This window comes from Arthrobacter sp. MP_M4, assembly GCF_035984855.1.
Taxonomy (GTDB): Bacteria; Actinomycetota; Actinomycetes; order Actinomycetales; family Micrococcaceae; genus Arthrobacter.
The window spans coordinates 1-49,686 of record NZ_JAXCHX010000027.1 but is presented as its reverse complement, the minus strand read 5'-3'; the positions used below and the strand labels follow the sequence as shown (position 1 = coordinate 49,686).

Annotated in this window: 34 protein-coding genes and 4 tRNA genes; 28 read left to right on the top strand and 10 right to left on the bottom strand. The window is 66.3% G+C overall.

Annotated elements, in window-relative coordinates; genetic code table 11:
* The first annotated feature begins 619 nt into the window (after window positions 1-619).
* The 3 genes from ectB (at window position 620) to RCH15_RS16350 (ending at window position 7,775) form a co-directional block, all read left to right on the top strand.
* Window positions 620-1,891: a diaminobutyrate--2-oxoglutarate transaminase gene (gene ectB, locus RCH15_RS16360; RefSeq protein WP_326961718.1), complete on the top strand. Its 1,272-nt coding sequence runs from the start codon at window positions 620-622 to the stop codon at window positions 1,889-1,891.
* Window positions 1,892-2,044: 153 nt separating this feature from the next.
* Complete coding sequence (locus RCH15_RS16355; protein ID WP_326961717.1) at window positions 2,045-3,436, top strand: aspartate kinase; 1,392 nt, start codon at window positions 2,045-2,047, stop codon at window positions 3,434-3,436.
* Between the two features lie 100 nt (window positions 3,437-3,536).
* Window positions 3,537-7,775, top strand: coding sequence for a Pls/PosA family non-ribosomal peptide synthetase (locus RCH15_RS16350; RefSeq protein ID WP_326961716.1), 4,239 nt, complete (start codon window positions 3,537-3,539; stop codon window positions 7,773-7,775).
* A gap of 55 nt (window positions 7,776-7,830) precedes the next feature.
* On the opposite strand, the gene RCH15_RS16345 is transcribed toward RCH15_RS16350, so the two are convergent.
* The 6 genes from RCH15_RS16345 to bcp all read right to left on the bottom strand — a co-directional run bounded on the left by RCH15_RS16345 (window position 7,831) and on the right by bcp (window position 16,384).
* Complete coding sequence (locus RCH15_RS16345; RefSeq protein ID WP_326961715.1) at window positions 7,831-11,103, bottom strand: efflux RND transporter permease subunit; 3,273 nt, start codon at window positions 11,101-11,103, stop codon at window positions 7,831-7,833.
* A gap of 70 nt (window positions 11,104-11,173) precedes the next feature.
* On the bottom strand, window positions 11,174-12,676 hold the full coding sequence (locus RCH15_RS16340) for a malate:quinone oxidoreductase (protein ID WP_326961714.1): 1,503 nt from the start codon (window positions 12,674-12,676) through the stop codon (window positions 11,174-11,176).
* Between the two features lie 79 nt (window positions 12,677-12,755).
* Window positions 12,756-14,375: an ABC transporter substrate-binding protein gene (locus RCH15_RS16335; protein WP_326961722.1), complete on the bottom strand. Its 1,620-nt coding sequence runs from the start codon at window positions 14,373-14,375 to the stop codon at window positions 12,756-12,758.
* A 369-nt stretch (window positions 14,376-14,744) separates the two neighbouring features.
* Window positions 14,745-15,425, bottom strand: a complete 681-nt coding sequence (locus RCH15_RS16330) for a fasciclin domain-containing protein (RefSeq protein WP_326961713.1) — start codon at window positions 15,423-15,425, stop codon at window positions 14,745-14,747.
* 294 nt (window positions 15,426-15,719) lie between these two features.
* Window positions 15,720-15,801, bottom strand: a tRNA-Leu gene (locus RCH15_RS16325).
* Between the two features lie 109 nt (window positions 15,802-15,910).
* The gene (bcp, locus tag RCH15_RS16320; protein WP_326961712.1) at window positions 15,911-16,384 is read right to left on the bottom strand and encodes a thioredoxin-dependent thiol peroxidase; all 474 of its coding nucleotides are present in this window, start codon (window positions 16,382-16,384) and stop codon (window positions 15,911-15,913) included.
* Window positions 16,385-16,491: 107 nt separating this feature from the next.
* Here bcp and RCH15_RS16315 point away from each other — a divergent pair, with 107 nt between their 5' ends.
* The 4 genes from RCH15_RS16315 (at window position 16,492) to RCH15_RS16300 (ending at window position 19,042) form a co-directional block, all read left to right on the top strand.
* The gene (locus RCH15_RS16315; RefSeq protein WP_326961721.1) at window positions 16,492-16,965 is read left to right on the top strand and encodes a MarR family winged helix-turn-helix transcriptional regulator; all 474 of its coding nucleotides are present in this window, start codon (window positions 16,492-16,494) and stop codon (window positions 16,963-16,965) included.
* A 397-nt stretch (window positions 16,966-17,362) separates the two neighbouring features.
* Window positions 17,363-17,503, top strand: a complete 141-nt coding sequence (locus tag RCH15_RS16310; RefSeq protein ID WP_326961711.1) for a hypothetical protein — start codon at window positions 17,363-17,365, stop codon at window positions 17,501-17,503.
* Between the two features lie 461 nt (window positions 17,504-17,964).
* Window positions 17,965-18,462: a DUF805 domain-containing protein gene (locus RCH15_RS16305; protein ID WP_326961710.1), complete on the top strand. Its 498-nt coding sequence runs from the start codon at window positions 17,965-17,967 to the stop codon at window positions 18,460-18,462.
* A 79-nt stretch (window positions 18,463-18,541) separates the two neighbouring features.
* Window positions 18,542-19,042, top strand: a complete 501-nt coding sequence (locus RCH15_RS16300; protein ID WP_326961709.1) for a hypothetical protein — start codon at window positions 18,542-18,544, stop codon at window positions 19,040-19,042.
* A gap of 479 nt (window positions 19,043-19,521) precedes the next feature.
* On the opposite strand, the gene RCH15_RS16295 is transcribed toward RCH15_RS16300, so the two are convergent.
* The 3 genes from RCH15_RS16295 to RCH15_RS16285 form a co-directional block, all read right to left on the bottom strand.
* Window positions 19,522-19,594: transfer RNA gene (locus tag RCH15_RS16295), tRNA-Lys, on the bottom strand.
* Window positions 19,595-19,710: 116 nt separating this feature from the next.
* Complete coding sequence (locus RCH15_RS16290) at window positions 19,711-20,919, bottom strand: PQQ-dependent sugar dehydrogenase (protein ID WP_326961708.1); 1,209 nt, start codon at window positions 20,917-20,919, stop codon at window positions 19,711-19,713.
* A gap of 8 nt (window positions 20,920-20,927) precedes the next feature.
* Window positions 20,928-21,695, bottom strand: coding sequence for a sunset domain-containing protein (locus RCH15_RS16285; protein WP_326961707.1), 768 nt, complete (start codon window positions 21,693-21,695; stop codon window positions 20,928-20,930).
* A gap of 104 nt (window positions 21,696-21,799) precedes the next feature.
* Between RCH15_RS16285 and RCH15_RS16280 the strand changes: the two genes are divergently transcribed.
* The 21 genes from RCH15_RS16280 to RCH15_RS16180 all read left to right on the top strand — a co-directional run bounded on the left by RCH15_RS16280 (window position 21,800) and on the right by RCH15_RS16180 (window position 48,971).
* Window positions 21,800-22,741, top strand: a complete 942-nt coding sequence (locus RCH15_RS16280; protein ID WP_326961706.1) for a LysR family transcriptional regulator — start codon at window positions 21,800-21,802, stop codon at window positions 22,739-22,741.
* Between the two features lie 124 nt (window positions 22,742-22,865).
* Window positions 22,866-24,587, top strand: a complete 1,722-nt coding sequence (gene ilvD / locus RCH15_RS16275; protein WP_326961705.1) for a dihydroxy-acid dehydratase — start codon at window positions 22,866-22,868, stop codon at window positions 24,585-24,587.
* A 418-nt stretch (window positions 24,588-25,005) separates the two neighbouring features.
* Window positions 25,006-26,904 (top strand): acetolactate synthase large subunit, encoded by a 1,899-nt coding sequence (locus RCH15_RS16270; protein ID WP_326961704.1) that lies wholly within the window; start codon window positions 25,006-25,008, stop codon window positions 26,902-26,904.
* A 2-nt stretch (window positions 26,905-26,906) separates the two neighbouring features.
* Complete coding sequence (ilvN, locus tag RCH15_RS16265; RefSeq protein ID WP_326961703.1) at window positions 26,907-27,419, top strand: acetolactate synthase small subunit; 513 nt, start codon at window positions 26,907-26,909, stop codon at window positions 27,417-27,419.
* 113 nt (window positions 27,420-27,532) lie between these two features.
* Window positions 27,533-28,558, top strand: a complete 1,026-nt coding sequence (gene ilvC, locus RCH15_RS16260) for a ketol-acid reductoisomerase (protein ID WP_326961702.1) — start codon at window positions 27,533-27,535, stop codon at window positions 28,556-28,558.
* A gap of 127 nt (window positions 28,559-28,685) precedes the next feature.
* Complete coding sequence (gene serA, locus RCH15_RS16255) at window positions 28,686-30,281, top strand: phosphoglycerate dehydrogenase (protein ID WP_326961701.1); 1,596 nt, start codon at window positions 28,686-28,688, stop codon at window positions 30,279-30,281.
* A gap of 205 nt (window positions 30,282-30,486) precedes the next feature.
* Entirely contained in the window at window positions 30,487-33,276 is a 2,790-nt protein-coding gene (locus RCH15_RS16250; protein ID WP_326961700.1) for an ABC transporter permease, read from the top strand.
* Window positions 33,273-34,040 carry an ABC transporter ATP-binding protein gene (locus tag RCH15_RS16245; RefSeq protein WP_409016956.1) on the top strand — a complete coding sequence of 256 codons (768 nt, stop codon included), beginning with the start codon at window positions 33,273-33,275 and terminating at the stop codon, window positions 34,038-34,040. Before RCH15_RS16250 ends, RCH15_RS16245 begins: the two co-directional genes overlap by 4 nt.
* A gap of 10 nt (window positions 34,041-34,050) precedes the next feature.
* A complete protein-coding gene (metG, locus tag RCH15_RS16240; RefSeq protein ID WP_326961699.1) occupies window positions 34,051-35,610 on the top strand; it encodes a methionine--tRNA ligase in 1,560 nt (519 codons plus the stop codon).
* A gap of 70 nt (window positions 35,611-35,680) precedes the next feature.
* On the top strand, window positions 35,681-36,733 hold the full coding sequence (locus tag RCH15_RS16235) for a 3-isopropylmalate dehydrogenase (protein ID WP_326961698.1): 1,053 nt from the start codon (window positions 35,681-35,683) through the stop codon (window positions 36,731-36,733).
* Between the two features lie 123 nt (window positions 36,734-36,856).
* Window positions 36,857-37,969 carry a branched-chain amino acid aminotransferase gene (locus tag RCH15_RS16230; protein WP_326961697.1) on the top strand — a complete coding sequence of 371 codons (1,113 nt, stop codon included), beginning with the start codon at window positions 36,857-36,859 and terminating at the stop codon, window positions 37,967-37,969.
* A 148-nt stretch (window positions 37,970-38,117) separates the two neighbouring features.
* Window positions 38,118-38,915, top strand: a complete 798-nt coding sequence (locus tag RCH15_RS16225; RefSeq protein WP_326961696.1) for an MBL fold metallo-hydrolase — start codon at window positions 38,118-38,120, stop codon at window positions 38,913-38,915.
* A gap of 38 nt (window positions 38,916-38,953) precedes the next feature.
* Window positions 38,954-39,730 (top strand): fumarylacetoacetate hydrolase family protein, encoded by a 777-nt coding sequence (locus RCH15_RS16220; protein WP_326961695.1) that lies wholly within the window; start codon window positions 38,954-38,956, stop codon window positions 39,728-39,730.
* A 20-nt stretch (window positions 39,731-39,750) separates the two neighbouring features.
* Window positions 39,751-39,984, top strand: coding sequence for a hypothetical protein (locus RCH15_RS16215; protein ID WP_326961694.1), 234 nt, complete (start codon window positions 39,751-39,753; stop codon window positions 39,982-39,984).
* A gap of 35 nt (window positions 39,985-40,019) precedes the next feature.
* Window positions 40,020-41,552 (top strand): glutamate--tRNA ligase, encoded by a 1,533-nt coding sequence (gene gltX, locus RCH15_RS16210; protein WP_326961693.1) that lies wholly within the window; start codon window positions 40,020-40,022, stop codon window positions 41,550-41,552.
* Window positions 41,553-41,554: 2 nt separating this feature from the next.
* Complete coding sequence (locus RCH15_RS16205; protein ID WP_326961719.1) at window positions 41,555-42,295, top strand: HAD family hydrolase; 741 nt, start codon at window positions 41,555-41,557, stop codon at window positions 42,293-42,295.
* A 130-nt stretch (window positions 42,296-42,425) separates the two neighbouring features.
* A tRNA-Gln gene (locus RCH15_RS16200) sits at window positions 42,426-42,497 on the top strand.
* Between the two features lie 131 nt (window positions 42,498-42,628).
* A tRNA-Glu gene (locus RCH15_RS16195) sits at window positions 42,629-42,701 on the top strand.
* A gap of 238 nt (window positions 42,702-42,939) precedes the next feature.
* The gene (locus tag RCH15_RS16190) at window positions 42,940-45,519 is read left to right on the top strand and encodes a discoidin domain-containing protein (RefSeq protein ID WP_326961692.1); all 2,580 of its coding nucleotides are present in this window, start codon (window positions 42,940-42,942) and stop codon (window positions 45,517-45,519) included.
* A 93-nt stretch (window positions 45,520-45,612) separates the two neighbouring features.
* The gene (locus RCH15_RS16185; protein WP_326961691.1) at window positions 45,613-47,358 is read left to right on the top strand and encodes a dynamin family protein; all 1,746 of its coding nucleotides are present in this window, start codon (window positions 45,613-45,615) and stop codon (window positions 47,356-47,358) included.
* Window positions 47,355-48,971 (top strand): GTPase, encoded by a 1,617-nt coding sequence (locus RCH15_RS16180; protein ID WP_326961690.1) that lies wholly within the window; start codon window positions 47,355-47,357, stop codon window positions 48,969-48,971. The genes RCH15_RS16185 and RCH15_RS16180 overlap by 4 nt, the downstream gene beginning before the upstream one ends.
* A 68-nt stretch (window positions 48,972-49,039) precedes the next feature.
* Here RCH15_RS16180 and RCH15_RS16175 read toward each other — a convergent pair whose 3' ends face one another.
* On the bottom strand, window positions 49,040-49,576 hold the full coding sequence (locus tag RCH15_RS16175) for a DUF1697 domain-containing protein (protein WP_326961689.1): 537 nt from the start codon (window positions 49,574-49,576) through the stop codon (window positions 49,040-49,042).
* Window positions 49,577-49,686 lie beyond the last annotated feature (110 nt).

Genomic DNA, 49,686 nt, shown 5'->3' with positions numbered 1-49,686 from the left:
AATATCGACGCGGACCTGCTCAAGGACATGGCCGCCGCCCTGGCCTACGCCACCGCAACCTACGCCCTGGCACCCCGGCGCTGACACCCCCGCGCTGAGTGCGGCTGAAGTCTGTATCCACCGCCAGACGGGCAGGGGGCTCGGCTGCGGCGCGGCTCACCTTGACGACCTCTGCCCACAGGGCGTTTTTGGCCGACGGAACCGTCGGCCAGACCGACACGCCAACGCCGCCGACGTGCCAGAGTGCGCATCCCCGGCACGCCGGCACCCCCGGCATCCCCGGCACGCCGGACGCGAAGGGTGGACGCCGGTGGAGTCCGCAGTAGGAGTACGGGCCAGCTACGCGTGAAAAGGCGCTGGGGCACTTGAATTAGGCTTTCGGACTACTTGATTCCGGCGTCCGGCCGCCTGAGTACTGCTAAGTAGATGCAGGCCGGATATCCCCAAAGTATTCGAGTACGGGTTACGGGTCCCTAAGCTCCCTGCGTTCCATAGCTTGGAATCATCACCGGTCACACTTCCATAGGGCGGCTTTCTGCCGCCACGTTTGCTCCGTGGCCGTTTTTCCGGACGTCTTAGCCGTATTTGGGCCGGGGATTTGAACGAAGGAAAGCTACTGATGGATATATTCGACGTCCTTGAATCAGAAGTCCGCACGTACTGCCGCAGCTGGGATACGGTCTTCGACCGTGCGTCCGGCAGCACGCTCTACAGTGAGGACGGCCGGGACTATCTCGATTTTTTCTCTGGCGCCGGAGCTCTGAATTACGGGCACAACAACCCTGAACTGCTGCGCCCCCTGGTGGAATACCTGCTCTCCGGAGCGATTGTGCATTCCCTTGACATGAAAACCGTTGCTAAGCGGCGTTTTCTGGAGACCTTCAACGAACTCATCTTGAAGCCCAGGAATTACGACTACAAGGTCATGTTTCCCGGCCCCACCGGTACCAATGCGGTGGAGGCGGCTTTGAAGCTGGCCCGCAAAGTCACCGGCCGGACCCAAATTCTCAGTTTCACCAATGCCTTTCACGGGATGACTCTGGGTTCCCTTGCCGTCACGGGCAATTCGATGAAACGGCAGGGGGCCGGCGTTCCACTGCTGAACACCACGAGCATGCCTTACGACGGATTCCTTGACAACCAGGCGGCGGAGTCCTCGTGGCTTCGCCAGGCGCTTGAGGATAGCGGCTCCGGCCTCGACAAACCCGCCGCGGTCATCGTGGAAACCGTCCAGGGCGAGGGCGGACTCCGTGCCGCACGCGCGTCCTGGCTCCGCGAGCTGGCTGAACTGTGCAGGCAGCACGGCATCCTGCTCATCGTTGACGACGTCCAGGCCGGATGCGGACGCACCGGCACCTTCTTCAGCTTTGAAGACTCGGGCATCATCCCTGACATCGTCTGCCTGTCCAAGTCAATTTCCGGGTTCGGGCTGCCCCTGTCCCTCACGTTGTTCAAACCCGAACACGACATCTGGAAGCCTGGCGAGCACAACGGAACCTTCCGCGGGCATAACCCGGCCTTCGTCACGGGGACTGCCGCCCTTGAGCGTTTCTGGGCCGGAAGGAGCTTCGAGTCCAAGATTGCCGGGCTCACCTCGCAGCTGCACGAGGGGCTCAGCCAGATTGCAGCTGGCACGGAAGGTGCACGGGTTCGGGGACGGGGGCTGCTGGCCGGCATTTATTACCCCGACCATGAGGTGGCGGGAAAGATTGCTGCCGAGTCCTTCGCGCGCGGGCTCCTGGTGGAAACGTCCGGTCCGGAGAGCGAAGTCCTTAAGACCATGCCTGCCCTGACCATTGGCGCTGACGAGCTCATGAGGGGACTCGACATTCTTGCCGACGCCGCCGAGTTTGTAACCGGCGGAAGGGTTGCGGTGAAGTCCATTGCCTAGGAATTGGTGCAGAAGGGATTGACCTATACAGCAGACCGATCAGATTTTAGGGACGGCAATGAGCACCCAACAGGCAACAACTTCTCAGCAGAATGGTTTCCACGGAGCCCGCGCCGCGAAGCAGCGGCCGGCCGGACTGACAGGGTTCGGCGCATGCTAGACGAAGCAGACCGGTCGATACCGCGGGGAAGCGTGATCGTGCAGAAGTTTGGCGGCTCATCCCTGGCGGACCCGGGAGGCATCCTCCGCGCCGCCCAACGCATCGCGAAAACGCGGGAAAACGGTTACCAGGTAGTGGCGGTGGTATCAGCCATGGGCGATACCACCGATGAACTGTGCGATCTTGCCGCCGGTGTTTCCTCCCGGCCGCGGCCCAGCGACCTCGATGCCCTCCTGAGCACCGGGGAACTCATATCGTCCGCGCTGCTCGCAATCGCACTGGCAGATCTCAGTCAGGCCCCCGTGACGTTTACGGGCAGCATGGCCGGGCTGATCACCGACGACGTTCACGGGAAAGCGCAGATCACCGACGTGCGGCCCGACCGCATCCGCACCTGCCTGGCCCGTGGCGAAATCCCCATCGTCGCGGGATTCCAGGGCAGGACAAAGAAGGGCAAGAAGGTGACCACCCTCGGCCGCGGCGGTTCCGACCTCACGGCCGTCGCCCTCGCCGCGGCATTGGGCGCCGGTATCTGCGAGATTTACACGGATGTGGACGGTGTCTACACCGCGGACCCGCGGATCGTGCCGAAGGCCCGCAAACTCGGCGTACTTTCAAGCCAGATGATGCTTGAGTTCGCGGCCTCCGGTTGCAAGGTTCTGCACCTGAGATGCGTTGAGTACGCCCGCCGGTTTGGGATTCCCATCCACGTCCGGTCCTCGTTCGTGCCGGACCTTGGAACGTTGATCCTGCCCGAACCTGACCGCCACCCCTTCCGGAAGCCTGTTCGGGAACAGGCCGTGGTCACCGGCGTGACCGGGGTGGACTCCGCCGCAAAAGTCGTTGTTATCGGAGTACCCGACGGGCAAGGCAGTATGGCGCGTCTGTTCCAGGTGTTGTCCCAGTCGGGCGTGAACGTGCAGACCATCGTCCAGAACGCTGCCGGCGCACGGCGGTCCGACGTCGCCCTCATTGTTCCCGCGACGCAAGCGGCCCCCGCCCTCGCTGTCCTGGGTGCCGCCCAGCGGACCATCGGGTTCCAGGGCCTGCTGCACGACGGCGAGGTCGGCAGGGTGTCGATCTCGGGCGTCGGAATGCGGTCCTCGCCCGAGGTTTTCTGCACGTTCCTGTGGACGCTGTCAGAGGCGGGTATCGATTTCGACCTCGTCGAAATATCCGAGACCTACGTCGCTGCCATCACCCGGGCGGAGCGGCTCGAAGAGGCCGAACGCGCCGTCCGGTCCGCCTTTGGCGTGGCGCCCGCCCCCGACGATGCGAACCCGTCACGCATGCCCAGCTCCCACGGCGAGGACGCGGACAGCGACTTCCGCTGGGGCCACGTTTTTCCGGGGATGGCGGCCAGCCCTGCATCCCGGGGCAGGTAACAGGCATGGGATGTCGCCGGGGCAGTGTCACGGGCCGGGCGGCGTTTGATGAAGCCGCGCTCCGCCCGGCACGCACCAAGGTTTTGCGAGGAGACAGAGTATGAGCAAGAAGGTCAAGTCCCGGTCGAGTGCCATCGCCCCCGCCGAACTGCGCGGCAAAATGATGCCCGACGGCGGTTCGGGGGCGGGGACGGTCCTGACCTCCGCCGCCGCGGACCACTCGGCCCGCTGGCGCCAGGGCGAGCGGTTGGACCAGCTGTTTGAAGACAGTTGCGACCGGTTGCAGGAACAGGGGAGAGGGACGCAAATCGCGGTGGACGCCGGCGACGTCGTCCTGAGCTATCAGGAACTGGACGCCCGGGCCAATCAGCTGGCCCGCCACCTTCTGGAATGCGGCGCGCGGCCCGGGGACCGTATTGCCTTGCTCTTTGACCAGCCGTGGCGCGCGTACGTGGCAATGCTTGCGGTGCTGAAGATCCACGCAGCCTATGTGCCCCTGGACCCGGGATTTCCGCCTGACCGGCTTAAGTTCATCGTCGAGGACGCCGATGTCGTGATGGTTCTTTCCCTGACCCATCTGAAGGATCTGCTCCCGGAAGTGGCCGCGCAGACCGTGTGCCTGGACCACGTCCAGGGGCACGTGGACGCAGAAGATCCGTCCCGCCTCCAGGACGCGGACCTGGGTGAGCCAGACGACGAGCTGGCCTACATTATCTACACTTCGGGGTCCACCGGCCGTCCGAAGGGCGTCGCCGTGGACCAGGCCAGCATCTGCAACTTTGTCCGGGTGGCATCCGCCATCTACGGCATCGAGCCGACGGACCGTGTGTACCAGGGCATGACCATCGCCTTCGACTTCTCAGTGGAGGAGATCTGGGTGGCCTGGATGGTCGGAGCCACGCTGGTGCCCAAACCGGGCCGCTCAAGCCTGCTGGGTGCCGAGCTCGGGGAGTACCTGGTGGAGAAACGGATCACGGCGCTGTGCTGCGTTCCCACGTTGCTGGCCACCCTCGACGACGACCTGCCCGGGTTGAGGTTCCTGCTGGTGTCGGGCGAGGCGTGCCCCCGGGACCTCGTCCTGCGCTGGCACCGGCCGGGCCTTCGCTTCCTGAACGTCTACGGCCCGACCGAGGCGACCGTAACGGCCACCTGGTCGCTCCTCGATCCGGGCACGCCCGTGTCCCTGGGCGTGCCACTGCCCACCTACACCGCCATCATCGTCGACGCCGACGGGCTGCGGGCATTGCCGCCCGGTGAAATGGGCGAAATCGGTCTGGCCGGGGTAGGCCTGGCGCGGGGGTATGTCAACCGGCCCGACCTCACCGAGCGGGCGTTCATCCCGGATTTCCTGGGCATCGAGAACAACCCCTCCGGCCGGATCTACCGGACCGGGGACCTCGGCAGGATCAACGACGCCGGGGAACTTGAGTACTTTGGCCGGATCGACACGCAGGTCAAAATCCGGGGCTACCGCATCGAGCTGAGCGAAATAGAATCCGTTCTCGTGCAGCTGCCGGGCATCGCACAGGCCGTGGTCCAAACGTTTGAACCCGAGCAAGGATCCGTAGAACTCGCCGCCTATTTCACCCTCCGCCCGGACGTGCTGGACGTCGATGTCCATGAGCTCCACCGGATGCTGCGCACCAGGCTCCCCGGGTACATGGTCCCCGCCTACTTTGAGGAACTCCGGACCATTCCCATGATGGCCAGCGACAAGGTGGACCGGAAGAGCCTGCCACGCCCGGAAAACCGGATCAGCCGAACGGTTTCCGGATCGTTCACCGCCCCGGTGACCGCGGCCGAGGAAGCCCTGGCGGAGCAGCTTCAGGCCGTGCTGGGGCTGGAGAAGGTGTCCACCGATGCCCATTTCTTCAACGACCTCGGTGCCGATTCCCTGCTGATGGCGCACTATTGCGCCCGCATCCGGAAAGAGACCGCCCTGCCGCCGGCAGCCATGCAGGACATCTACGAGTGCCCCACCGTGCGGCAACTTGCGGCGTGCCTGGAAGCCCGGCACCTCGAAGCCGCCCTGGGCACAACCGGGCCCGAGGCAGACATAGTGCTGCCCGGACCGCCGCCGCCGGTCAGTTCCTTCCAGTACGCCTTCTGCGGGGCAGTCCAGTTCCTGTGCTTTCTGGGCTTCATGATGTACGGCGCCTGGATCCTGATTATCGGATACGAGTGGACTTCGGGAGGCAACGGACTCCTGGAGATGTGGCTGCGATCCATCGGGTTCGGTGTAGCCATGTTCGTGGTGCTGTCCGTGACCCCGATCATCGCCAAATGGCTGCTTGTCGGCCGGTGGAAGCCGGGCACCATCCGGATCTGGAGTCCGGATTACCTGCGGTTCTGGGCGGTCAAGACCCTCACACGGGCCAATCCACTCGTCCTGTTTGCCGGCTCGCCGTTGTATGTCCTGTACCTGCGGCTCATGGGGGCCAAGATCGGCAAAGGCGTGGTGATCCTTTCCCGGATGGTCCCGGCGTGCCCTGACCTGCTCACCATTGGCGATAACACCGTCATCAACAAGAACGCCTCGTTCCTGTGCTACCGGGCGCGTTCGGGAATGATCGAGAAGGGCACCGTCACGCTGGGAAGCAACGTCTTCGTGTCGGAGCGGACCACGCTGGACATCGGAACGACCATGGGCGACGACAGCCAGCTCGGGCATGCCTCCTCACTGCAGGCCGCGCAGGCTGTCCCAGCCGGCCAGGTCTGGCACGGCTCGCCGGCTGTGCGCACCGGCACCAATTACCGGCGCGTTCCCGCCGCTGACTGCAGCACCCGCAGGCGGGTGATCTACAGCCTGTTGCAACTGACAAACCGCCTGGTGCTGGTGGTACCGGCCGCCGTGCTGGGGCTGGCAGTACTGCTGCGGCCATACTTGGCCACCGGGCACCTGCAGCTGGGCGCGATGTCGTTCTTCGCCGATGCGCTGGCCGTGTCGCTGGTGCTGTTCATCGTCGGGCTGTTCACTGGCCTGGTGGCCGTGGTCTGCATTCCGCGGATCCTGCACCGCTTCCTCACGCCGGATGTCGTGTATCCGCTCTACGGCTGGCACTTTTCGGTCCATCGCCTCATTGCCCGGCTTTCCAACGTCCGGTTCTACAAGGACCTCTTCGGCGACAGCTCCTACATCGTGCATTACCTGTTGGCCCTCGGCTGGAACCTGAACAAGGTGGAACAGACCGGATCAAACTTCGGACCCACCCTGGGGCACGAGTCACCGTTCTTGTGCGACGTCGGAACCGGAACCATGGTCGCGGACGGGCTCAATATGATGAACGCCGATTACACGAGCTCATCGTTCCGCCTGTCCACGGTCCACATCGCCGGCCGGAACTTCCTCGGAAACCACATCACCTTTCCCATCGGTGCGCATGTGGGGCAGAACGTCCTGCTCGCGACGAAAGTCATGGTGCCGATCGACGGACCGTCGCGGCGGGACGTGGGTCTGCTCGGTTCGCCCCCGTTTGAAATTCCCCGGTCCGTGCAGCGGGACGCCCAATTCGATGAAAAAGCCATGGAGGAGGCCAAGAACCGGGAGCTTCCGGCCAAGAACCGGCACAACATCATGAGCATGGTGTATTTCCTGGCCGTGCGCTGGGTCCTGCTGTTTACGGCCACGATAGCCTCCGCCGTCGCGGTGACGGCCTACAGCTTCCTTGGCGTCCTAGCGGTTGCCCTGGCCATGCTGGCGCTGCTCGTGTTCCGGATCCTGGTCACCGCCCTGGTGGAGCGGTCAGTGATGGGCTTCCGTGGGCTGAGGCCCCAATTCTGCTCCATTTATGACGGTTACTTCTGGCGGCACGAACGGCTCTGGAAGCTGCTCGTCGTGCCCCGGTTCAACGGGACACCGTTCAAACCCCTGATGTGGAGGCTCCTGGGGGTCAAGGTCGGTAAGCGGCTGTACGACGCCGGGGCGACCATCCCGGAAAAGACCCTCGTGACGATCGGCGATGACTGCACGTTCAACGAAGGAGCAACGATCCAGGGCCATTCCATGGAAGACGGCACGTTCAAGTCCGACTATGTGATGATCGGCGACCGCTGCAGCCTGGGGGTGGACGTCTGGATCAACTACGGGGCGACCATGCACGACGGATCCACACTGCGGGCCGACGCTCTCCTGATGAAGGGCGAGGACGTTCCGGAAGGCACCTCCTACGTCGGCAACCCGGCCCGCGAGGTCCTGTCCTCGGGCAGCAAGCACCCCACGCGGGCCCCGCGGGGGCCCAAGCACCGGGCCTTGACCGATGCCTCGGGCCGGCCCCTGAAGTCCTCGCGGTCCCGCCACGGCGCTCATATGCAACGGCACCACAGCACGGTCCGGGTCTGAAATCCGGGTCTGACACTCCGGAGCTGACAGGCGGCCTGCGCCGGACCCCGCAGGCTCAGTGCGAGCCGGTGGGGACCCGCGCGTCGTCGGGAACGTCATCCGGAAAGTCGTCCGGGACGGCGCCCGGCGCGGCCCGGCGGCCGCGGGACGGCACGGAACCTGTCCGGGCACCGTCCTGCGCATCCGTTCCGCCCCCCGCTGCCGCCCTGGCCAGCGTCCTGCGTTCCCGCCGCCCCTCCACGAGGCGGTAGAGCACCGGCACCAGCACCAGCGTGAGGGCCGTGGAGGAGATCAGGCCGCCGATCACCACAATGGCGAGCGGCTGGGAGATGAAGCCGCCGCCGCCGGTGAGCCCCAGCGCCATCGGCGTCAAGGCGAACACGGTGGCCAGGGCCGTCATCAAAATCGGCCGGAGGCGCTGGCGGGCGCCGTGGGTGATTGCGTCCGCCACCGACATTCCCGGGGAGCCGTTCCGCGGCTGGCGGTACTGGTTGATGAGGTCGATCAGCACAATGGCGTTCGTCACCACAATGCCGACCAGCATCAGCATGCCGATCAGGGAGGGCAGGCCCAGCGGCACCTTCGTGATCAGCAGCAGCCCGATGGCGCCGGTGGCCGCGAAGGGGACAGAGACCAGCAGGATCAGCGGCTGGATGAGCGATTTGAACGCCGCCACCATGATCACGTAGACGATTGCGATGGCGGCGAGCAATGCCAGGCCCAGCTGGCTGAAGGATTCGGCCTGCTGCGTGGTGGCACCGCCAATCTCTGCGGTGACGCCGGGGGGCAGCTGGACGGTCTTGAGCCGGGCTTGGACCTCGGTGCTGACTGCGCCGAGATTGGCGCCCGACGGCGTGATGGACACCCGGGCGGTCCGCTGTCCGTTGCTGGCGGTTATCGAGACGGGGACGTCCACCTGCTCCACGGTCGCGATGCTGGACAACGGCACGGGACCGGCCGCCGTCGGCAGCGGGGTCTGCCGGACGGCGTCGATGCTGGTGAAGCGGGTGCCCTCGCCGATACGGACCGGGAAGTCGTTGGTATCGATGCGGACCGTTCCGGCGGGGATGGGGCTGATGGTGGAGGCAAGTACGCCGGCCACCTGTTGCTCGGACAGCCCGGCAGCGACGGTCTTGGCGCGGTCCACTTTGACCTGCACCACCGGCTGGCTGGCGGCGAGGTTGGTCGCTACTTCAGAAGAGCCGGGGACGCCGTCCATGGCCTTGACCATGGCGTCGCTTGCGGTGCGGAGGTCCGCCGTGGTGGCTGCCTTGAGTGTGATGTCGACCGTGGAGGACGTACCAAAACCGCCCTGCTGCGAGCCCACGGTGATTTTGCCGGAATCCGGAATGGCGGCGAGTTCGCTGCGGACGGTGTCCTTGAGTTTGCCCTGATTGGCTTTTTCCTCGGTGACCACGGTGAAGCTGGAGCTTGAGGCTCCGGCGGAGAGCAGCGCGGAGAAGCCGGACTGGGCGTTGCCGGTGGTGACCTGGACGTCCTTGACACCGTCGATCCCGCGCAGCACTTCCTCGACCTTGATGGCTGAGGCGCCGGCCTCGGCCAGGCTGGTGCCGGCCGGGAGTGCCTGCCGCACGGTCATACTGTTTTCGCCGGAGTTGCCCAGGAGGTCGGTGGCCAGCAGCGGCGTCATGGCGGCAGTGCCGCCGAGGACCAGAAGGGCCGCGATCAGGGTCACCACCGGGTGCTTCTGGGTTTTGGTCAGGACGGGCAGGTAGCCGCGCTGCAGGACCGTGCGCTGCTCCGCTTTCTCGGCAGCCTCGGCAACCTCCCGGGCTGACCTCTCCTGCACCGCAGATCCCTGCGAAACCGCTTCCCCGGCTATGCCCGCCTTGTCGGCCGGGTTCCGCAGGAACCAATAAGCCAGCACCGGGACAATCGTCAGGGACACCAACAGCGAGGACAACAGGGCGATGGTGACGGTCAGCGCGAACGGCCGGAACAGCTCACCGGCGAGCCCGGCCACAAACGCGATCGGCAGGAAGACCGCCACCGTGGTGAGCGTCGATGCGGTGATGGCCCCGGCAACTTCGCGGATGGAGGTCTGGATCGCGGTGATCTTTGCTTCGCCGTAGCTCAGGTGGCGCTTGATGTTTTCGATCACCACGATGGAGTCATCCACCACCCGGCCAATCGCGATGGTGAGCGCGCCCAGCGTCAGGATATTCAGCGAGTATCCCGTGGCCGAGAGGCCGATGAAGGTGATCAGCAGGGACAGCGGGATGGAGATGGCAGTGACGAGGGTGGCGCGGACGGACATCAGGAACAGCAGGATCACGGCGACGGCGAAGCCCAATCCGAGCAGGCCCTCGGTGGTCAGGTCCTTAATGGATTTCTCGATGAACGGGGCCTGGTCGAAAATCGGCGTGAACTGGGCGTTGGAGCCGAGCTCGGCTTCCAGTTGGGGGATGGAGTCTTTCACCGCGTGGGAGATCCCGACCGTGTCGCCCTCGGGTTTCTTGGTGACGGACAGGGCCAGGGTTTCCTTGCCGTTGGTCCGGGTGATCGAGGTGCGGGCGTCCTCGGCGATGCTGACGTCCGCGACACTGCCAATGGTGGCGGCGTTCCTGGCGCCGCCCAGGGGCAGAGCCTTGATGGCGTCAAGTGAGTCCACCGGGCTGCCGATTTGCAGCGAAAGCGTCTTGCCTTGCTCCTCGATGGTGCCGGCCGGAACCAGGGCGCCGTTGTTTTTCAGCGCGTCGCTGATGGACTGGATGCTGGCACCGGAGGCGGCCATGGCGTCCGGGCGGGGGAGGATGCTGATGTGCTGGGTGGCGCCGCCGGTCACTTCGGCACCGCGGACGCCGTCGAGCTTTTGCAGCCGCGGAACGGTGAGCCGGGCCAGGTCGGCGTTGAGCTCGCTGAGGGGCTTGTCCGAGGAAACTGCGAGGAAGACGATCGGGAAATCGCTGATGCTGCCTGCGATTGCCTGCGGCTGGACGTCGTCGGGCAGCGTCCGCTTGGCATTGGAGATGGCCCGGTCGATCTGGTTCCGGGCGCGGTCCAGGTTCGATCCGTAAGTGAAGGCCATGCTGATCTGGGATACGCCGTTGCGGGAGGTGGACGACGTCGATTCCAGGCCCTCGACGCCGTTGAGCGCCGTTTCCAGCGGGCCGCTGACCTGCTTGTCCACCACTTCGGGGGAGGCCCCGGGCATGGACGTGATCACCGTGATCTGCGGGAACTCGATGGACGGAATGAGCTCCTGCTTGAGCGCGGACATGGTGATCACTCCGAAGACCGACGCAAAGACGGTGATCAGCGCGATCAGGGCACGGTTGGCCAGCGACAACTTTGCAAGCCGAAACATCTGATGCTCTCCTGGTGGGTCGACGGACGTTCTTCTAAGCGATCAAACCTGCCGCAACCCGGAGCGGGTATCAGTTGCGCGTGGAAACCGTTTCCAGCTGCAGCGTCTTGGCCGTGGCGGCTTCGAGCTGGGCAGCGAGGTCCGGGTTTTCGTTGAGCTTGACGCCATAACCGGGCATCATCTCCTTGAACCTGGGCTGCCAGCCCTTGAACTGCTTCGGGAAGGACCTCTGCAGCAGCTCGATCATGATCGGCACCGCCGTGGACGCCCCGGGGGACGCGCCGAGCAGGGCGCCGATGGAGCCGTCGCGGCCGGCGATGACCTCGGTGCCGAACTGCAGCACGCCGCCCTTCTTCGGGTCCTTCTTAATGATCTGTACACGCTGGCCGGCGGTAATGAGTTCCCAGTCGCCGTCCTGCGCGGCCGGGTAGTACTCGCGCAAGGCTTCGACCTTGGCGCCGTGCCGCTTGGCGACTTCCTTGACCAGGTAGGCGGTGAGGTCCATGTTGTCCTTGGCCACGGCCAGCATCGGGATGATGTTGGACGGGCGGATGGACAGCGGCAAATCCAAATACGAGCCCTGCTTCAGGAAGTTCGTGGAGAAGCCGGCGTATGGGCCGAACAACAGAGAGCGTTTGCCGTTGACGTATCGTGTGTCCAGGTGCGGGACGGACATGGGCGGGGCGCCCACGGAAGCCTGGCCGTAGACCTTGGCGCTGTGCTGGGCCGCGAGCGACTCGTCGGTGCAGCGGAAGAACTGGCCGGAGACAGGGAATCCGCCGTACCCCTTGCTCTCGGGAATGCCCGAAGCCTGCAGGAGGTGCAGGGCGCCGCCGCCCGCACCCACGAAGACGAACTTGGCGCGGATGGAGCTGCGCTCCCCGGACTGGGGGTGCTTGAGCGCGAGGTCCCAGCCGCCGCCGGACGCGCGCTTGATGTCGGCCACAGTGTGGCCGTAATTGACTTCTACGCCGTTGTTCCCGAGGTAGGTGGTCAACTCGCGGGTGAGGGCACCGAAGTCGACGTCGGTGCCTTCCGCGGCGCGGGTGGCGGCGATCCGTTGCTTCGGGTCCCGGCCCTTAACGATCAGCGGGGCCCATTTGGCGATTTGTGCGTGGTCCTCGGAGTATTCCATCGACCGGAACAGCGGGTTCGGCTTGAGGGCCTCGTAGCGGGTGCGCAGGAATTTGGCGTTTTCGTCGCCGATGACGAAGCTCATGTGCGGAACGGTGTTGATGAAGCCCTTGGGGGAGCCGATCATGCCGTTCGTGACGAGGTGGGACCAGAACTGCCGCGAGAGTTGGAACTGCTCGTTGATCAGGAGTGCCTTGGCCGGGTTCACCGAGCCGTCTTTGGCTGCGGGGGAGTAATTAAGCTCACACAGCGCGGCGTGTCCGGTACCGGCGTTGTTCCACGGGTCGGAGCTTTCCAGGCCCGGCTCGTCCAGCTTCTCGAACAGGGATATGGTCCAGTTCGGCTCAAGCTGCTTGAGGAAGGCACCGAGCGTGGCGCTCATGATGCCGCCGCCAATCAGGACGACGTCGGCATGTTGGGTCTTGGAAATGAAAGTCACAATCAGTCTCCGATAGCAGCGGGTCTGGCTGTCACAGAATATCCCCGCACGGCCCTCTTACTGAAATTGGCTCCGCCCGTCAAGGCTTCAGCTCGACCTTCGTGAAAACTTCATTCAGGACCGGCGACGCCGGATACTTCAGCACCCGGTCCGAGAGAGCCAGGGCTGAGATCGGGAACGCGATCGGCACAGCCGGAACCGTGGCAGCGATTTGCGCATTGATGGTCTGGTACTGCTCCGTCCGTTCCTTGCCCTCGGGCAGGCCGCGGGCCCGGGCGATCTTGGAGAAGACCTGTGGGTCCTGGTACCCGAATTCGCCGGTTTTTTCGCCAAAGAGCGGGCCCACGAAGTTGTCCGGATCGGAGTAGGAACCGTTCCAGCCCAGCAGGTGAAGCGCGTGGTCGCCGGGGGAGGTGACTTTCTGCAGGTAGCCGTCCGACCACTCGACCGGTACCGGCTTGATGTTGAGTCCGATGGCGGTCAGTTGTTTGCTGATTTCCGCGTAGACCTTTTCCGGTGTCGGCAGATAGGGCCGGGTGGCGTTCAGGGGATAGTAGAACTTCAGTTCCTCCCCCTTGTAACCGGCTTCGGCCAGCAGTTCCTTGGCTTTGTCCGGGTTGTGGCCCAGGGCCGGGGCGTTGTTGTTGAAGCCGCTGAGCTTGGGCGGAACGAACTGCGTCGCCTGCGCGGTGTTGTCGATGAAGAACCGGCGGATCACGGTGTCTTTGTCCAGTGCCATCTCGATCGCCTGGCGGACCTTGAGGTTCTGCAGGATGGGCACCTCCTGGTTCATGCCCAGATACATCACGGAGAAAGGATCGCGCTGGATGATTTGCTGCCCACGCTTGACGAGTTGGTCGAAGTTGTCGACGGTCACGGCGTCATAGGCGTCGATCTTGCCGTCGAGCAGGGCCTGCATCCGGGTCTGGGTGTGATCGTAGGTGACGAACTTGATGGTGCCGATCTGGCCCTTGTCCCCCCAGTAGTCCTTGTTGCTGGCCAGCGTGATGCTTTCCGGATCCCAGGAGCTCAGCACGTACGGACCGGTTCCCACGGGGTGGAGGCCGTAGGCGGAGATCGGCTGGCCGTCGCGGCTCTGGTTGAGCTGGTCCGCTGTCTGGGACGTGAGGGCCTGGGGCGAAGAGATGGCAAAGGCGGGCAGCGTGAGGGCCTGCAGGAACCCGGTGAAGGGCTGGGTCAGGTCGATCCGCACGTTGTCCGGGGCCAACGCGGTGCAGCCCTTGAAGATGGAGAGGGCGGCCTGGTCGGCGTGGGCTTTGAAAACGCCCTTGAAGGTGGTTCCCGGAGCCTGCTGGCGCAGGGATTCGGGGAAGTTGAACCAGCGGTTGAAGTTGCTGCAGACCGCGGCGGCGTCGAAGGTTGTTCCGTCCTGGAAGAGGACGCTGTCGCGGAGCTTGAACGTGTAGGCGCGGCCGTCCTCGCTGGAGCTCCACTCCGTGGCCAGCAGCGGTGTGGGCTGCCCGGTGGTCTGGTCAACACCGACGAGCCCCTCCAGGACCTGGCGCGTGATCCGGTAGGACTCGGTGTCAGAGACGACGGCGGGGTCAAGCCCCAGCGGCCGGGAGGCAGTGCCGAACGTGAAGACTGCGCTGGGGGCGGCCGCCGTGGGGCTGCCCGACGCCGTGGCGGAGCCCGGCCCCGGACCGGGGCTTCCGGTGCAGGCGGCCAGAGGCAGCATCAGGAGCACAGCGCTGAGACCGGCTGCAACGCGGCGCACCGCGCTGGACCGCGGCCCGCGGGCCTGCATGCCGCTGGCCGTGCTGGGGCGCGCCGTACGGCTGGGCAGTGTTCGTCTGGGCACTTCGGGTATCACCTCGGGGGACTGGTGGACCGCCGGCTGCGGAACAGGCCCATTCTAGATGACCAGTCCGGACGAAAGCTGTGACCGGGGCGCTGCCGGCTGGTCTCGGCCTCCGGACCCCTGCAGACGGGTGCAGTGCCTGGGGGCGCCACACAAACAAGGCCCGCACCGAAGGTGCGGGCCTTGTTTTCTCCCAGGTGGTCCAGTGAGTCAGGCTGGAACCGGTGCGGGAGCGTTTTGTGTTGCCTACTTGGGCATCAGTACCGAGTCGACCATGTACACGGTGGCGTTGGCGGTCATGACGCCGCCACAGACGACGTTGGCCTCGTCAGCCTTCAGCGCGTCCTTGGACCCGGTCACGGTCACCGAACCGCCCTGGACGGTCTTGTGCGTGCCGACGATCTCGTCCGGGCTGATCTTGCCCGGGACCACGTGGTAGGTCAGGATCTTGCTGAGCAGGGCATCATCCGTCTTCAGCGTTTCGATCGTGGCGGGGTCGAGCTTCTTGAAGGCGTCGTCCGTCGGTGCGAAGACCGTGAACTCGCTGCCGTTCAGGGTGTCCACCAGGTCAACCTTCGGGTTGAGCTTGCCGGACACCGCGGCCGTCAGGGTGGTGAGGATCGGGTTGTTGGACGCTGCAACCGCTACCGGGTCAAGGGCCATTCCGGACACGGAGCCGGCGCCGCTGGGGACCTGCTCGGCGTAAGCGGCGCAACCGCTGCCGACGAGGTTGGCGGCCGGGTCCATTGCTGCTGCTGAGGAGCTGGTGGACGGCGACGGTGCCATGCTGGATTCCATCGGCGCGGACGCCGGAGCGGAGGAGCTGGGGGCGGCGGTGGTGCTGGATCCGCCGCAGGCAGTGAGGCTGATCATGGCTGCAGCAGCGATACCTGCAACGGAAAGTGTCGTGCGCTTGATGTTCTGCATTTCGGTTTCTCCTTTGTTGTGCCGATTGTTGCCAGCGGCAAACTATTCCGCTCTGGCCCTTTTACGACTGGTTGGGCACCGACCCTTGGTTGGTGTCTCAATGTGTATTCGGGGGCTGCGTGGAGACGGATGGGTGGCGGATGGGAAAAACTTTACGGGCCCCCGGCGGCCCGGTTTTCTGCGGTTTTGTCTCGATACGGTGGGGCACACAGCTCGCGACGAGAACAAAGCCGACAACAAAAAAGAGCCCCGGTCCAACGACCGGGGCTCTTTCACTGCATATATATCGAATTGTGCGCAAGGGGGGATTTGAACCCCCACGCCCGAAGGCACAGGAACCTAAATCCTGCGTGTCTGCCAATTTCACCACTCGCGCTCGGCCGCGTCGCCCGGCCCGTCCTGGGACAGTCAGCGGCGCATGCCAGGCTCCATTGTACAGTTCACCGCCCGTCATGGGGCGAGGCCCGCCCGTGGTCGGAGTGCGGCTAGCTGTCTACCTTGAGGTCCCGGCGGAGCTTCGCGACATGCCCGGTGGCCCGAACGTTATATTGTGCGACGGTAACCACCCCGTCGGGGTCCACCACCACCGTTGACCGGATGAGTCCGTCGTACGTTTTGCCGTAGTTTTTCTTCTCTCCCCAGGCGCCGTAGGCCCCGGCGACGGCGTGGTCCGGGTCCGAGAGCAGGGGGAACGTCAGCCCTTCAGCAGCGGCGAACTTGGCCAGCTTATCCGCCGGGTCGGGGGAAATGCCGACCACCGCGTAGCCCGCATGCTGCAGTGCGGGCAGGGAATCCCGGAAATCGCAGGCCTGCTTGGTGCAACCGGGGGTGGAGGCCGCGGGGTAGAAGTAGACCACCGTGCTGTTGCCTCGGAAGTCCGCGAGTGACACGTCCCGCCCTTCGGAATTCTGCAGGGTAAACGCGGGCGCTGGATCGCCGGGGATGAGTCGTTCAGGCAAAAGGGTGCTCCTTCTCAGAGTGGACGCAGGGTTGCTCCATCCCAGCGTAATGAGCGTTGGTGGCAGCACAGAATCCCAGGCTCGCTATACTCGGTGGTATGCCTGATATGGATCGCTGGCCCACGGGCCGCCTACTGTCCACGGCAGCGCGCCTTGTTGAACACTCCTGGAACGAGAAGCTGGGGGCCATTGGCCTGACCCATGCCGGAGTCATCGCCATGGAAGTGCTCGCCGTCAACGGACCGATGACCCAGGCCCAGCTTGCCCAATTGGTGCGAGTCCAAGCGCAGACCATGGGCAAGACGCTCAGCCGACTGGAGGCGCACGGCCATATCTCCCGGGAACGCAGCCCCTCGGACCGGCGGAGCCACGTTGTGTCTTTGACGGACCGGGGCCGTGAAGCCGTTGTTGAAGCGGCAGATATGGAGCGTTCAGTTCTCGCCGCCGCTTCCATCGACCCTGACGTCCTGCGCCAGGAACTCCGGGCGGTTGTCACCGAACTCGCCACGCGGATCTCCTCCACCGACGCTAAGGCAATCGTCACCGCCCCGGAGCCCGTGCTGCCCGTGGAAGCCAACTAAGCAGGTCATCCTTCAGCGGGCGGAGCTTTTCCCCGCCATGCCGCGTCGGTGCGCGATAATGTGGTCCCGAAGAGCCGTCCCGCCCCAAAAACGAGTACAAACTACTGGGTTCCCGCGGGTTGCGGTGGGGGAGCATGTCCTCATGACAAGCTACATCCTGGAAGCCCGATCCCTGGAGCACCGTTGTCAGTGCTGTGGTGAGTTTGCAGCAGCCGTCTTCTGTGAAGCCTGCGATCCTCACGATCAAAGCCTGGCAGGTTCCGGAACGGAATCCTGCCGTACCCTGCGCAATGAGAAAACCCGGCACAGCGGTTAGCGCACGGCTCTTGCATCCTTATGGGCCGGCTGTTCCGTGTCCCTCAGCGGACGGAGTGCCGGCTGCATCTAGGCTCAAGGGATGGATGCGCACCCGACCGAGGAGCTGGAAGGGCAGACCTCGATCAATGAGCTGCTGGACGAGCCCGTGGGCGCGTCGCCGGTCCAGCTGCTGCTGCCCATTCACTTTCAGCTAGCCGCCGCGGTCCGGAGCGAGCTCTAGACTTTCGTCCTGCAACGACTTGTCCGCCCTGGGCACCCGGAGCCACCAGACACGCCGCCCGTCGCTGCACAGTGCTGCTGCCAGTACAAAGGCAAGTACAGTGTCACCTGGGGCCCATTGGGGGGTGCCCGGTATTGGGGGACACATGGCGTACACACGCCCTTTAACAGGCACGACTTCCGGCGCGGTTGCGGCACGAGCATTGCTCGTAGCGGCAGTCCGGCCGTTTGTTACCGCACCTCGGCTGCCCGCTCACAGCACCGGGTCCACGGTCCCGATTGCGGCCGCCCGGCTCACACCTCCCCGGCTCCCTTCAACGCACGCCTGAGGCCTCACTTTGGTGTGGCGCCGGTACTGCACCTGCGGACGGGGACTCCCCCTCCAGGGCTCACACATCAACCACAACCCGTCGCCGATCCCGGCACCGGGGTTAAAAACTCGCAACCTTCGAGGAGACTCACATGACATACGCACCGCAGCAACAACAGCAATCCACCGGACCGGTTCCCCTCTGGGCGCCTCTGTACGGCGCGTCCTTGCCGGTCGCCGTCTCTCGGTTCTTTAAGAAGTACGCGACGTTCTCCGGCCGGGCCAGCCGCAGCGAGTACTGGTGGTGGACCCTCGTGGCCTTCATCGTCTCCATGGTCCTGAACTTCATCATGCTGATGGCCGGCTCCGCCGGTGCCACGCGCGCTGCAGATGGCTCCGCCGTCCCGGGCCCGGGTTTCACCGTTGGTCTGATCCTGGCCGGCATCTGGTTCCTGGCAGTTATCGTCCCGTCCCTGGCAGTGACCATCCGGCGCCTGCATGATGCCAACTTCAGCGGCTGGATGTACCTGCTGGTGCTCGTGCCGTTCGCCGGCGGCATCATCCTGATCGTCCTCACCGCGATGGGTTCCAAGCCCGAGGGCCAGCGGTTCGACCGCCCGGAAGGCGTGCCTGCGTACGCGGGACACTAGGCGCAACATAAGGAAGGCCCCGTCGTCTGACGGGGCCTTCCTTATGCCCCGAGTCACGGGGCAGGATTACCCTTGAGGCATGACCACCACACCATCACCGGCGCCTGTGCCCGTCGAGGTCCTGGTTCACTCCGTTCCGGCCGAGTGGTGGCAGGTCCTCGCCGCACTGGGACCCCTGGCCGTCCTCGTCAGCGCCGCCATCGCCGCGGTCATCGGCATCAATACCCTGAAGCAGAAGTCCGTCGCCGATAACCGGGCCGAGTGGTGGAAGCGGGCCCAATGGGCTCTGGACGCTGTCCACTCGGGCAACAAGAAGCAGGCCGCCGTGGGGCTGAAAGTCCTGCGGGTCCTGGGCGAAAGTGAGTTGGCCGGCGCCGGTGAACTCGCCGTCCTCGAGGCAGCCTGGCAGGGTCACGGGGCGCACGCCCCTGCCCCGCCCAACGTTCTAGCCCCCGGGGCTGCTGACGGTGACCTGCGAGCGGTGTGGATTGCCGCGGCGCAGTTACGCCTGGTCACAGACCAGCGCCTCAACAAGCAAACCCCGGAATGGGTCAGGACGCTTGCCGCGGACGACCCGTAACCCCGCCAGTACCTTCCGGACCCGCTTCACGCGGAGGAGCCGCCGCGGCGGCCGGCTGCGGCTCTGCCTTCCAGCCGGGGTCATTATGGTATTCGTTTCTGTGGCGTGCCGCGTCCAGGTGATGCTCCAGCTTTTCTTCCGCTTCCCGCCGCCGCTGTCCGATGGTCCGGAGTTGTTGTGTCGTTGGTGCCGTATGGGAATGAAGATGTTGTCGCCGATCCTGCACTGGCCCGTCGTTCTTCTCGCTCATACTGGCATCGTTTCACTGAAGTTACCGTCCGGGAAGACCCGTTTGATTACTGAGTGCCCGACAATGGGCGGCTGTCCGATTCGGACGTGACTGTGCCCCGCCATCCCCCGGGCGTTACCGTCCACCGCGGCGGGTGTGTCGTCCGCCGGCACATCGATGCTTTCCCAACGCAAAAAACCCCGTCTTCCTGGCGTTAAGCCAGTGAAGACGGGGTTTTCTTTTTTTGTCGTGCACCCCCCGGGACTCGAACCCGGAACCCATTGATTAAGAGTCAATTGCTCTGCCAGTTGAGCTAGAGGTGCATCTGTTGTTTGGTTCATTGCGGGGTTTTTGTTCCCGCGTTGTTCTCCGCAACGACATGAAACTCTACACGAGATTCGGCGGAGTGCGAAATCGGCGGCGGTGGGCCAAGAGGCACCTATCCCGGCAACTCCAAAACCAGCACAAAGTCGGGGTTTTTGTTGTTGTTGAGCACCCACAGGCGTCCGTCCGGGGCCAGCGTGACGTTCCGGATCCGGCCGTACATCCGTGTGAAATAGCCCACAGGGTCACCGGCGAACTCGCCGTTGAGGGGAACCTCCCACACCCGCTGCCCGCGCAGCGCGCCCAGGTACGCCCGGTCGCCGACGATTTCCAGCCCGCTGGGCGAAGAGTCCGCAGTGGACGGCCACACCACTTTCGCGTCCAGGAAGCCTGTGCGGTGCGGCGCGCCGGTGACGTCCGGCCAGCCGTAGTTGCCGCCCGGAACTATCAGGTTGAGTTCGTCGTCCACGTCGGGTCCGAATTCGCTGGCCCACAGCCGGCCCGCACTGTCCCAGGCAAGTCCCTGCACGTTGCGGTGGCCCAGGCTGTACATCGGGTTGCCGTCGATGGGGTTGCCCGGCGCGGGTTGGCCTTCAGCGGTGATGCGCAGGATCTTGCCGCCCAGGGCGTTCGGGTCCTGCGGCTGCCCGCGGCGCTGGGAATCTCCGGTGCCGACGTAGAGGTGGCCGTCCGGCCCGAACCGGATCCGGCCGCCGTTGTGCGTGGCTGCCTTGGGGATTCCGGTAAAGATGACCTCCGGTGTCCCCAGCCGCAGCGTTCCGGCGTCGTCCTCGAGGCGCAGCCGGACGATGCGGTTGTCGCTGGCGGCGGTCAGGTAGGCATACAGGAACCGGTCCCTCGCGAAGTCCGGCGACAAGGCCAGGCCCATCAGGCCGCCTTCACCGCCGGGAACGACGCCGGGCACCTTGCCCAGCGAGCCGGCTTTTCCGGTGGCTGCGCCGGGCGGAACGGTGCGCAGCCGGGCGGTCTCGCGTTCGGAAATGATGGCGGTGCCGTCGGGCAGGAAAACTGTGGACCATGGCACCTGCAGCTCGGCATTGATCTGGCCGGTGACGGTTGGCTGGTCCACCCCCGTCCGGGTGGCTGCCGCCTGGGTGGTGGCGGCGGAACTGGGGGCCGCCGGGCTGGCTGCTGCCTGGCTTGACGCTGCCGGGCTCGACGCTGCCGGCCTCGACGGCGGCTGGGCGCTGCCGGCGGGGGGAGGGGCGCCGCCGGCGCCGGCAGTGCACCCGGACAGCAGGATCACGACGGCGGCCGCCCCCGCACCGGCCCCGAACGTCCCGTGTCTTCCGGTGGCCCTCACGGCTGGCCCTATTGCCGGGTCCGCCGCGGCGGCCGGAATCCTGCGGCTTCGGCATGGGCCGTGGACAGGAACCACACTTCGGCCCGGGTCTCCTCGAACGCGGAACTTGTCTCGTCGTGGTAGACCATGGCGGCCGCGTCGCCCTTGACCGTGAAACCGTCGGGTCCGCTGCCATCAGCGGCGGGTGCTGCCGACCCCTCGCCATAAGGCTGGGCGGCGGCGAGATGTCCGGCGGGTTCGGCTTCCGGGCGGGCCGCGGTATGTGGAGTATCGAGGAACAGGGCCGAGTGCCGGCTGTCAGCTTCGGTCAGTGCCGGCGGCGCCGCTGACGGCGTGGCCCGGCCGTCCGGGGCCGCCGCTTCGGGGCCGGCTTCTGCCGCAGCGGACTCGGCGCCCGGCAGGGTGGGTGCCTGGGGTTCGGTGTATTCCCGGTGGTGCACAGGGACGCTCGCAGCTGCCTGCGGTGCGGCCGACGGCGACTCGGACCACGTAGAATCCTCGGTGGCGGCCGCCGTGGGTGCGGGCTCCGCTGCCGCCGGACGTCGGGGCTCGGAAATCCGCTCCGGTTCACGCTCCAGTTCCGCGGAAGATTCCGGTTCCGCGTGGGACGCGGCGTGGCCGGCGTCGTGCTCCCGGGGGGAGGTGGAAGCCGCGCCGGAGGAAGCTGTCCCGACGCGCGTGGACCCGGAACTGCGCCGGGAACTGTTGCGGTTGAGCAGCCACCAAACGATGGCGACAATCGCCACGATGACGACGAGCCAGATGATCCAATCCATAGCAGAGCCTTTCGGTCCAGAGGGCAAGGTTGCCGTTGCTCGACGGTACGTCTGCCGTGAGGGGACTGTCCAGCCGGCCGGAATCCGGCCTGTAGCCTCACATCATGGATCTAAAGAGACTGCGCATCCTCCGCGAGCTCGCCGACCGCGGAACGGTGGGAGCCACGGCGGAGGCCATGAAGGTCACCCCTTCCGCCGTGTCACAGCAGCTCAAAACCCTCCAGGAGGAGCTGGGGGTAGTCCTGGTGGAGAAGTCCGGCAGAGGGGTGCGTCTTACGGAGGCCGGTCTGGCCATGGCGGGTGCAGCCGCCGAGGTCTCCACCGCCATGGCCCGCGCGGAGGCCACCATCGACACCTATCGGCGGGGCTGGCAGACACATGTGAAGGCGGCATTCTTTCCCAGCGCCGCCGAAATGTTCCTCCCCGGTCTCCTGCACCGGGTCAAAGCCATTGACGGGCTCCGTTTCCAGGCCCACTTTGAGGATCCCAATGTCGCCGGCTTCGCCGGGCTGACCGCCGACTACGACATCGTCCTGGCGCACAGTGTCGACGGGCCTGACGTCTTCGCCCGGCTGGGATTGACGGTTGTACCGCTCCTGGAGGAACCCCTGGATGTGGCCATCCCTGCCGGCCACGCCCTCGCCGGGAAGGCGCAGCTCCGCGCCGAAGACGTCATCGGCTTCCCGTGGATGGGCGTGCCCGAAGGATTTCCGTTCGACACCGTCCTCCGCCAGATCGAGGTCCAGGCGGACTCCCCGGCGGACCGCGCCCAGATGTTCCCCGATCTGAGGGTGCTCGAGGCCCTGGTCAGCGCGGGGCACGGCCTGAGCCTGCTGCCGCGCTACACGGCCTTGAAGAACCAGGGGAGGGGCTTTGTGCTGCGACCCCTCGCCGGGGTCCAGGCCCGCCGCAGTATCGTCGCCCTGGCCCGCCCGGACGTCGCCGCCCGCACCACCATCCAACAGGTCCTGACGCTCCTCAAGGCTGAGGCGCAGTCCGTCGCGGCAGCGCCGGAGCTGCGGAACGCAGCCCACCCGGAGCCATGACCCGGGCCGTCCTGTCCATCTGCTGAAATGGCCGTCCACTATTTGACCGAAACATTCCCGGTTTTACGCTTAATGCGCCTTTTCGGGTCGTTGCGCCTCATCGCTGAGCCCTAGACTTTGACCCATGAGTGAGGACATCCAGACAACAACAGCGACCAAACCGGACATCAAGCCCCGCAGCCGGGTGGTCACCGACGGCATCCATGCGGCCCCCGCGCGCGGCATGTTCCGTGCGGTGGGCATGGGCGACGACGACTTCGCCAAACCGCAGATCGGCGTCGCAAGTTCCTGGAATGAAATCACTCCCTGCAACCTGTCCCTGAACCGGCTGGCCCAGGGCGCCAAGGAAGGCGTGCACGCCGGCGGCGGGTTCCCGATGCAGTTCGGCACCATCTCCGTTTCGGACGGCATCTCCATGGGACACGAGGGCATGCACTTCTCCCTGGTCTCCCGGGAAGTCATTGCCGACTCCGTGGAAACCGTCATGCAGGCCGAGCGGATCGACGGCTCGGTCCTGCTGGCCGGCTGCGACAAGTCCCTGCCCGGCATGCTGATGGCAGCGGCCCGACTGGACCTCGCCAGCGTCTTCCTCTACGCCGGCTCCATCATGCCGGGCTGGGTCAAGCTGGAGGACGGCTCTGAGAAGGAAGTCACCCTGATTGACGCCTTCGAAGCCGTCGGCGCCTGCGCCGCCGGCAAGATGAGCATGGAAGACCTCACCCGGATCGAAAAGGCCATCTGCCCTGGCGAGGGCGCCTGCGGCGGGATGTACACCGCCAACACCATGGCCTGCATCGGCGAGGCGCTGGGCATGTCCCTTCCCGGCTCGGCCGCACCGCCCTCGGCCGACCGCCGTCGCGATGAATTTGCCCGCAAGTCCGGCGAAGCGGTGGTGAACCTCCTCCGTCTGGGCATCACCGCCCGCGACATCATGACCAAGAAAGCCTTCGAAAACGCCATCGCCGTAACCATGGCCTTCGGCGGCTCCACCAACGCCGTCCTGCACCTCCTCGCAATCGCCCGCGAAGCCGAAGTCGAGCTGAACCTCGAGGACTTCAACCGCATCGGCGACAAGATCCCGCACCTCGGAGACCTCAAGCCCTTCGGCCGCTACGTCATGACCGACGTCGACAGGATCGGCGGCGTGCCGGTGATCATGCGCGCCCTGCTCGACGCCGGTCTCCTCCACGGCGACTGCCTCACCGTCACGGGCAAGACCGTCGCGGAGAACCTCGCGGCGATCAACCCGCCGGACCTGGACGGCAAAATCCTCCGCGCCATGGACAACCCCATCCACAAGACCGGCGGCATCACCATCCTGCACGGCACCATGGCCCCCGAAGGTGCCGTCGTGAAGAGCGCCGGCTTCGACGCCGACGTCTTTGAGGGCACGGCCCGGGTCTTCGAGCGCGAGCAGGGTGCCCTGGACGCCCTCGACAACGGCCGGATCAAGGCCGGCGACGTCGTCGTCATCCGCTACGAGGGCCCCAAGGGCGGGCCGGGCATGCGCGAAATGCTTGCCATTACCGGCGCCATCAAGGGCGCGGGCCTTGGCAAGGACGTCCTGCTGCTTACCGATGGACGTTTCTCCGGCGGCACCACGGGCCTGTGCATCGGCCACGTGGCCCCGGAGGCGGCCGACGGCGGACCCATCGCCTTCGTCAAGGACGGCGACCGGATCCGCGTGGACATCGCCGCCCGGAGCTTTGACCTCCTGGTCGACGCCGCCGAGCTCGATTCCCGCAAGGTGGGCTGGGAACCGCTCCCGGCCAAGTTCACCAAGGGTGTGCTCGCCAAGTACGCCAAGCTTGTGCACAGCGCGTCCACGGGCGCCTATTGCGGGTGATTCTCTCTAAGCCGGGATAACCAGGCTTAATAAGGGAGACTCCAAGGGGCCCCAAGCGAACGGCGTCCGAGCCGTCCGTTTGGGGAAGGAGACTCCCGCCTGCCGCCGAAGGCTGTTGGGTCACGGGGAAAGTTCGAGTTCAACAGGTGGACAGCGAAGTCCACATGGTGAGACAGTCGGAGGGCTCATTGACACGTGTCTCACTCAGAGGGAAAACTGATTGCATGATCGCATCCGTTACCGCCGGCGCCGCTGCAGGTGTCTCCGTCGTCCTTACCAAGCGCGTGGCTCCATAGCCTGCACCGGTAACGAACCGTCACGCGCGAACCCCTCGAAGAGCCTCCGGCTGAGGGGTTCTTTTATTTCCGCACCGCAAGATCACTGATGATCCACCGAAGATCCACAAAGGAAGAGTCCGATGAGCAAAGGATCGCCGATCAGCCCCTCGCTGATGGCCACTAAGTCCGCTGGAGCCCCCAAGGCTTCGGATCGCGTCGAACGCACGGCTGACGCCGGCGTCGACATTGCTGCTGCCTCTCCTGTCCTTGGACCGAACAACGTCGTACCCCCGACGGTGATGACCGGTTCACAAGCTATTGTCCGCTCGCTCGAAGAACTCGGCGTGGACGATATTTTTGGTTTGCCCGGTGGCGCGATCCTGCCCACCTATGACCCCTTAATGGCTTCGAGAATGAACCACGTTCTGGTCCGTCACGAACAGGGAGCCGGCCACGCCGCGCAAGGCTACGCCATGGTCACCGGACGGGTGGGCGTCTGCATCGCCACCTCCGGCCCCGGTGCCACCAACCTCGTCACCGCCATCATGGATGCCCACATGGACTCCGTGCCGATCGTGGCCATCACCGGCCAGGTCTCCAGCGGGGTGATCGGCACCGATGCCTTCCAGGAAGCGGACATCGTCGGCATCACCATGCCGATCACCAAGCACTCCTTCCTGGTAACCGACCCCAACGACATCCCGCACGTCATGGCCGAGGCCTTCCACCTGGCCTCGACCGGGCGTCCGGGCCCGGTACTGGTGGACGTCGCCAAGGACGCCCAGCAGGGCCAGATGACCTTCTCCTGGCCGCCCAAGATCGACCTGCCCGGCTACCACCCGGTGCTGCGCGGACACAACAAGCAGGTCCGCGAAGCCGCGCGGCTCATTGCCGCGGCCAACAAGCCCGTGCTCTATGTGGGCGGCGGCGTCGTCAAGGCGCACGCCTCGGCGGAACTGCTGGAGCTCGCGGAACTCTGCGGCGCCCCCGTGGTCACCACCCTGATGGCCCGCGGCGTCTTCCCGGACTCCCACCCGCAGCACGTCGGCATGCCGGGCATGCACGGCACGGTCTCCGCCGTGACGGCCCTGCAGCAGTCGGACCTGCTGATCACGCTCGGTGCGCGGTTCGATGACCGGGTCACCGGCATCCTGAAGTCCTTCGCCCCGAACGCCAAGGTCATCCACGCGGACATCGACCCGGCGGAGATCTCCAAGAACCGCACCGCCGATGTGCCGATCGTCGGCTCGGTCAAGGAGATCATCCCGGAACTGAGCGAGGCCCTGCGGACCCTGTTCGCCGCCTCCGGAACCCCGGACATCACCAACTGGTGGACCTTCCTGAACAACCTCAAGGAGACCTACCCGCTGGGCTGGACCGAACCCGACGACGGCCTCAGCGCACCGCAGCGGGTGATCGAACGCATCGGCGCGCTCACCGGCCCCGAGGGCGTCTTCGTCGCCGGCGTGGGGCAGCACCAGATGTGGGCCTCGCAGTTCATCAAGTACGAACGCCCGCATGCCTGGCTGAATTCCGGCGGAGCCGGCACCATGGGCTACGCCGTCCCGGCCGCCATGGGCGCCAAGGTGGGCAACCCGGACCGGGTGGTCTGGGCCATCGACGGCGACGGCTGCTTCCAGATGACCAACCAGGAACTGGCCACCTGCGCGATCAACAAGATCCCGATCAAGGTCGCCATCATCAACAACTCCTCACTGGGCATGGTGCGGCAGTGGCAGACCCTCTTCTACGAGGGCCGCTACTCCAACACCGATCTGAACACCGGACATGACACCGTCCGGATCCCGGACTTCGTCAAGCTCGCGGACGCCTACGGCTGCGCCTCGTTCCGCTGTGAACGTGACGAGGACATCGACGCCACCATCCAGAAGGCCCTGGAGATCAACGACCGCCCCGTGGTCATCGACTTCGTGGTCAGCCCCAACTCCATGGTGTGGCCGATGGTCCCCTCGGGAGTCAGCAACGATCAAATCCAGGTGGCCCGCAACATGACCCCGGAATGGGAAGAGGAGGACTGAACATGACCCGCCATACACTGTCCGTTCTGGTCGAAGACAAACCCGGCGTGCTGACCCGCGTCTCCAGCCTCTTCGCCCGCCGGGCCTTCAACATCAACTCCCTGGCCGTCGGACCAACGGAAGTTCCGGGCATGTCCCGGATGACCGTCGTCGTCGACGCCGATGAGGAGCTCATCGAACAAATCACCAAACAGCTGAACAAGCTGGTCAACGTGATCAAAATCGTGGAGCTCACCTCCGAATTGTCCGTGCAGCGTGACCACATCCTGGTCAAGGTACGGGCGGATGCCGCAACCCGGCTGCAGGTCACGCAGGCTGCAGACCTGTTCCGCGCAGCAGTGGTCGACGTCTCCACAGAGTCGGTGGTCATTGAAGCGACAGGCCACCCCGAGAAACTCACGGCGCTGCTCTCCGTGCTCGAGCCATTCGGCATCCGCGAAATCGTGCAGTCCGGCACCCTGGCCGTGGGACGCGGATCCCGCTCCATGAGTGACCGGGCCCTGCGCAGCGCCTAAGGCAGCGGCGCAGGGACCCGCGGCACCCGAACACCAAAGATCTCAAGGCCCGCACCCCGAAGTTTTCCCTGACCAAGCACCATCTACGAATCCATCAATAAGGAGACACCCCAGTGACTGAAATGTTCTACGACGACGACGCCGACCTGTCGATCATCCAGGGCCGCACCGTCGCCGTGATCGGTTACGGCTCCCAGGGCCACGCCCACGCCCTCAGCCTGCGCGATTCCGGTGTTGACGTCCGCGTCGGCCTCAAGGAAGGCTCCAAGTCCCGCGCCAAGGCCGAGGCCGAGGGCCTGCGCGTCCTGAACGTCGCCGACGCCGTCGCCGAGGCCGACCTCATCATGGTCCTCACCCCGGACCAGGTCCAGCGCCACGTCTACGCCGAGGACATCGCCCCGAACCTGCAGGCCGGCGACGCCCTGTTCTTCGGCCACGGCTTCAACATCCGCTACGGCTACATCAAGCCCCCGGCCGACGTCGACGTCGCCCTCGTTGCCCCCAAGGGCCCGGGCCACATCGTCCGCCGCGAATTCGAGGCCGGCCGCGGCGTGCCGGACCTGATCGCCGTCGAGCAGAACCCGTCCGGCAAGGCCAAGGAACTGGCCCTGTCCTACGCCAAGGCGATCGGCGGCACCCGCGCCGGCGTCATCGAGACCACCTTCACCGAAGAGACCGAAACCGATCTCTTCGGCGAGCAGGCTGTCCTGTGCGGCGGCGCCTCCCAGCTGATCCAGTACGGCTTCGAGACCCTCACCGAGGCCGGCTACAAGCCCGAGGTGGCCTACTTCGAGGTGCTCCACGAGCTCAAACTGATCGTGGACCTCATGGTGGAAGGCGGCATCGCCAAGCAGCGCTGGAGCGTCTCCGACACCGCCGAGTACGGCGACTACGTCTCCGGCCCGCGGGTGATCACCCCCGAGGTGAAGGAAAACATGAAGGCCGTCCTGAAGGACATCCAGGACGGCACCTTCGCCAAGCGCTTCATCGACGACCAGGACGCCGGAGCCCCCGAGTTCAAGGCGCTGCGCAAGAAGGGTGAGGACCACCCGATCGAGGCCACCGGCCGCGAACTGCGCAAGCTGTTCTCCTGGATCAAGAACGAAGACGACTACACCGAAGGCTCAGTGGCCCGCTAGGCACTGACCGGCAGGGAAGCCGGACACCATTTCTGGGGTCCGGCTTTCCTGCTGTTGCGTGACATCCGCACCCACCCGATTCACCAAAATCCACGCCTGTTATACAAGAGAGCTAAAGAGGTCACCGGTGACAAGCACCAAACCTGTAGTACTCCTCGCTGAGGAACTATCGCCCGCCACGATCGAGGCCCTCGGCCCGGACTTCGAAATCCGCCACACCGACGGCGCGGACCGTTCCCAGCTGCTCTCTGCGATCGCCGATGTCGACGCGATCCTCGTCCGCTCCGCAACCAAAGTGGACGCCGAGGCCATCGCGGCCGCCAAGAACCTCAAGGTCATCGCCCGCGCCGGCGTCGGACTCGACAACGTCGACATCAAGGCCGCCACGCAGGCCGGCGTCATGGTGGTCAACGCCCCCACCTCCAACATCGTCTCCGCCGCGGAACTCACGGTGGGCCACATCCTCAGCCTCGCCCGCCACATCCCGCAGGCGTCCGCCGCCCTCAAGGACGGCGAGTGGAAGCGCTCCAAGTACACCGGCATCGAGCTCTTCGAAAAGAAGATCGGCATCATCGGACTGGGCCGGATCGGCGCCCTCGTCGCGGCCCGCCTCAAGGGCTTTGATACTAAGATCCTCGCCTACGACCCCTACATCACCTCTGCCCGTGCCGCCCAGCTCGGCGTGCAGCTGGTGACCCTCGATGAGCTGCTCGCACAGTCGGACTTCATCACCATCCACATGCCCAAAACCCCGGAAACGGTGGGCATGCTCGGCGCCGAGGCGTTCAAGAAGATGAAGAGCACCGCGTACGTCGTCAACGTCGCCCGCGGCGGCCTCGTCGACGAGGAAGCCCTCTATACCGCGCTGGAGGCAGGCGACATCGCCGGTGCCGGCGTCGACGTCTTTGTCCAGGAACCCAGCACCGACCTGCCGTTCTTCGGCCTCGACAACGTGGTGGTCACCCCGCACCTGGGCGCGTCCACGGATGAGGCGCAGGAAAAAGCCGGCGTCTCGGTCGCCAAATCCGTCCGGCTCGCCCTGGCCGGGGAACTGGTGCCCGACGCCGTCAACGTCGCCGGCGGCGTGATCGCCCCGGACGTCCGCCCGGGCATCCCGCTGATGGAGAAGCTGGGCCGGATCTTCACCGCCATGACGCACGCCTCGCTGACCCAGTTCGACGTCGAAGTGGCCGGGGAAATCTCCTCCCTCGACGTCAAGGTCCTCGAACTCGCCGCGCTCAAGGGCATCTTCGCCGACATCGTCACCGAGCAGGTCTCCTACGTCAACGCCCCTGTGATCGCCGAGCAGCGCGGCATCAACGTCCGGCTGATCACGACGCCGGACACGGAGTCCTACCGCAACGTCCTGACCCTGCGCGGGGCACTGAGTGACGGCTCGCAGATCTCCGTGGCCGGAACCCTGACCGGGCCCAAGCAGATCCAGAAGCTCGTCGGGATCAACGGCTTCGAGGTGGAAATTCCCATCAGCGAACACCTCGTGGTGGTCGCCTACGCGGACCGCCCCGGCGTGATCGGCACCATCGGACACATCCTCGGCATGAACAACATCAACATCGCCGGCATGCAGGTGGCACGCCAGGACGAAGGCGGCCAGGTCCTGGCCCTGCTGACCATCGACAGCTCGGTTCCGCAGCAGGTCCTGGACGCCATCAAGGCCGGAATCGGCGCCGACATGGTCCGTGAAGTGGACCTCGAGGACTGAGGCTTCGGCGGCAGCCACCCGCGGCGGTTTCGACCGCCGCGGGTGGCCGCAATCACATGGCCGGTCTGCGTACAATGGCAACGTCCGATTATCGGATCCCGGCCGGCAGACCGGCCTTTACTTTTGCACACCCGGCAGGGGACGCCTTCACTTCCGCAGGAAATGAACTTCGGTGTGCGCACGCAACCGAGCTTTCAGGAGCCAAATGAACGCCGTCCAGAGGTTCATCAGAAGCCGAGTGCTTTTGCTGACCGCGTCCATTCTGATCGCGTCCATGTGCCTCTCGGTTCTTGTGCAAAGCCAGTCGCAGGCCGCGCTGAACCGGACCGTCGACCAGAACTCCCGGGGCCTCTACGACATCCTTGTCCAGGCCAAGGCAGGCGGGAACGGCGGGCTCGTGCAGCCGGACATCGCCACCGGCCAGGGCGGCATCAGCTTCGAGCAGCTGGGTTCCCTCCGCAAGCTCTCCGGCACGTCCGTGGCGGCCCCGATCAGCCTCGTCTCCCGCGTCACCCAAAACCTTGAGTCCCCGCGCCTGGAAGCCACTGACTATCTGGGCTACAACGCCGCGCTGGCCGGCACCGCCGGGGACCCCAGCAGCACGGACCCGGGCAAATGGCCGGCCGCGGAATCGGTCCTGTCCGACACGCCCAAGAAATACCGGCTCACCGCCAGCGCCGTCAGCTCCGACGGCCACTCCGACCAGACCCTCTTCAAAACCACCGCCGAAGGTTCCCTCGGCAAGGCCAAACTCATCGAGGAAGAGGTGGCAGGGGGCAAGAACGTCCGCATCTCCGGCCCCGCGGGGGAGACCGGCATCAAGTTCCCGGCCCCGGCCGGCGGCTCCGAGCACAACCTCTTCAACCTCTCCGTCGCGCTGCCCTTCGCGCCCCAGGTGACCGAAGCCGTCGTCGCCGTCGACCCCGCGTCCGAACGAGCCCTGCTCGGAACCGCCGGTGACTTCCTCGCCCCCCTGGAGAAGGCGCCCGCCGCGGACGCCCGCAACGCCGGTGCCATCGGCCAGCAGCTGGAAGACCTCTTCACCACCGGCATCGGCATGGACGAACTTAAGGAGGGCCCGGACTTCCTCGGCGTCAAGCTCAAGTACTGGGCCCCGCTGATGAGCCAGTACCAGCAGGCCAAGCGCAACGGCGCGCTGACCGAGGACTCGCAGGCCATCCCGCTGATCGTCCGCTCCGGCACCTCCGTTGACCTCACGTACACCGTCAAGATCGAGGAAATCGACGCCGCCGGCAACGTCACCAAGGACGTGGGCACCGCCACCCGCTCACTGGACAAGGACTACCTCCCGTTCGTCTCCAAGTCCCCGTTCGCCCTGGCCTGGCCCGGGTCCACGGACCTCTCGGAGCTCCTCGGAGACGCCGGGAACTTCAGCCAGGGCCTCTACAATCCCGCCACCTGGAGCACCGACTTCGCGGCCGCCCCGCAATACCGGGACGGGAAAACCGCCGGCAACGGCGCCGTCGCCAGGACCGCCACCCCCGGTGACTGGATCACCGTGAACCGGTTGCCCGAGAAAGCAACCAACGGCGCCGCCGTGGACCAGACCCAGCGCACGCCCGTCGACGAGCGCGCGTACCGTGAGTCCCTGGAAACCGGTAAGAAACCGGCCACGCCGCTGGCCATGGTGTCCGGCACGTTCGACGCCGCCGCCGTCCAGGTCGCAGCCGGAGACGTCAACCGCCTGCCGCTGGGGGGCTATGACCCCACACCCTTCACGCTCACCAAGGACGGCTCCGGCAAAGACGCCGGAAACACCGAACTCAAGCCCTCGCTCAGTGCCACGGGCCTGGTAAGCCAGTCCGCCGGTGCCATCACTGACTACTCAGGCCTGGCCGCTGCCCGCGGCTACGCGGAGAACGGCGCCGTGATCGACGCCGTGCGCATCCGCGCCAAAGTCCCCGGCAGCTGGAAGGACGCGCAGCCCGGGGTGGAGAAGCTCGCCAACGAGATCCGGGACCTGGGCCTGCAGGCCACCGTCGTGGCCGGCTCGGCACGCGAGGACACCAGCATCTTCGTCCCCGGCTACTCCAAGGACGACGCCGGCAAGGAGTTCCCGCTCGGCACCGTGCAGCAGTCCTGGGTCCGCCAGGACGCCGCCGACGCCGTCTCCGGCTCCCTCACCGGTACCAACCTGACCCTGCTTTTCCTGACCCTGTGCGGCGCGGCCCTGCTGACCGGCGCCTCCACTGTCAGCTATGTCCGGAGACGCCGCACCGAGGCCGGCACCCTGCGTGCCATGGGCTGGACCCAGCGACGGATCCGCTCCTGGGTGCTGGCCGAGTTCGGCGTGGGTGCCGGCGTGATCGCCGTCGTCGGCATCATCCTCAGCCTGCTCAGCTGGAGCCTTGCCACGGCCATCGTCTCGGCCTCCGTGCTGGCGCTGTACGTCGCCGCGGCCCTCTTCGCGGCCCGGGAGCTGCGCCACCGCGACGTGGTGGACCAGGAACCGCAGCACGATGAGCGGCTCAGTTCCGTGGACTCCCCGCTGACCTTCGCCAACCGGCAGCTGAGCACCAACAAGTTCAACACCATCTCCCTGGCCCTCGCCGTCGCCGTCTTCGGAGCCGCCGTGGGCGCGATGGTGGCGCTGCTGATCGACATTCCCCGCACCGCCGGAGCGAGTGCCCTCGGCGGCGCGGCTGCCGCGTCCATCGCCGTGCCGAGCATCATCCTGGGACTCGCCGGGGTGGCCGTGGGCCTGCTGCTGACCATGGTCACCGGCCGCTTCGAGCTGCAGGCCAAACGCCAGTACCTCGGCACGCTGCAGGCCATGGGCTGGAACCCGGACATGCTGGGCCAGGTCCGGTTCTTTGAAAACGCCATGGTGGGCGCTGTGGCGCTGCCGCTGGGAGTCCTCGGCGCCCTGGGCGTGGGCCTGATCCTGGCCCCCTATGCCGCGCTCTGGGCCGCTGTTGCCGGGCTCGTGGCCGTACTTTGCTGGATTCCGATTGCAACGAAAGTGATCCGATGAACAACGACCTGAACCTGGACCGTGAGGCGCACGAGCGGATGGCGGCGAGCACCCGCCGCGGTGCCCACCAGACCCGTGCCAACACGATCGTGAAGGCCGCGGACCACGCCACTCCGCTGGAGCTCAGCAACATCACCATCCACTACGGCGGCGGCCAGGGCGGTGCCGAACCCGTCAATGTGGTGGATGACTTTAACTTGACCCTGCACGCCGGCGAGATGCACTGCGTGGCCGGCCGCTCCGGCTCCGGCAAAACCAGTATCCTGACGGTCGGCGCGGGCCTGACCCTGCCGACGTCGGGCCGGGTCTTCTGGGAGGGCGACGCGCTTGAGACTATGGGCGAGGACGAAATCGCCGACCGCCGCCGTGCCCTCATCGGCTACGTCGACCAGGGCGGTGCCCTGATCGACGGCATGAGCGCCCTCGAGAACGTGCTGCTGCCCGCCGTGCCCGACGGCCAGGTGGAGGAGCGGCGCGACATGGCCAAAGACCTCCTGGACCTCGTGGGCCTCGGCCGGCGCATGCGCCACCGCCCGGCCCAGCTCTCCGGCGGCGAACGCCAGCGCGTGGCGATCGCCCGGGCCCTGATCCTGGGCACCCGCGTGCTGGTGGTCGACGAGCCCACCGCCAGCCTGGACCGGTCCTCGGCCAACCGCATCATCAGCATCCTCAAGGACACGACGTCGGACGGCATCGCCGTCCTGGTCGCTTCACATGACCACGAACTCGTCCGCCAGAGCGATACCCTCACCGAACTGATTTAGGCTGAAAACTGTGACAACTTCCGAAAAGACCCCGTTCTACATCACCACCGCCATCAGCTACCCCAACGGAGTGCCGCACATCGGCCACGCCTACGAGGTCATCGCCACCGATGCGATGGCCCGTTTCAAGCGCCTGGACGGCTACGACGTCTTCTTCATGACCGGCACGGACGAGCACGGATTGAAGATGCAGCAGACGGCCGAAAAGGAGGGCATCCCGGTCAAGGAACTGGCCGACCGCAACTCCGGCGCCTTCCGCCAGATGAGCGACGACCTCGGCATCTCCCTAAGCCGTTTCATCCGCACCACGGACGCGGACCACTACGAAGCCGCCAAGGCACTCTGGCAGCGGATGGAAGCCAACGGCGACATCTACCTTTCCAAGTACACCGGCTGGTACTCCGTCCGCGACGAGCGCTATTTCGTGGAAGATGAGACCGAGGTGCACGCCGACGGCCTCCGCTACGCCACCGAAACCGGCACCGAGGTGACCTGGACCGAGGAAGAGAGCTACTTCTTCAAGCTCTCCGCGTACCAGGACCGGCTGCTGGCGCTCTACGCGGACCACCCGTCGTTCGGCGCCCCGCACAACCGTTTCAACGAGGTGGTCAGCTTCGTCAAGGGCGGCCTGGAAGACCTCTCCATCAGCCGCACCTCCTTCGACTGGGGCGTCCCCGTCCCGGGCAACCCGGACCACGTGATGTACGTCTGGGTGGACGCCCTGACCAACTACCTGACCGGCGTCGGCTTCCCGGACACCGAATCGGAGTCGTTCCGGAAATACTGGCCGGCGGACGTGCATGTGATCGGCAAGGACATCTCCCGCTTCCACGCCGTCTACTGGCCGGCCTTCCTGCTGTCCGCCGGGCTGGAACTGCCCAAGCGCGTGATGATCCACGGCTTCCTGCACAACAACGGCGTGAAGATGTCCAAGTCGCTGGGCAACGTGGTGGCTCCCGCGGACTGGGTGGCGCAGTACGGGCTGGACCAGGTGCGCTTTTTCCTGCTGCGTGAAGTGCCGTTCGGCGCCGACGGCTCCTACAGCCATGACGCGATCGTGGGCCGGATGAACTCGGACCTCGCCAACAACTTCGGCAACCTGGCCCAGCGGTCGCTGTCCATGGTGGCCAAGAACTGCGACGGCGCCGTCCCTGTCCCCGGAGGCTTCACCGCCGAGGACGCCGCGCTCCTGGGCCAGGCGAACGGGCTGCTGGACATCGCCCGCGCCGCGTTCGACAAGCAGGAGTTCAGCCGCGCGCTGGAGGCAATCTGGACCGTCCTGGGTGACACCAACGCGTACTTCGCCGAGCAGGCACCCTGGGTGCTGCGCAAGACCGACGTCGAGCGCATGAACACCGTCCTGTACGTCACCCTCGAGGTGCTCCGGATCGTCTCCATCCTCGCCCAGCCGGTCATGCCGGCTGCCGCGGCGGCCATCCTGCGCACCCTGGGCCAGCCGGAGGGTGACGCGCGGGAGTTCGCCGCCCTGGGCACACCGCTCGACGCCGGAACGGCGCTGCCGGCCCCGGCTCCCGTGTTCCCGAAGTACGAGGAGCCCGCCGAGGCGTGACCGTTGCGCCGCGCGTTCGGATAGTGAGACAACTTGACCAGCATGTGGATGCCTTGGCTACGCTGACATCATGAGTGCATCCACGATTGATCTGGCCGTTATTCCCGGCGACGGCATTGGCCCCGAGGTCACCGCCGAGGCTGTGAAGGTTCTCGAGAAGGCCGCAGCCGCAGAGGGTATCGTGCTGCAGCAGACCCATTACACCCTGGGGGCGCAGCACTGGCTCGAAACGGGGGAGACCCTGCCGGCGGAGATCCTCACCGATCTCCGCACCCGCGACGCGATCCTCTTCGGTGCCGTCGGGGCGGCTCCGGGTGACACCCGGATCCCCTCCGGCATCATCGAGCGCGAACTGCTGCTCAAGCTGCGCTTCAGCCTGGACCACTTCGTCAACCTGCGGCCCTCCCGGATCTACCCCGGGGTCGCCAGCCCGCTCGCCAACCCCGGCGACGTCGATTTCATCGTGGTCCGGGAGGGCACCGAGGGCCCGTACGTGGGCAACGGCGGCACCTTGCGCGCGGGCACCCCGCAGGAGGTGGCTACCGAGGTTTCGCTCAACACCGCCTACGGTGTGGAGCGCGTGGTCCGGGACGCCTTCCGCCGGGCCAGCAGCCGCCCGCGCAAAAAGCTCACCCTGGTGCACAAGCACAATGTTCTGGTCTTCGCCGGACACTTGTGGAAACGTACCGTGGAAGCCGTGGCCCAGGAGTTCCCCGAGGTCACGCATGACTACCTGCACATTGACGCCGCCACCATCTTCATGGTCACCGATCCTGCCCGGTTCGATGTGATCGTCACGGACAACCTCTTCGGCGACATCATCACCGACCTCGCCGCGGCCATCACCGGGGGCATCGGCCTCGCCGCGTCCGGCAACATCAACATGGAACGCACCGCCCCGTCCATGTTCGAACCCGTCCACGGCTCGGCGCCGGACATCGCCGGCCAGCAGAAGGCGGACCCGACGGCGGCCATCCTCTCCGCGGCCCTCCTGCTGGACCACCTTGGGTACGGCACCGCCGCCCGCAATATCGAGGCCGCCGTTGTTGCCGACGTCGCCGGCCGCGGCGCCACGGCCCGGAGCACCAGCGCCATCGGTGACGCCATCGCCGCCGCCCTGTAGGGCCCTCCGGGCACGGGCCAGGCGGGCCGTCATCGGGCGTAAACTTGATCCGAATCACCAAAATGCTGCCGTGGTCCGGGGATGAACCACGTCCCACGCCCGGCAGCCGACCGTGGAGGAACCATGACTCAGACTGCCCATGGCGTCGAATTCACCCAGCAGCTCTCGGCAACCCCGAAGTCCGCTGAAGAACGTGCTGCCATCCTGGCGAACCCGGGTTTCGGCAACTATTTCACCGACCACACCGCCATCGTCGACTACAGCGCCGACGCCGAGGGCAAGGGCGGCTGGCACGATGCCCGGGTTGAGGCCTACGGTCCCATCTCATTGGACCCCTCCGCCGCGGTGCTCCACTACGGCCAGGAAATCTTCGAGGGCCTCAAGGCCTACCGCCACTCTGACCGTTCCATCTGGACGTTCCGCCCGGAAGCCAACGCCGCGCGCCTGAACAAGTCCGCCCGCCGCCTGGCGCTTCCGGAGCTCCCCGAGGAGTACTTCCTCGGCGCCATCCGCGAGCTTGTCACCGCGGACAAGGAATGGGTTCCCGCCGGCGACGGCGAAGCCCTGTACCTGCGCCCGTTCATGATTGCCACTGAGGCCTTCCTCGGCGTCCGCGCCGCCCGCGAAGTCTCCTTCCGCGTCATCGCCTCCCCGGCCGGGAACTACTTCGGCGGCGAGCTCAAGCCCGTCTCCATCTGGATTTCCCGCGAATACGCCCGTGCCGGCCGCGGCGGCACCGGCGCCGCCAAGTGCGGCGGCAACTACGCGGCGTCGCTGATCGCCCAGCAGGAAGCTGAATCCCACGGTTGCAAGCAGGTGCTGTTCCTGGACCAGTTCAACGACAACGCCGTGGAAGAACTCGGCGGCATGAACGTGTTCTTCGTGATGAAGGACGGCTCACTGGTCACGCCCGCGCTGAGCGGCACCATCCTGGAGGGCATCACCCGCATGTCGGTCATCCAGGTGGCCAGGGACATGGGCCGCGAGGTCACCGAGCGCAAGATCACGCTGGATGAATGGCGCGACGGCGTGGCGTCCGGCGAGATCGCCGAAGTTTTCGCCTGCGGCACCGCCGCCGTCATCACCCCCATCGGCGTGCTCAAGGACGACACCGAGTTCATCGGCTCCGAGGACGCCACAGCGGGGGAGACCACCATGGCCATCCGGGAGCAGCTCCTGGGCATCCAGACCGGCGCCATCGAGGACACCCACGGCTGGCTGACCCGCCTCGCCTAAGCAGTTCCCGGCAGTCCACCGCGTTCGACGGCGGCCCCCACCCTCCGGTGCGGGGCCGCCGTCGTGCATGCGGGGGTGGTACTGCTCCACGGCGGTGCACGGCGCACGGACGCTCGGAGAACGTCCAGTTCGGTGGCAGGATGGACAGGTGATCCCCGATGACGCCCGCGCCGTGCTGCGCAGCACCGAGCTGACCCGCTTCCGGCTTGCCCCCAATCCGGGACCGATGAGTTTGCGCGGGACCAACTCGTACGTGATTTCCGCGCCCGGCGCGGCGGGCACGGTCGTGGTGGATCCCGGCCCGCTGGATGAACCGCACCTGCAGGACCTGGCCGGCGCCGGCACCGTCGAACTCATTCTGATCACCCACCGGCACGCGGACCACACCGCCGCCGCAGCCCGGTTCGCCGAACTGACCGGGGCGCCCGTGCGCGCCATGGATCCGGCCCACTGCGTGGGCGGCAGCCCCCTGGTGGACGGGGAAGTCATCCAGGCCGCCGGCACCGAGATCCGCGTGGTGGCAACGCCCGGGCACACCTCGGACTCGGTCTGCTTCCACCTGCCGCACGACGGCGCTCACGGCTCCGTCCTCACCGGCGACACCATCCTGGGCCTCGGCACCACGGTCCTGGACTTCCCCGACGGCACGCTGGGGGACTACCTGGCCTCGCTGGATCGATTGGAACGGCTGGGCCCGGCCACCGTCCTGCCCGCCCACGGCCCCATGCTGCCGGCGCTGGACACGATCGTCCGGTCCTACCATCACCACCGGCAGGACCGTCTCGCCCAGATCCGGTCCGCCCTCGACCACTTGGGGCCCAACGCCGGGGTGGCTGAGGTAGCCGACGCCGTGTACGCCGCCGTCGATCCCGCCGTGCGCCCCGCGGCGGAACTGTCCGTGGCCGCGCAGCTGCACTACCTGCGCTCAGGCGGCGGCACCAGCTAAGTCCGGCCGGGCGTGCCGGAGACGGTACGCTAGGAGCCATGCGTATCGCCCGGTTTGTAGTCGATTCTGATCCCCTCTACGGCATTGTTGAAGGTGAGTCCGGCAGTGAGGAAGTCACAGTCATCCACGGCGACCCCTTCTTCCACGGTGTGGAGCGAACCGCCGTCCGGCACAAGCTGGAAGACGTTCGGTTGCTTGCCCCGATCATTCCGCGCAGCAAGGTCATCGGCGTGGGCCGCAACTTCGTCGAACACGCCCGCGAACTCGGCAACGAAGTCCCGGCGCAGCCGCTGCTCTTCCTCAAGCCCAACACCTCGGTGATCGGGCCCAACGATCCCATTGTCCTGCCGGAGTTCTCGGAGGAAGTGTCCTTCGAAGCGGAGTTGTGCGTCGTGATCGGCCGGATCTGCAAGGACGTCCCCGAGGAGCGCGTCGACGACGTCATCTTCGGCTACACGTGCGGCAACGACCTCACCGCCCGCGATGTCCAGAAGACGGACCTGCAGTGGGCCCGGGCCAAGGGTTTTGACACCTCCGCTCCGCTGGGCCCGTGGATCGAGACCGAACTGAACACCGAGGACCTGCAGATCCAGGGCCGCCTCAACGGCGAGCTGCGCCAGGACGGCAGCACCAGCCAGATGATCCGCGGTGTCCGCGAACTCGTCTCCATCGTGTCGCAGGCCTTCACCCTGCTGCCCGGCGACGTCATCATGACCGGCACCCCCGCCGGCGTCGGACTCGTTGCGGCCGGTGACCGTTTCGAGGTTGAAATCGAGGGCATCGGCCGCCTCTCCAACCCGGTGGTCCGCCGCTAAATGCAACGCCGGGACCGATCATGAGCAACGGCTGGTGGCGCGGACCCCGGCCGGGGTCCCGGCGCAGCCGGTCGTTCCTGCTCTTCGCCCTCGGTTCCATCGGCACCTTCGCCATGGCCGCCCGTGCCGTCCACTGGTTGGACGGGCCGCCCTGGCTGGCGCTGGCCTTCCTCGGGGTGGGCCTGGTGCTGGCGGGGTACTACCTCCTGAAGTTGCTGTCCCGTCCGCAGCCGGCGCGGGCCCGCAAGCGGTAACCCGCCCGGCCGCAAGCGGTAATGTTGGAGTCACTATGACTACTCCTACTGCGCCCGACGCCGTCTCCAGCTCCGCCCCCAGCGTGATTCGCGAAGTCACCGCCGACACCCCCGTGCGGGTCCGGTTCTGCCCCTCGCCCACCGGCACCCCGCACGTAGGCCTGATCCGCACCGCCCTGTTCAACTGGGCCCACGCCCGGCACACCAAGGGCACCTTCGTGTTCCGGATCGAGGATACGGACGCGGCGCGCGACTCGGAGGAGAGCTACCTGCAGCTGCTGGAGGCGCTCAAGTGGCTCGGCATCTCCTGGGAAGAGGGCGTGGAGGTCGGCGGACCGCATGAGCCGTACCGCCAGTCCCAGCGGCTGGACCTGTACAAGGACGTCGTCGCCAAGCTGGTCGAGGCCGGCTACGCCTACGAGTGCTACTCTTCCCCGGACGAGGTCGAGGCCCGCCACCGCGCTGCCGGCCGGGACCCCAAGCTGGGCTATGACAACTTCGACCGCGACCTCAGCGCCGAACAGCTCGCCGCGTTCCAGGCCGAAGGCCGCCAGCCGGTGCTCCGGGTCCGGATGCCGGATGAAGACGTCACCTTCACCGACATGGTCCGCGGGGACATCACCTTCAAGGCCGGCAGCATCCCGGACTACGTGATTGTCCGCGCCGACGGCTCCCCGCTGTACACCCTGGTCAACCCCGTCGATGACGCGCTCATGGGCATCACCCACGTGCTCCGCGGCGAGGACCTGCTCTCCTCCACACCGCGCCAGGTGGTGCTGATCCGCGCGCTCATGGACATCGGCGTCGCCAGCTACCTGCCGGTCTTCGGCCACCTGCCGTACGTCATGGGCGAGGGCAACAAGAAGCTCTCCAAGCGCGACCCGCAGTCCAACCTGTTCCTGCTCCGGGACCGCGGCTTCATCCCCGAGGGCCTGCTCAACTACCTGTCCCTGCTCGGTTGGAGCCTCTCGGCCGATGAGGATATCTTCACCGTGGATCAGCTGATCGAGCACTTCGACGTCAACGACGTCCTGGCCAACCCGGCCCGCTTCGACATCAAGAAGGCGGAAGCCATCAACGGCACGCATATCCGGATGCTCGGTGCCGAGGACTTCCGCGGCCGGCTCGTGCCGTACCTGCGCACCGCCGGGCTGGTCGGCGACACCCTCACGGTGCGCCAGGAGGAGATCCTCGCCGAGGCGGCCCCGCTGATCCAGGAGCGGATCTCGCTGCTGGGCGAAGCCCCCGAGTTGCTCGCGTTCCTGTTCAAGAACGACGCCGCGATCGACGTCGCGGATGACGCCCGCAAGGGCCTTCCGGAGAACCTCACCGAGGTCCTCGACGCCGCCCTGGCCGCCCTCGAGCCGCTGGCCGAGTGGAACGCCGACACCATTCAGGCCGCTCTGAGGGAAGCCCTCGTGGAAGGCCTCGGCGTCAAGCCGCGGCTGGCCTTCGGCCCGGTCCGCACCGCCATTTCCGGCCGCCGGATCTCACCGCCGCTCTTCGAATCCATGGTGATCCTGGGCAAGGACTCATCCCTGGCCCGGCTGCGCGCCTTCCGCGGCTGATGATGAGCTCACCCCAGGCCAGCACCCGGACCAGCGCCCTGGCGGCTGGCCTCGCCGGCGTCCGCGGCGTGCTGTTCGACATTGACGACACCCTGGTAGACCTGGAGTTCGCCATGACCGCGGCCCTCCGCGACGTCAGCGAACACCTCCTGCCCGGCCTCGACCAGGCCGGGTGGGAGAAGTTTGGCCGGATCTTCACCCGCGAGACCACCCACTTCTACGACCGTTATCTCGCCGGTGAGCTGAGTTTCGATGAACAGCGGCTGCTCCGCGGCCGGGCGGCGCTGGGCCACTTCGGCGTGCAGTTGGACGAAGGGGATCAAGCCCACCACTGGGTCAGTTCCTACGCCAGCCGGCAGCACGGCTACATCCGCGCGTTTGACGACGTCACCCCGATCCTCGATGCACTGGATGCCGCCAGCATCCCGTACGGTGCCGTGAGCAACAATGTCCACGACTACCAGCGCGTCAAACTGAACGCCGCCGGCCTGGAACGCATCAGCGTGCTCGTGGGGACAGACACCGTGGGCGCGGCGAAACCGGACCCGGCCATCTACCTCGAGGGCGTCCGCCGGCTGGGGACCGGAGCCGGCGAGACGCTTTACGTGGGGGACAACCGCCTTCTCGACGCGGACGGCTCGACGGCGGCCGGCCTGCTGGGCGTCTGGCTGAACCGCGGCGGGGAACCCGCGCCGGGCTTCGAGGGCCGCGAGATCGCATCCCTGCTGGAGCTGCTGGCCTGACCGCGCTGAGCGCGGCGGGGCAGCTGCAGGCTCGATTTGTACAGACGGAAAGTCTCGGGTAAAGTAATTACTCGTGCTGAGGCGCCGGGAGCGCGGGTTGAGACCCACGGATCCGGAGCAAAAGTACCTTTGGGATATGGTGTAATTGGCAACACTACGGTTTCTGGTACCGTCATTCTAGGTTCGAGTCCTGGTATCCCAGCTCTGAGAAAATCCGCAGTAGTTCGCGGTTGATCAGGCGTTTCACACCGGTTCGCCGGATTGAAACACTTGCTGAGTGTATGAAATAATCACTGAGCGCGAACGGCAGAAATGCTGTTCTGGAGAGTACGCGGCCCCATCGTATAGCGGCCTAGTACGCTGCCCTCTCACGGCGGTAACGCGGGTTCGAATCCCGCTGGGGTCACAGACAAGACGGTCCCGGGCATCAGCCCGGGGCCGTTTTTCGTTGCCCGCTGGCAAGCGGAGGGCAGGGCCGGACTGTTTCGGCTGAGCGAAGCGCCATGGGTGCCCCGTATCCAATGCTTCTCAGCGACAGGCCCCTCGGGCCGCCGGGCACTTCAGCCTTGCCGCCCAAGCTTTCCCCAAGCTGTCCCTCCTAGCGTCTGTCCTATACAGGGGCGGTGCCGGGGGGCGGGGCGTAAGTGGAACGATTTCACGGCTTAGCGGATAAATGCGATCCGGGACGAAGAGCAGCTCCAGGAGCTCGGCTGCGCTGCGTCCGGCAGTACGGGATTCGTCAAGTGACCGCTTTTTTGGTTGGAAGTCTGCTGGTCGTGGGATACGGGACTCTGGCGCTGCCAAAGTCGTTTGGTGTGGCCCGCGCCCACGACCACGGCCTGGTCCAGGCTGCTCCGCAAGAGGTGTCCGCCTTGGCCGGACCACACATCCACAGCGCTATTTTGCCTGCGGCCGCAACGGAGGCCGCCCCACTTCCGTTGTCGAGGGTCGGTTGGACCGCCTCAGCCAGTGATGAAGAAGTTACAAGTCAGGACGGCCGGGCCAGCAATGTGCTCGACGGGAACACAGACACATTTTGGCACAGCCGGTGGTCGCCGGCCCCGGCCGCTCCATTGCCTCACTCCATCACGATTGACACCAAGGCGATCCGAAGCATCGGTGGGCTCCGATATCTTCCGCGTACTACTAGCCGGAATGGGCGCATCGGCAGTTTCGAGATCCAGGTGAGCTCCAACGGGACAAGCTGGAGCGACCCCGTGGCTCGCGGAACGTTGCCGGATACGGCCACAGAAAAGACAGTGACATTCATCGGGATCAGCGCACGATACGTGCGGATAACTGCAGCTACCGAGGCGGGTGACCGCGGCCCGTGGAGCAGCGCTGCTGAGATCAATCTGCTCCCGGGTCAAACACCAACTCCAACCGGAGTACTACCTCGCGCTGGATGGACCGCCGCGGCCAGTGACGAGGAGGCTAACCGCGCCGATAACCGGGCCAGCAACGTGCTGGACGGCAGTCCTTCCACGATCTGGCACAGCCGCTGGTATCCGGCACCTGCGGCGCCACTGCCGCACAGCCTCACTATCGACACCAAGGCAGTGCGGAGTATCGCCGGCCTTAGTTACCTCCCGCGTTCTGACTCCGCGAATGGCCGCATTGGAAAGTATTCGATCGGGAGCAGCACCGACGGCATCTCTTGGAGCGTAGCCGTGGCAGGCACCTGGCTGGACAATGCCGCTGTGAAAACAGTAACTTTTCCTGAGGTCAAAGCCCGCTACGTCCGGCTCACCGCGACTACCGAGGCCGGTAATCGCGGGCCGTGGAGCAGCGCCGCCGAGATCAACCTGCTGGCACCCTCGCTTGGATCGTGGGGTCCGACCATCAACTTCCCACTCGTTCCAGCTGCCGCTGCGCTATTGCCTGGCAACCGGCTGCTCACGTGGTCGGCCTATTCTCCGACCGCTTACGGGGGCAGCAAGGGCTACACGCAAACATCCATCCTGAACCTGACCACCGGCGTCGTCTCCCCGACTCAGGTGGTCAACACCGGCCATGACATGTTCTGCCCTGGCATCTCCATGCTGCCGGACGGGAAAATCATGATCAGCGGGGGGAGTAACAGCACGGCTACAACAATTTACAACCCTGCGACCAACGCCTGGTCCGCCGGGCCCGAGATGAAAATCGGCAGGGGCTACCAAAGCAACGTGACCACATCCACCGGTGAGGTGTTCACCATCGGTGGATCGTGGTCTGGCGGCACGGGCGGTAAGACTGGCGAAGTGTGGTCCGCGGCCGGCGGCTGGCGGATTCTGCCCAACGTGCCGGTGGATAACATCCTGACGGCGGATCCGCGCGGCGCATTCCGTTCCGACAATCACGCCTGGCTGTTCGCCGCTCCCGGGGGCCGCGTGTTCCAGGCGGGGCCGAGCCGCCAAATGAACTGGATCTCTACCAGCGGCAACGGAAGCATCACCAAGGCGGGTCTGCGTGCCGATAGCGCGGACGCGATGAACGGCGATGCTGTGATGTATGACGTTGGAAAAATTTTGACTGTAGGTGGCGCGACAGCCTACGAGAATGCCGACGCCACGGCACGGGCCTACACCATCGACATCAATGGTGCTGTGAGCGTGGCCCGGACCGCCGACATGGCCGCTGCCCGGTCCTTTGCCAACGGGGTGGCGCTCCCCGACGGCCAGGTCATCGTTGTCGGGGGTCAGCCGGTCCCGGTACCCTTCAGCGATACCGCCGCACGGATGAACCCCGAGATCTGGAACCCGGCAACCGGCAAGTGGACCACGCTCGCCCCAATGGCGATTCCCAGGACCTACCACAGCGTCGCACTGCTGCTTCCTGATGGTCGGGTTTTCGCCGGTGGTGGCGGACTGTGCAACACCTGCACCACCAATCACCTGGATGGAGAAATCTTTACGCCGCCTTACCTGCTCAACCCCGACGGAAGTGCCCGTCCGAGGCCAATAATTGTGACCGCACCGGCCTCCGCCGCTGCTGGCGGCACACTCTCTGTCACCACGGCAGCGCCGGTAAGCAAATTTTCCTTGATGCGGACCAGCACCGTAACCCACACCGTCAACACGGACCAGCGGCGGATTCCGTTGACCCCGACCGCCGTGTCCGGAAATACGGCAACCCTGAAGCTGCCGGCAGATCGCGGCGTCTTGGTGCCGGGCACGTACCTTCTCTTCGCGATGGACAAAAACGGCGTTCCCAGTGTTGCGACCACGGTTGTCATCAGCTGACGACGGCTCAAGCACCCCCAATGGCTGGCGCAGCACATTCCACCGCTGCGACAAGAACAGCCCGTCTTGATCCGGAACTGGCATGATTGTGCGGTGAGCTCCGACGAAACCACCAGCCAGGCAGTCGAACTGCTGGACGCCGTCCACCGTGATCTGGCGGCAACTGAACTGCCGCTGACGCTGCCCGGCGCCGATGAGGCTCGACGGGACATCCGCAACGCCCTCGCCCAGCTCGAGGACTACATCCTGCCGCGCTACCGCAGCCTGGACGCACCGCTGCTTGCCGTCGTGGGCGGCTCCACCGGGGCCGGGAAATCGACCCTGGTGAACGGCCTCGTGGGACATGCGGTCACCCGGGCCGGCGCCATCCGGCCCACTACCCGCCAGCCCATCCTGCTCCACCACCCGGCTGACGGGCGCTGGTTCGAAGGCCAGCGAGTGCTCCCGAGCCTGAGCCGGATCCGAGGCACGGTGAACCAGGAACCGCTGCCCGCCAGCCAGGCCGGCCCCACTCCGGACGCGGCGGCGATCAACTCGCTGGTGCTTGTTGCCGACGCCGCGGTGCCGGAAGGCATAGCGCTGCTGGACGCGCCCGACGTCGACTCGATCTCCGCCGAGAACCGCAAGCTGGCGGGGCAACTGCTGGCGGCGGCTGACCTCTGGATCTTCGTCACCACCGCCAACCGCTATGCTGACGCCGTCCCCTGGCGGCTGCTGCTCGACGCGGCCTCCCGGGACATCACTGTGGCGGTGGTCCTGGACCGGGTTCCGCCGGCCGCCGAAGCCGAGGTCAGTGCCGACCTGCAGGCCATGCTCAGCAGGGAAGGCCTGGGCGCGGCGCGCTTCTTCGTTGTCCCCGAGGCCGCCCTGGACAGCATGGGGATGCTTCCGGCCCCGGCCGTGGAGCCGTTGCGGCTCTGGCTGCAGGAACTTGCCGCGGACGCCGCAGGGCGCGCCGACATCGCCAGGAGGACCCTCAACGGAACGGTCAAGGCGCTGGGGGAGCGGGTGGAGGCGGCGGCGAACGCCGCCGGGGCCCAGGAGCATGCCGCTGACGTCCTCGCCGGCGATGCCCGAGCGGCCTACGAGGACGCCGTCATCAGAATTCTCGAGGCCACCCGTGACGGTGCCCTGCTGCGGGGCGAGGTCCTGGCCCGGTGGCAGGACTTTGTGGGCACGGGCGAGTTCTTCCGGGCGATGGAACAAAACATCGGCCGGTTCCGTGACCGGATGGGCGCGTTCTTCCGCGGCGAACCAGCACCTGCCGTGCGGGTGGAGACGGCGATCGAGACTGGCCTGCAGGCCGTCATCATCGATGAGGCCGCCAACGCGGGCGACGATGCGGACGGGCGCTGGCGCTCCGACCCGGCCGGCCGCCAACTGCTGGGTAACGACGACCTCTCCGGCACCTCCGACGGGTTCGCCGAGAAAGCCGCCGCCGAGATCAGAGCCTGGCAGGGCAGCCTCATGGAACTGATCCGGACCGAGGGGCAGGGCAAACGCACGCAGGCGCGCTGGCTGTCCTTCGGCATTAACGGCCTCGGCGCCGCACTCATGATCGTGGTGTTCTCCATGACCGCAGGGTTGACCGGGCTGGAAGTCGGCGTCGCCGGAGGTACGGCCATTGCCGGCCAGCGGCTGCTCGAAGCCGTGTTCGGTGAGGACGCGGTCCGCCGACTCGCCAAGACGGCACGCGAGGACCTCCACGTCCGCTGCCAGAACCTGCTTCAGCAGGAGCAGCAGCGCTTTCTGGACCGGCTCGCACCTTCCATCGGGCTGGAACCGGCAGTGCTCGCCGGCCACGCCGCGGCCCTTCGCCGGCTGGCGGCCTCCGCATGAGCCGCCACGCTGCCGCCGTCGAAGCCTCCCGGCTGGACCGCAGGCTCGATGCGCTGAACCAGGCACGCGAGCTCGCCGCCGGCGCGCTCCCCGACGAGGACCTGGACGCCGTGCTCGCGGTGCTGGACCGTGCCGCTTCGCGGCGTTCCCTCTCAGCGGACCACACCGTGGTGGGCTTCTTCGGAGCGACAGGCAGCGGAAAATCCTCCCTGTTCAACGCCGTCAGCGGAGCGGAGATCGCCACGGCGGCCGCCCGCCGGCCCACCACCTCCGAGCCGCTGGCCGGCATCTGGGGAGCCGAGGGCAGCGACGAACTCCTGGACTGGCTGGAGGTCCGGAACCGGCATCACGCGAGTCCCGTCCCGGGGCTCGCCGCTGAGAACACGGGCCTGATCCTCCTGGACCTGCCCGACTTTGACTCCACCCGCGCCGCCAACCGGGAGATTGTGGAACGGATGGTGGGGCTCGTGGATGTCCTGATCTGGGTCCTCGATCCACAGAAGTACGCCGACGCCGCAGTCCACAACGACTTCCTCACCCCGCTGGCCTCGCATGGCGCCGTCACGCTGGTGGTGCTGAACCAGATCGACCGGCTGCCGGACCGTGACGTCCCGGCCGTGCTGGAATCCCTGAAAGGCATCTTGGCCCGGGACGGATTGGGCAAGGTCCAGGTCCTCGGCGCCTCCGCCGTCGTAGGAACCGGCGTTGGCAAGGTGCGGGCCGCCATCCGACAGGTGGCCACGCAGCGTCAGGCCCAGTCACAGCGCCTCGGCGCAGACGTCAGCCGCGCCGCTGCACTGCTCGCCCAAGCCTCGGGAACGGGGGAGGCGGCCGGGGCCACGGCGGCCACGAGGTCCCGGCTGGCGGAGGAACTCGCTGTCGCGGCGAACGTCCCCGTGGTGGTGGACGCCGTCGTCCGGTCCTACCAGCTGGAGTCGACCCGCCGCACGGGCTGGCCCGTCACGCGCTGGCTGGTCCGCTTCCGCCCCGATCCGCTCCGCCGGTTGAACCTCCGCCGCGGGGGCGCCAGCCCGGCGGTGAACCGCACGTCGTTGCCGCCGGCAGGCGCCCCCGAGCGTGCCCGCACAGACGCTGCCGTCCGGGCCTTCGCCGACGCCGCCTCTGACGGCGCTCCTGGCCCTTGGCGCTCTGTGATCCGGGGCGCCGCCCGCGAGGGCCGGGAACAGCTGCCGGATGCGCTGGATCAGGCCGTCGCGTCCACTGAGCTGAAGGCCGGGAGCAAGGCATGGTGGTGGACGCCGTTCAATATCGTGCAATGGCTGGCGCTGCTGACAGCGCTTGGCGGCTTCGCCTGGCTGGGCGTGCTCGCGGGGTTGGGCTACTTTCAACTTCCCGTGCCCGAGGTTCCGCGCGAGCAGGGCTGGCCGCTGCCTACCATCATGATCGTCGGTGGGGCGCTGCTCGGAATTGCCCTTGCCCTCCTGGCGAAGTTCATCGCCGGCCTCGCAGCACGGGGTCGCGGCGCGGCCGCCCGGAGACGGCTGAGGGCCGCCGTCGCTGCGGTGGCGGATGATCGGGTGGTGGAGCCCGTGGCGCTGGAGGTTTCCCGGCTGGCCTCGTTCAATAAGGCATTACAGGCCGCGGCACGCTAAGCCTGTACGGCGTACGCAGCTGCCGGTGAGCGTGCGGCCCCTCTGACCGGGCCGCCCACAGCTCGCTTCTATAGGGCAGCGGCTGCGTCGCGGACCTTGATCATGGTGCGCAGGTTGCGGGTGGTGGTGGAGGCCTTGTACTTCGGCTTTGACGAGAGCTTGCTGAACGGACTGTCCAGGGTGCCGCCTGCCGGCGCCAGCCAAGCCAGCGCCTCAGGTCCCAGCGCAGTGACCTGCGCACCGTCGAGGGCACGGCCGGCCTCCAGCAGTTCGGCCAGCACGCCACTGTCCGAGCCGAGGGTGAGATAGGTATGGGTGGACGCGTCGTCGGCAGGGTAGGGACACGCCGCCACCAGGTCACCCACCCGGTCCGCCGGCAGCACCACCACCCACGCGTCGTACCCGAAAGCCTCCCGCAGGCATGCCTCGAATTCCTTCTTCACGCCAGCGGACGACAGCCCGCTGGCGAGGACTACGTTTCCGCTCGCCAGGAGCGTTTTTACTTTCGAGAATGGACGTGACGCCAGGGCCTGTTTCAGATCGGTCATTTTGATGGTGACGCCGCCCACGTTGACCCCGCGGAGGAACACTGCATAACTGCTCATGCGGACAGCATAGGGCTAGGGCGTGTCTCCTTATTGGCGTAGCCAGATGACGACGGCGTAGAGGACAACACCGGCACGGTAGGTCAGTGCGAGTTTGTCGTAACGGGTGG

What these genes read in the sequence shown, in the direction of transcription:
- ectB (WP_326961718.1), top strand. Translation starts at nt 620, where the DNA reads ATGGATATATTCGACGTCCTTGAATCAGAAGTCCGCACGTACTGCCGC.
- RCH15_RS16355 (WP_326961717.1), top strand. Translation starts at nt 2,045, where the DNA reads ATGCTAGACGAAGCAGACCGGTCGATACCGCGGGGAAGCGTGATCGTG.
- RCH15_RS16350 (WP_326961716.1), top strand. Translation starts at nt 3,537, where the DNA reads ATGAGCAAGAAGGTCAAGTCCCGGTCGAGTGCCATCGCCCCCGCCGAA.
- RCH15_RS16345 (WP_326961715.1), bottom strand. Translation starts at nt 11,103, where the DNA reads ATGTTTCGGCTTGCAAAGTTGTCGCTGGCCAACCGTGCCCTGATCGCG.
- RCH15_RS16335 (WP_326961722.1), bottom strand. Translation starts at nt 14,375, where the DNA reads ATGCTGCCTCTGGCCGCCTGCACCGGAAGCCCCGGTCCGGGGCCGGGC.
- RCH15_RS16330 (WP_326961713.1), bottom strand. Translation starts at nt 15,425, where the DNA reads ATGCAGAACATCAAGCGCACGACACTTTCCGTTGCAGGTATCGCTGCT.
- RCH15_RS16315 (WP_326961721.1), top strand. Translation starts at nt 16,492, where the DNA reads ATGGATCGCTGGCCCACGGGCCGCCTACTGTCCACGGCAGCGCGCCTT.
- RCH15_RS16310 (WP_326961711.1), top strand. Translation starts at nt 17,363, where the DNA reads ATGGATGCGCACCCGACCGAGGAGCTGGAAGGGCAGACCTCGATCAAT.
- RCH15_RS16305 (WP_326961710.1), top strand. Translation starts at nt 17,965, where the DNA reads ATGACATACGCACCGCAGCAACAACAGCAATCCACCGGACCGGTTCCC.
- RCH15_RS16300 (WP_326961709.1), top strand. Translation starts at nt 18,542, where the DNA reads ATGACCACCACACCATCACCGGCGCCTGTGCCCGTCGAGGTCCTGGTT.
- RCH15_RS16285 (WP_326961707.1), bottom strand. Translation starts at nt 21,695, where the DNA reads ATGGATTGGATCATCTGGCTCGTCGTCATCGTGGCGATTGTCGCCATC.
- RCH15_RS16280 (WP_326961706.1), top strand. Translation starts at nt 21,800, where the DNA reads ATGGATCTAAAGAGACTGCGCATCCTCCGCGAGCTCGCCGACCGCGGA.
- ilvD (WP_326961705.1), top strand. Translation starts at nt 22,866, where the DNA reads ATGAGTGAGGACATCCAGACAACAACAGCGACCAAACCGGACATCAAG.
- RCH15_RS16270 (WP_326961704.1), top strand. Translation starts at nt 25,006, where the DNA reads ATGAGCAAAGGATCGCCGATCAGCCCCTCGCTGATGGCCACTAAGTCC.
- ilvN (WP_326961703.1), top strand. Translation starts at nt 26,907, where the DNA reads ATGACCCGCCATACACTGTCCGTTCTGGTCGAAGACAAACCCGGCGTG.
- RCH15_RS16250 (WP_326961700.1), top strand. Translation starts at nt 30,487, where the DNA reads ATGAACGCCGTCCAGAGGTTCATCAGAAGCCGAGTGCTTTTGCTGACC.
- RCH15_RS16245 (WP_409016956.1), top strand. Translation starts at nt 33,273, where the DNA reads ATGAACAACGACCTGAACCTGGACCGTGAGGCGCACGAGCGGATGGCG.
- RCH15_RS16235 (WP_326961698.1), top strand. Translation starts at nt 35,681, where the DNA reads ATGAGTGCATCCACGATTGATCTGGCCGTTATTCCCGGCGACGGCATT.
- RCH15_RS16230 (WP_326961697.1), top strand. Translation starts at nt 36,857, where the DNA reads ATGACTCAGACTGCCCATGGCGTCGAATTCACCCAGCAGCTCTCGGCA.
- RCH15_RS16220 (WP_326961695.1), top strand. Translation starts at nt 38,954, where the DNA reads ATGCGTATCGCCCGGTTTGTAGTCGATTCTGATCCCCTCTACGGCATT.
- RCH15_RS16215 (WP_326961694.1), top strand. Translation starts at nt 39,751, where the DNA reads ATGAGCAACGGCTGGTGGCGCGGACCCCGGCCGGGGTCCCGGCGCAGC.
- gltX (WP_326961693.1), top strand. Translation starts at nt 40,020, where the DNA reads ATGACTACTCCTACTGCGCCCGACGCCGTCTCCAGCTCCGCCCCCAGC.
- RCH15_RS16205 (WP_326961719.1), top strand. Translation starts at nt 41,555, where the DNA reads ATGAGCTCACCCCAGGCCAGCACCCGGACCAGCGCCCTGGCGGCTGGC.
- RCH15_RS16180 (WP_326961690.1), top strand. Translation starts at nt 47,355, where the DNA reads ATGAGCCGCCACGCTGCCGCCGTCGAAGCCTCCCGGCTGGACCGCAGG.
- RCH15_RS16175 (WP_326961689.1), bottom strand. Translation starts at nt 49,576, where the DNA reads ATGAGCAGTTATGCAGTGTTCCTCCGCGGGGTCAACGTGGGCGGCGTC.